Raw genomic sequence first — 54,693 nt, 5'->3', positions numbered from 1 at the left:
TCAACCCGCAGCTGACGCTGAACTCCTACTACGGGGACCTGGGACTGGACAACGGGGCACCGCAGAACGTCTTTGAACTCGACGTTGAGGACCTCACGCCGCTCAACGCCCGGAACCTCGACGCCGGCGGCATCACCCTCACCCCCGGCGCCTCCTACACCCTTCCGGACGGTAAGGGCAGCATCAGCTTCGACGGCGTCAAGCGCTACATCGGCGTGGACATCCACCACAACCCCGGCCAGGCCTACGCCCTGGCGTTCGCGCTGCTGGCTGTCGCCGGGCTTATCCTGTCCCTCTACATCAACCGGCGCCGCGTCTGGGTCCGGACCGGGACCCATGAGGACGGCCGGACCATGGTGGAATACGGCCTCCTGGCCCGCGGCGAGGACCACAGGCTGGCCGCCGAAGCGGCAGCCCTGAAGGGGCTGTTCGCCACCGAATGGCAGCTGGAACCCGAATCCCCGGACGCATCCCAGCAAACTCCCAGCAGCAAGCGCGATAATAACGCAGGCTCCCCCACCCCAGCAGGCCCCGCCGGGCCCGAAAAGGACCAGTAATGCCGTTCGGAATCAACGAGACCATGGGCCAGTACAGCGAGCTCTTTATGCTGCTGGCCGCTGGCACCTACACCATCGCGTTCATCGCGTTTGCCTGGGACCTGGCCAAAAGCAGCAAGGCCCTGCGCGCCATCGACCTGAAGGCCGCACAGGCCGAGTCACCCACCAGGGTGCCGGTTGCGGCCGGGGCGGCGCAAGCCGGCTCCCGCTCCGACGCGTCGCATCTGGCCGGGCCTGCGGGCCGGGCCGAACGTCCGTCGTCGGCCGTGGCTGCCGGAAACGGCGGCGGGGTCATCACCGCCGACGGCGACATGAAGTACGCCGCCGAGCGCCGCGCGCCCGCGCGTATTGCCGTGGCCCTGACCGTCCTGGGCGTCCTCATCCACGCCGCCGGCGTCATCACCCGCGCCTTGGGCGCCGGGCGGGTGCCGTGGGGCAACATGTACGAATTCCTGACCACCGGCGCGTTTGTGGCCGTGGCCGTCTTCCTGCTGGTGCTGATCCGCCGCGACCTGCGGTTCCTGGGCACCTTTGTGGTGGGCCTGGCCATCATCATGCTGGTGGCGGCATCCGTTGCCTACTTCACCCCGGTGGGGCACCTGGTGCCGGCCCTGCAGAGCTACTGGCTGATCATCCACGTCTCCATCGCGGTGCTCTCCTCCGCCCTCTTCACCCTGACGTTCGCCATGTCCGCGCTGCAACTGGTGCAGTCGCACCGGCAGAAGACCGTGGCTGCCGGCGGCGCGGACAAGCTGGGCTTCATGCGCCTGGTCCCGTCCGCGCTGAGCCTGGAAAACCTCTCCTACCGCATCAACGCCATCGCCTTCATCGGCTGGACCTTCACGCTGATGTTCGGTGCCATCTGGGCCGAGAAGGCCTGGGGCCGGTTCTGGGGCTGGGACACCAAGGAAGTCTGGACCTTTGTCATCTGGGTGGTCTACGCCGGCTACCTGCACGCACGCGCCACCAGGGGCTGGACCGGAACCCGGGCAGCCTGGCTCTCGATCGTTGGCTACCTGTGCGTGGTCTTCAACTTCACCATCGTGAACCAGTTCTTCAACGGCCTGCACTCCTACTCGGGGCTGTAAGGCACCTGCAACGCCCCGGAGGGGGCTGCAAACCACAACGGGCCCTGCCTGGCTGATCCAGCCGGGGAGGGCCCGTTGTGTGTTGCCGGAGTTGCCGGTGTAGCCGGGGGAGCGGGCTGCTACTTAAGCCCGTCCGCGTCGTGTTCGTCGGATTCGTGTTTGTCCGTGCCGGTGCCCTCTTGCCGGTCCCGGGCCTCAAGGTCGGCCTGCAGCTTCTTCAGCCGCTCCGCCTCAGTCTGGTTGCGCCGGCGGGACTCGAGGTTCCGCAGGAATTCGGGATCGTCGTCCGGGGCGGTGGGGTGGCGGCGGGCCTGCTGCTGCGGCGGGGTGCCGCGCGGGCGGCCGATCAGCAGCCACAGGATCGCGCCGACCACGGGCAGGACGATCATCACTACGATCCAGGCCGGTTTGGAGATGCCCCGGGTCTGACGGGCGTCGGTACGGATCACATCCACGAGGCCATACACGAAGATGACGAGGACTGCGACGGCCAGAGCCACACGGAAGAGCATGCCATCAAGTCTATCGTTACCTGCAGGGCAAGGGCCCGGGCGGGAGGCCGCTAAACTTGAATGTGGCCTTTTTGAAATATTCCCTCATCCGTCTTGCGCTGTTCGTCCCGCTTTTCGTGTTGTTCACGATCCTGCAGTTGGGCGCCCTGATGTCAGTCATCTGCGCTGCGCTGATTGCGTTCGCCGTCAGCTACCTCTTTTTCCAGAAGCAGCGTGACGCCGCCGCAGCCAACCTGCACCACCGGTTCTCCGGCAAGGCCAAGCCCATGCGGTCCGCCGGGGAGGTCCAGGACGCCAACGCCGAGGACGCCCTGCTGGACGCCAACCCGGACATCGCCATCAGCAACAACACCAAGGACCCCGGGGCCCGCAGCTAGCGTTTGCTAGAAGCCGTGGCTGAGCACCAGGCCTGCGGCGAACAGCACGCTGTATCCGAGGTTGATCAGGCCGGTCTGCTTCAGGACCGGGATCAGGCTCTTGCGCTTGCGGCCGTTGATCATCAGCCAGGCGGGCATCAGGCACGCGGGGATCAGCAGCAGGACAATCAGCATCCACGGGCGGGTCGGGGCCAGGATGACCACCAGCAGGATGGCCACGGCCAGCATCAGGACGTAACTTTCCCGGGCGTGCTTGTCGCCCAGCCGGACGGCCAGGGTCTTTTTGCCGGCCTGCAAGTCCGTGGGGATGTCCCGGACGTTGTTGGCCATCAGCAGGGCGGTGGCGATCAGGCCGGTTCCCACGGCGCCGATGATGGCAGGCAGGTCGATCTGGCCCGCCTGCGTGTAGGTGGTGCCGAGGGTGGCCACCAGGCCGAAGAACACAAACACAAACACGTCGCCCAGGCCCATGTAGCCGTACGGGTTTTTGCCGCCGGTGTAGCCCCAGGCCGCCATGACGCAGCCCAGCCCCACAAGGATCAGCCACCAGCTCTGGGTGATGACCACCAGGACCAGGCCAAACGCCATGGCCACGCCAAAGCACGCGAACGCGGCGAGTTTCACATGGTTCGGCTTGGCGGCCCCGGACCCCACCAGGCGCAGCGGACCCACCCGGTCATCATCCGTGCCGCGGATGCCGTCCGAGTAGTCATTGGCGAAGTTCACGCCCACCTGCAGCAGCAGCGCCACGAGCGCCGCCAGGATGGCGTTGAACAGAAGGAATGAATCCATCCCGTAGGCGGCGGCGGAGCCGATCAGCACCGGCGCAATCGCGGCAGGCAGCGTCCGGAGTCGGGCGCCTTGGATCCATTGAGCGGCTGTGGCCACGGTCAGTACCTCATGTTGGTTCGGGAAAACGGCAGGCCGGCTACGCGGCCGCCGCAATGGTGCAGGTCCACTCTACTTTCCCGCGTGCCGGGCGCTGAGCTCCGCTGTCATGGCCAGCCGGTCAGGTTTGCCGTTGGGGAGCATCAGCAGGTCCGGCGCCACCAGCACGGTTTTGGGGGCGAGGTGCCCCAGGGCATCGTGCCATTCGGCGGCCAGCCCGGCGGCGGGGTCCCCGCTGCCGCCCTCCGCCCCGGCGAACGCGACGTAGGCCGCCACGGCCTGGCCCCATTCCGTGGACGGAACGCCGGCCACAAAAGCCGCGGAGACGCCGTCGTTCTTCTCCAGCTCAGCCTGCACCAGCGCGGCGGAAACCTTAACGCCGCCGGTGATGATCACATCGTCAGCACGGCCCAGGACGGTGAGCCGGCCGTCGCCGTCAATGCTGCCCAGGTCGCTGGTCCGGTACCAGCGCACGCCGTCCTCCTCGAAGAAGGTGCGGGTTTCCTCATCCGGGGCCTCAAGGTAGCCGGCGGTGATGGTGTCGCCGCCCAGCAGGATCCGGCCGTCCTCGGCCACGCGCATGGAGACGCCCTCCATCGGGTAGCCGTTGTAGACGCAGCCGCCCGAGGTTTCGGCCGAACCGTACGTGGTGACTACGCGGACCCCGGCCTCCGTGGCGGCTGCCAGCAGCGACGCCGGCGCGGGCGCACCGCCCAGCAGGATGGCGTTGAAGCGGCGGAGCACGGCGAGGGTCTCGGGGGAGGGGTGGTCCAGCAGCCGGCGCAGCTGCGTGGGGACCAGGGACGTGAAGCGGATCTTGTCCGTCAGTTCCAGGGCCGCCTGGGTGAAGGCCTCCGGCGTGAACCCGCCGGACATGTCCATCACCCAGGGCCGGGTGCCGGCGAACAGCGACCTGACCAGCACCTGGATGCCGGCCACGTACTGGACGGGCAGCGCCAACAGCCACTGGCCCTCGCCCTTGAGCGCCAGCGCCGTGGCCATGGAGGACGCCGCCAGGGATTCCACCGTCAGGATGGTCGCCTTGGGCGTGCCGGTGGATCCGGAGGTGCGGACCACCGCCACGGCGTCGTCGCAGCCGGGGGTTTCGACGTGTCCCACCACCAGGGCGCCGTCCGCGCCGAGGGAAAGTTCGACGGCGGGACCCTCACCGTGGAGGGCGGCCGCCAGGGCCTTGAGTGCGGGATCGATGTCCAGGGGCCCGCCGGGGGCTGCCGTGCTGTTCTCTGCACTGTTCATTTGCATTGCCTGCCTTAGAAGTAGTGCGGGAAGTTGGACCAGTCGGGGTCGCGTTTTTGCAGGAAGGCTTCCTTGCCCTCCACCGCCTCATCCGTCATGTAGGCCAGCCGGGTGGCTTCGCCGGCGAACACCTGCTGCCCGGCCAGGCCGTCGTCGGCCAGGTTGAACGCGAATTTGAGCATCCTGATGGCCTGCGGGGACTGCCGGGCGATGTCCGCCGCGTACTCCAGGGCCACTTCCTCGAGCCGTTCATGGTCCACTGCTTCGTTGACGGCACCCATCCGGACCATGTCCTCCGCGGAATATTCGCGGGCCAGGAAGAAGATTTCCCGGGCCGCCTTCTGGCCGATCTGGCGGGCCAGCAGCGCCGAGCCGTAACCGGCGTCGAAACTGCCCACAGTGGCGTCCGTCTGCTTGAACTTTCCGTGCTGGCGGGACGCGATGGTGAGGTCAGCCACCACGTGCAGGGAGTGGCCGCCGCCGGCCGCCCAGCCGTTGACCACGGCGATCACCACTTTGGGCATGGTGCGGATCAGGCGCTGGACCTCCAGGATGTGGAGCCGGCCCGCGCGGGCCGGGTCGATGCTTTCCTGGGTCTCGCCGTCCGCGTAGCGGTAGCCGTCCCGGCCGCGGATCCGCTGGTCCCCACCGGAGCAGAACGAGTGCCCGCCGTCCTTGGGCGAGGGGCCGTTGCCAGTGAGCAGGACGGTGGCCACGTCCGGACTCATCCGGGCGTGGTCCGTGGCGCGGTAAAGCTCGTCCACGGTGCCGGGCCGGAAGGCGTTCCGGACCTCGGGCCGGTTGAACGCGATCCGGACTGCAGGCAGGTCCCGGACCCATCCGCCGTCAGCATCCCGCTCCACCTGGCGGTGGTAGGTCATGTCCTGGAAGTCGTCGAATCCGGACACAACCCGCCAGCGGGTGGGGTCGAAGACGTCGGACACCGGTGCGGGGATTTGATTGCTCACCGTGCAAGTCTAGTAATTGGCCTCAGCTGATGCAGAACTCGTTGCCTTCAGGGTCCGCCATGGTGTGCCAGGAATGTGGGCCCTGGCTGGCGGTCCACAGGAACGTGGCACCCCTGGTTTCGAGCTCACTGCGCACCTCGTCCTTGTCCCGGCCTGCCAAGTTCAGGTCCCAGTGCACCCGGTTTTTGCCGGTCTTTTCCTCCAGTCCGATCTGGAAGAGCAGCCGACGGGTGGGGGCCTTGGACGCTATCTCCTCCGGCGGGCGGATGGCGGCGCCGTCCTTCCACACCAGGTTTCCGCGGTGCGTGATGGTCTGGTCCCCGGTGGCGAACCCCTGCTCGATCATGGACCGGATGAAGGCTGCGTCCTGCGGCTCCACCGCCCACTGCAGGGTTTCAGCCCACCAGTCGGCCAGCTGGTGGGGGTTCCGGCAATCAATGACAATCTGGATATTCAGTCCCATCCAACCAAGGTACGGTGGCAGGTGCTCCGGTGGAAGGTTGTGCTTGCGTGCCAGGTGCGGATCGGGGTGGCATGCGGCTGCGGGGAAGCGCTGCCAGGCCTTGCGGGAAAACGCCTATAACGTTGGAAAGTACTCTTGACAATATGTCATGACATGGGTCACAGTTTACCAGGAAAGGCTTTTCCCCCGGCGGTGTTGCCGGTGGCGGACAAGCCTCCAGCCAAGGGCTACGAGCTGGCCCAGGAGCATTAGCGAGAGACAGGACAAGGCATTGTCAGAGAAGACAAGAATCTCCAGCATCACCCGCCGGCAGTTCGGCATGACGGCACTAGGACTCTCAGCCCTGGCAGCGGGCCTCTCGGCCTGCGGCAGTGGCGGCGGCTCCACCGACGGCGGCGCCAAGACCCTTCAGCTGGTCCTCTCCGGCGACACCAACCAGGGCGGCGCGTTCGCAGCCGCCGCGGCCAAGTACAAGGAAGCCACCGGCATCACCATCGAAGTGGTGGACGTCCCCACCGCGGACATCACCACCAAGCTCAAAAACGCGGCCACGGCCAACGACCTGCCGGCCCTGGCGCGGGTCACCAGCGTCGACCCGCTCTGGGTCAACCAGCTCCAGGACCTCACGGACATTGCCAAGTCCCACGGCATCAGCGAAAACTTCCTGCAGGAATCCCCGGACGGCATCATCCCCGCCATCCCGTCCGACCTCACGGCCGTGGGCCTGTTCGTCAACAAGAGCCTGTTCGAAAAGGCCGGCGTGGCGTTCCCCACCGAGATCGACAAAGCCTGGACCTGGGATGAGTTCATCGCGGCAGTCACCGAGGTGCGCGAGAAAGCCGGCGCCAAGTACGGCGTGGTGATGGACCGCTCCGGCCACCGCCTGCGCGCCATGATGTACGAGTTCGGCAGCACCGCCTTCGCCAAGGAGGGCGACAAGTACGCTGCGGACGACAAAGCCGTGGAAACCCTTGAGTACTTTGCCAAGATCAACGACGACAAAACCATGCCCAAGTCGGTCTGGCTCAGCGGCGAGGACGGCAACGCGATGTTCAAGTCCGGCCAGGTGGCCGCGTACTACTCCGGCAGCTGGCAGGTTGCGGACTTCAACAAAAACATCAAGGACTTCGAGTGGATGTCGGTGCCGCTGCCCAAGCAGCCGGTCAACGCCACCAACCTCGGCGGCGGCTTTATGGTCGCCTTCAAGGACACCGGTGCCGATGAGGAAGCCAAGAAGTTCATCGACTGGTTCTACGACGATGCCAACTACACCGAGTTCGCACAGCTGGGCGGCTACATCCCGGCCAAGGACCTCAAAGTGGAGTACCAGTTCCAGCAGCCGTCCTTCGACCTGTACCAGAAGCAGATCGCGGAGAACGATGCCAAGGGCGACAACGCCATCAAGCGTGTGGTCATGGAAGCCTACGCCGAGGCCCCGTTCTCGGGTGACCCGCTGCGTGAAGAGACTGTCAAGATGCTTTCCGGCAGCCAGGACGCCAAAACCACGGTGGAGAACATCGTGAAGCTCTACAACGGCGCCTGAGTTTCATGGCACAGCCAACCATCACCCCGGCCCCGGAGCAGGCTCCTGCCCCGGCAGTCCGGAGCAAGTCCCAGCAGAACCGCCGGAACCGCTACGTCCTGGCACCGCTGATCCTCCTGGGCGTCAACGTGGTCCTGTTCCTGGTGTTCTTCGTCTGGCCCGGAGCCCTGGGTTTGTTGTATTCCTTCACGGACTACCGGGGCGTTGGCAAGCTGAACTTCATCGGCCTGGCCAACTTCCAGAAGCTCTTCGCGGACAGTACCTTCTACGCTGCGCTGGGCCGGACGTTCGTTTACACCGTGCTCTCGGTGCCGCTGGTGTTTGTGTGTTCCCTCGGGGTGGCCTCGCTGCTGGTCAGCAAGGCCGTCCGGGGGCGCACCGCCGCCAAGATCATCATCTTCCTGCCCTGGCTGATCTCTCCCATCGTGGTGGGCGTCATCTGGAAGTGGCTGTTCGGCCAGGACTTCGGGTTTGTGAACTTCCTGATCACCAGCGCCGGCGGCAGCGCGGTGCCGTGGTCCAGCAATGGGAACCTGGCCCTGATGGTGGTGATCTTCGCCTCGGCCTGGGGCGGTACCGCCTTCAACATGCTGCTGTTCATCGCGGCCCTGAAAAACATCCCGGAGGCCCTGCTGGAGGCCGCCGAACTGGATGGGGCCAACGCGTGGCAGCGCTTCCGGAACGTCACGTTCCCGGGCATCGCGCCGACGTCGTTCATGGTCATCCTGCTCTCCACGATCGGCTCGATGAAGGAGTTCGCCATGATCCAGGCGCTGACCAACGGCGGCCCGGGCACGGAAAACACCCTGATCGTGCAGTACATCTACAAAACCGGCTTCGAGCAGTCGAAGGTGGGCTACGCCAGCGCCGCGTCGATGGTGCTGATGGTGGTCCTGCTGGCGATCGCGCTCATCCAGCTGCGGTTCAACCGGAAGAAGGCCTGACCCATGGCAACAGCTGCCAACCTCCCGCCCGCCGTGGCGGAAGAACCAGCCCTCGGCGCCGAACGGGCCGCTGCCCGGCCCCGTAACCGCAAACGGAAAAACAGCGAAGCCGGAGGCCGGACCTCCCTGCCGCTGACCGTGCTGATGTGGGTCATCGCCGCCCTCTACGCAATTCCGCTGCTCTGGTTCCTGCTGAGCTCCTTCAAGCCCGGCAGCGAACTGTTCAGCTACCCGCTGTCGCTGATCCCGCGGGAATGGACGTTCCAGGGCTTTGTGGACGCGTGGGAGCGGGTGGACTTCGCCCAGTACTTCCTGAACACGGCCACGGTGGCGATCGTCACCACCGTCCTGACCGTCTTCTTCAGCGCCTGCACCGGTTACGCGCTGGCCAAGTACAACAACAAGGGCACCCGGCTGTTTTTTGTGTGCATCCTGGCCACCACCATGCTGCCCACCGAGGTGATCCTGAACCCCACCTTCACGGTGATCCGGGACCTGGGCCTGTACAACTCGCTGGCCGGCATCATCGTCCCCTCCGTCATCACCGCCACCGGCGTGTTTATGTTCCGGCAGTTCTTCCTGACGGTTCCCGATGACCTGCTGCACTCGGCACGGATCGACGGCGCCAGCGAGCTGGCCATCTTCTTCCGGATCATGCTCCCGCTGTCCAGGCCCATCCTGTTCACCCTGGCCATCTTTTCCTTCCAGTGGCGCTGGAACGACTACATCTGGCCGCTGATCGTGCTCAACGATCCCAAGTGGTACACGCTCCAGGTGGCGCTGCGCAGCATTGTGGGCGCCGAGAACATCGACTGGCCGGTCCTGCTGGGCGCGTCCGTGATCTCCCTCCTGCCGCTGGTGCTGGTGTTTTTTGTGTTCCAGAAGTACGTGCTCAACGCCGACGTCAGCGCCGGCCTCAAGGACTGACCCCGTTCCGCCCCGGCGGGACCTCTGAAAGGTAAGCATTTTGCAGACAGTTGTTGCCGACGCCGGTTTCCTTACCCGGGTGGCAAAGGCGGCGGACGGTTTTGTGGCGGCAATGCTGGACACGGACGACGGCGGCGCGCAGGTTTTGGCGCACCGGCCCGCCATGTCCCGGCTGCTGGCGTTGCTGGCCGTCTACACGGAGCCCGGTTCCGCCTATCACGGCCAGGATTGGCTGGGTGCGGACATGGACGCCTGCCTGGCCCGGCTGGAACAGCTGCAGGGCCCCACGGGCCTGTTTGACGGCACCAACCTGTGCTCGCCGCCGGACTCCGCGTTCACCCTGAACGACGTGTGCCTGGCCCTGGGCCTGATCCGGGGCGGCGCGGCGGCAGCCGCCGATCCGTTGCTGGTGGGGGTGGCGGAGCGGCTGGGGGGCATCATCGCCCGGGCCACGGACGCCATGGTGGCCGGCGGCGTGCACACCCCCAACCACCGGTGGGAGCTCTGCGCCGCGCTGGCACAGATGAACCAGCTGCAGCCGCGGCCGGACATCGACCCCCGGATTGCGGAGTGGCTGGCCGAAGGGATCGACCAGCTGCCGGACGGCATGTACTCGGAGCGCAGCCCGCTGTACGCAACGGCGGTCACCAACCCTTCCCTGCTGGCCATCGCGGACAGCTCGGACCGGCCGGAACTGCTGGACCACGTCCGGGCCAACCTCACCGCGTTCCTGCCCTGGTTCAACCCGGACGGCACGGTGGAATCGGTGCACTCCCGCCGGCAGGACCAGTGGCAGGCCTTCGAAGCGGCCCCGTTCCTGCCCTTCTACCGCCGGCTCGCTGCCCAGGACGGGAACCCGGAGTTCGCGGCGGCCGCGGCCTGGCTGGAGGGCTTCCCGCTGCACGAACCGGCCAAGCTGCTGGCGCTGACCCGGCTGGATCCTTTGGTGGGCCAGGCGCTGGAGGCTGTGCCGGCGTCGGCCGCCGTTATGCCGCCGCCGCTGGTCCCGGCGGACGCTGCGCTGGAACGCTGCGGGGTGTTCCGGTTCCGGCAGGCCGGCGCCGTGACCACGGTGTTCGGCGGCTGCGACCACCAGGATCCCGGGGTGGTGTCAGGGCTGGCCACCAACCCCACCTTCCTGCGCTTCGCGGCGGGGGCGGCGGTCCTCTCCGGCGTGCGCCTTTCCCGCAGCTTCTTCGACCTGGGCCCGTTCCGCAGCCAGCACACCCGCCGCACGGGCAGCTCCGTCGCCCTGTCAGAGGAGCTGGCCGCGAACTTCTACTTGCCCCTGCCTGCCGCGAAACGCCGGGCGGACGGCATCTACGCGCTTGAACATGAGGGCCGGTTCAGCGCCGCCATGGACTTCAGCAGCCGCCCCACGGTGGTGCACCGGCTGTCCACCAGCGTGGATGTCAGCGTGGCCGGCGCCGCGACGGTTGTTGACGTGGCCTTTGACGGCACGGACACCGCCTACGCCCTGGAACTGACCTTCGCACCCGGTGGCGGGCTGGAGGGCGTGGTGCCGCTGGATGAACCGGACACCTACCAGCTGGTGGCGGAGACGGGCCGGTACCGGGTGGGGACGGACGTCATCGAGTTCGGCCCTGGCCTTGCCGCCGATCCCGATTCCCCGGCGGCATACAACCCCGGCGAAAGCTACCGGTACCTCGCGGGCACCAACGCCGCAGCAGGGGTGAAGGTGTTTATCACCGGGCGCACCATCGGCACCCGCCGCTTCACGTTCCGGGCAGCGGGCGCCTAGGCCTGCAGCTGCTGCATCTGCTCAAAGAGTTCGGGCGGGATGGCGTACAGGAACACCACTGCCAGCAGGTTCTTCGCCGCGTGGACGAAGTAGGAAAACATCAGGTTCTTCCCGGTCCACACATAGACGAACACCAGGGTTGCGCCCATGGCCAGGTAGGGGAGCAGGGCGGTGAGGGTGATGGCTTCCCGGCCGGCGATGTGCAGCGCGGCGAACAGCACCACGGACAGGGCGCAGCAGAGCCAGATGTTCAGCCGCCGGCTCAGCTTGCCGATCAGCAGGTGCCGGAAGATGAACTCCTCCACGAACGGGCCGGCCACCACCAGCAGCGGCACCATCAGCCACGCGGGCACCTGCTGCATCAGCCGCTGCAGCCCGGCCTGGTTGACGGACGTCTGGACCTCACCGCCCAGCGCCACCAGCACAGCCGTCAGGATCATCATCACGATCACGCCCGCAGGCACCATCAGCACCGTGAACCAGGGCCGCGTGGCCAGCACGCGGAGGTCCCGGCCCACCACCTTCCGCGCCGCCAGGAACGCCAGGATGCCCACCGAGGCGTAGAACAGCAGGTTCAAAGCGTAGGAGGCCGCTGCGGGTGACGGCGACAGCTGCGCCACCAGCGGGGCCAGGAACTCCCCGGCCAGGGCGAAGATCCCCGCGAAGCCGATGTAGAGAATCACGGCGGCATAATCCAGGCGGGAGAAGCGGTACAGCTGCGGCTGCAGGGCAGGGGAAATCCGGTGGGCGGTGGCCATGGTTTCAGCCTAGTCTCCCCTCCCGTTGCCCTATCACTTATGGCTCCCATTGGGCCCTTTTAGCGACCATAAGTGATAGGGCAACGGGGGGAGGTCGGGGTACAGGGGCGGGGCGGGGCGGATCCGGTACTGCAGACACCGGAAGTGTTGTGCGCGTCACGTGGCACCCTTCGCGTCTTGTACGATGGACGAGCCGCGCGAAGCTTCGGCTGTGCGAAGGATCATGGATGTAATCGGTTGCCCCCGGGGCTAAACACCGAATTATGTGATCTGGATCATTCGCCCCCGGATGCGGCCAACCCCCAACCTACAAGGAATCGTTGTGCCTCAAAGTACCCCCTCAGATCTTAAGAACACCCCGGCCGCGGCCACGTCTGACCCGTCCCTCAGCGCCGAGGGATACAGCAAAACGCTGGGCCGCCGCCACGTCACCATGATCGCCATGGGCGGCGCGATCGGCGTCGGCCTCTTTATGGGAGCCGGCGGCCGCCTCGCCTCCACCGGCCCCGCCCTGATCTTCTCCTACGCCATTGCCGGCGTCATCGCCTACCTGCTGATGCGGGCCCTCGGCGAACTCATCATGTACCGGCAGACCTCAGGCTCGTTCGTCAGCTACGCCGGCGAAATGTTCGGCCGCAAGGGCGCCTATGTGTCCGGCTGGATGTACTTCATCAACTGGGGCATGACGGGCATCGCGGAACTGATCGCAATCGGCCTGTACTTCCAGTTCTTCTTCCCCAACGTCCCTGTGGAGGTCAGCGCCATTGCCGCGCTCCTGCTCCTGGTGGCCGTGAACCTGCTCAGCGTCAAGGCGTTCGGCGAGTTCGAATTCTGGGCCTCCTGCCTCAAGGTGGGCGCCATCCTGATCTTCCTGGCAGTGGGCACCTTCATGGTGGTCACCAACGCCAAGGTGGGTGACGGCAACGCCTCGGTGAACAACCTCTTCGCTGCTGAAGGCGGCATGTTCCCGAAGGGCGCCCTGGTGATGGTGCTTGTCCTGAACGCCGTGATCTTCGCCTACAACGGCATCGAACTGGTCGGCATCACCGCAGGCGAGATGCAGAACCCAAAGCGCGAAGTGCCCAAGGCCATCCGCGCCGTTGTGCTCCGCATCGTGGTGTTCTACGTCGGTTCTGTAACCCTGCTGGCCATGCTGCTTCCCTCCGACCAGTACGTGGCCGGGACCTCACCGTTCGTCACCGTGTTCGGCCAGATGGGCCTGGGCTGGGTGGGCGATGTGATGAACATGATCGTCATCACCGCGGCCCTGTCCTCCTGCAACTCCGGCCTGTACTCGATCGGCCGGGTCTTCCGCACCATGGCCAACAACGGCCACGCCCCGCAGTGGCTCACCAAGATGTCCTCCCGCCACGTCCCGTACGCCGCCATCCTGGCCATCGCGGCGTTCTACCTGGTGGGCATCCTGCTGAACATCTGGCTGGGCGGCTCCTACGCCTTCGACCTCGCCCTGAACACCGCCTCGATCGGCGTGATCTTCACCTGGGGCGCCATCTTCGCCAGCCAGATCGCGCTGCGCCACCGCAAGGGCGTCACCTCCAGCCTGCCCATGCCCGGTTCGCCGTGGACCAGCTGGGCCGGGCTGGTGGCACTGCTGGTGATTGTGGTCCTGATCGGCTTCGACACCATGACCAACAAGGGCGGTGAGGTCTTCTACCTGGGCCTCTGGACCCTGGCGACCATCCCGTTCTTCGCCCTGGTGCTGTGGCTCGGCTGGCAGAAGGTCAGGAACAACGCACCGAAGAACGAGCTCTACAGCTAGGAATTCTTCGGCAGCCGCCAGGCTGGTTGGAAACGTACGACGGCGGGACGCCCCTAGGGTGCCCCGCCGTCCGGCGTTTAACGGGAGAGCCCGTCAGGGCGCCGTCGTTTTGAGGTGGCGGGCGAAGTGGTCCTCAATCCGCTGCCAGGCTTCCGGTGCAGACTCCGGATCCGGCCCGATCCCCAGCACCCGCATCAGCGGCCGCAGGACGGCGGGCCCGGCCTCGGATTCGTTGAGGAACGCATGGCCGGCGTGGGGAAACTCCTTGACGTCGTTTTCGATCCCCAGATCATCAAGGACGGTTTCCAGCCTGGCGGCGGCACCCTTGAGGGTTTTGTCCCGGGCACCGTAATTGGCCACGATGGGGCAGGCGTCACGGAGGGCCTCCTCCGGCCGGCCCGGTAGCTTGCCGTAGTTGACCGCCGCGGCGTCAAACCCGTCGTGGGCCGCCAGGAGGGCAAAGCCGCCGCCCATGCAGAAGCCGATCACGCCCGTCCTGCCGGTGCTGTCCGAGGCGCCGGCCAGCCAGGCGCGCGCCACGGAAATGTCCGTAAACGCCGTGCCGTGGCCGCTGACCAGGCTTTGCATCGTTGCCACCAGGCAGCGCCTGCGGCCGTCGCTGAAAAGGTCGACGGCGAGGGTCAGGTACCCCGCCCGGGCCAGCCGGTCCGCGTGGCCCATTGAGTTCGCGTCCAGGCCGAATGCCTCGTGGATCATCACCACGGCGGGGAACGGGCCCGGCCCCGGGGGCGTGGCCAGATAGCCGCGCAGGTTGGTGGAACCGCCGGCAACTGCGCTTTCGGCGCTAAGGTCAATGAAGGTCATGGGGCAAGGCTAGCGGCGGCTGCCGGCAACAGGCCGCAGGGCTGGCTGTGCGGAATGGACTCGCCGGCTGGAATCCCTGGCTGCTGCGTCCGCACAGCAGAACGGCGGCGGATCCCGTGGGATCCGCCGCCGTCTATGCGCTGCGTTCCAGCAATGCAGCTGGCTACCCGAAGGCGGTGCCCGGCTGCCTCAGCCTGAACCTAGTTGCGCTTGAATTCGTCCTTGACGCTTTCGCCGACCTTCTTTGCGTCGGCCTTGACCTGGTCAGCCTGGCCTTCGGCTTTGAGCTTGTCATTGTCGGTTGCGTTTCCTGCAGCTTCCTTGGCTTTTCCGCCCATGTCTTCCGCTGCGTTGCTGATCTTGTCTCCGAGGCCCATGCTGGTTGCCACCTTTCGTTGCGTTGATCAAATACTGCATTTTCACCATAACACGAAGCTTGCTTACTAAATCAAGCTGGACCGGACTTTCCCTGCCTGTAAGTTGTCGGCGGCCACGGCTAGGCTCGAAGCATGGACCAAAGCACAAACGTCACCCGGCACATCCAGGCAACACCTGACCAGGTCTGGGCCGTGATCACGGACATTCCCGGCTCGGCCACCACACTGTCCGGCGTCGAAGCTGTCCAGCCGCTCACGGACGGTCCTTACGGCGAGGGAACACGCTGGAAGGAGACCCGGAAAATGATGGGCCGGTCCGAGACCGTTGAGATGTGGGTGGCCCAAGTGGAGCCGACCCGCAGCACCACCGTCAAAGCGGAGCAGGGCGGTGCCGACTACAGCACCCGGTTCAGCCTGGCACCACGCGAGGGCGGCACTGACCTCACTGTCACCTTCGGCACCCACGTGGACAACCCTTCGGCGGCCATGCGCGTGATGTTGGCCGTGTTCGGCAAGGTCGGGCTGGCCATCACCCGCAAGGCCCTCGCCAAGGATCTCGCGGACATTGCGGCCAAAGCGGAGTCGCTTTAGTGGCGGCCACCCGGGCACGTGCCCCCAAGGTCGCCGCGCCGCAGCTCTCCCGGGCACTCCTGGCGGGCGTGGACCTGATGGACCTGGAGTCGGCGGGATTCCACAGCGGCGAACGGTATGACGGTGTCCGGTTCCACCGGGCAGCAGCGGACGGTCTGAACCTGGGCGGTGCTGATTTTTCCGAATGCGAGTTCCAGGGCATCTCCTTCAACGACACCCAGCTCCGCGGCGCCACCTTCCGTGACTGCATCATCGGCGAGCTGTACGCCCCCGTGTTCCGGGCCGCCCGGAGCGCCTGGCGGGACGTCGAGGTCCGGAACCCCCGGCTGGGGTCCGCGGAACTCTACGAAAGCGGCTGGCAGTCGGTCCATATCGATGGCGGCAAGCTGGACTTCCTCAACCTGCGCGGCGCCAAACTCACCGACGTCCTGATCAGCGACTGCATCATCAACGAACTGGACCTTGGGTCGGCCACCGGAACGCGGGTGGCACTGAAAAACTGCACCATCGGCACCCTTGACGTCAGCGGCGCAAAGCTCAAGGACGTTGACCTCCGCGGGACCGAATTCCGGTCCATCAGCGGGCTCGGCAGCCTGGCAGGTGTGGTGGTGGACGAGTACCAGTTAAGCCTCCTGGCGCCGTTGCTGGCGGCGCACCTGGGGTTGACGGTCCTGTAACGCCCCGGCTGGGGCGCTTCGCAACGACGGGTGCCCCGTGTACTATTTACAGAACGAACGGTCGGTAAGTGGTTTTCCGCGTTGCCGGGCGCCGATGACAGTGCTGTTGATCGCGTGAAGGGTGTTTCCATGGCTGCAACCGCAGGTCCGCAGGCTTTCCTTGTTGGCGGGGTACGAACCCCGGTGGGCCGGTACGGCGGCGCGCTGTCAGCCGTCCGCCCCGACGACCTGGCGGCCCTGGTGGTCCGCGAGGCGGTGGCCCGGGCCGGGCTCGATCCGGACAGCATCGACGAGGTCATCCTGGGCAACGCCAACGGCGCCGGTGAGGAAAACCGGAACGTGGCCCGGATGGCCACCGTCCTGGCCGGGCTGCCCCTCCACATTCCCGGTATCACTGTCAACAGGCTCTGCGCCTCGGGGCTGAGCGCCATCATCCAGGCCAGCCACATGATCAAGTCAGGCGCCGCGGACATCGTGATCGCCGGCGGGGTGGAGTCCATGAGCCGGGCGCCGTGGGTCCAGGAGAAGCCAGCCGCCGCCTTCGCCAAACCCGGCCAGATTTTCGATACCTCCATCGGGTGGCGGTTTGTGAACCCGGAGTTCCAAAAGGGACCGCTGTCCAGGGATGGCAAAATGACGTTTTCCATGCCGGAGACCGGCGAGGAAGTGGCCCGCGTGGACGGCATCACCCGCGAAGAAGCGGACGCCTTTGCCGTCCGCTCGCACGCGCTGGCGCTGGACGCCATTGCCGCCGGCCGCTTCAAGGACGAAATCGTGCCCGTGACGGTGGCTACCAGGAAATCGGAGACCGTGGTGGATACCGATGAAGGCCCCCGGGCCGGTACCACCATGGACGTCCTGGCCGGGCTGCGGCCTGTGGTCCGCGGCGGCAGCGTGGTCACCGCTGGAAACTCCTCCACCCTGAACGACGGTGCATCCGCCATCATTGTGGCCTCGGAAGAAGCCATCAAAAAGCTGGGCCTGGTCCCGCGTGCCCGCATCGTCGACGGCGCGTCGGCCGGCTGCGAACCGGAAATCATGGGCATCGGCCCGGTGCCCGCCACCCGCAAGGTCCTGGCGCGGAGCGGGCGCACCATCGGTGAGGTTGCCGCCGTCGAACTTAATGAGGCCTTTGCCACCCAGTCCCTGGCCAGCATCCGCCGCCTGGGCCTTGACCCGGACATTGTGAACCGCGACGGCGGCGCCATCGCCCTGGGCCACCCGCTTGGTTCCAGCGGCTCCAGGATCGCCATCACCCTGCTGGGCCGGATGGAGCGCGAAGATGCGGCGCTGGGCCTGGCCACCATGTGCATCGGTGTGGGCCAGGGCACCGCCCTGCTGTTGGAGAAAGTCTGATGCCGGGCGCCGTGGACCTGGCCGCCGAAACCTTCTCCGCCCTGCTGGTGGAGGAATGCGCCGACCGGGTGGTGGTGCTGCTCAACCGGCCGGAGGTCCGTAACGCCATAGACCAGCAGATGGTCGACGAGCTGCACGTGGTGTGTACGGCACTGGAACAGACCCCGCGGATCCTCGTCATCGCCGGTACTGACGGTGTTTTTGCATCCGGCGCCGACATCAGGCAGTTGCGGGAACGGCGGCGGGACGATGCGCTGCAGGGCATCAACTCCACAATCTTCATCAGGATTGCCAAGCTGCCCATGCCGGTCATCGCCGCGCTGGACGGCTACTGCCTGGGCGGCGGCGCGGAGCTGGCCTACGCCGCCGACTTCCGGATCGGCACGCCGTCAGTGCAGATCGGCAACCCGGAAACCGGGCTGGGAATCCTCGCCGCTGCGGGGGCCGGCTGGCGCCTCAAGGAGCTGGTGGGGGAGCCGGTGGCCAAGCAGATCCTGCTGGCCGGACGGGTCCTCGGCGCCGAGGAGGCCCTGGCCGTCAATCTCATTTCCGGGATCCATGACACGGCGGACCTGATGGCCGCCGCCCACAGCCTGGCGGACCGGATCGGACGGCAGGACCCGCTGGCCGTGCGGATCACCAAGCAGGTGTTCCACGCCCCGGCTGAAGCCCACCCCCTCATCGACCAGCTGGCCCAGGGCATCCTCTTCGAATCGCAGGCGAAGTTCGACAGGATGCAGGCCTTCCTGGACACCAAAGCTGCCCGGGGTACCCAGCCCGGCGGAAAGAAGGACTCATGACCAACCCCCAGCTTTCCCCCGGCCTGCCGGGGTCCATCGGTGTCCTGGGCGGCGGCCGCATGGGCGCCGGCATCGCCCACGCGTTCCTGGTCAAGGGTGCGGACGTGGTGGTGGTGGAGCGCGACGCCGAGGCTGCCGCCGCCGCCCGCGACAGGGTCCTGTCCGCCGCGGCCAAGAGTGTTGAACGCGGCGCAGTGACGGCCTCCGTGGATGACCTCGCGGCGCGCCTGGAGGTGGTCACCGGCTACGGCGCGTTCGCGGGACGGGAACTGGTGGTGGAGGCAGTTCCGGAGGACTGGGAACTGAAGGTCGCGGCGCTCCGGGGGATCGAGGAGCAGTTGACCGCCGGTGCGTGCATCGCCTCAAACACGTCCTCGCTGTCCGTGACCGGGCTGGCCAACGAACTGAAGCGGCCCGAGGACTTTTTGGGCCTGCACTTCTTCAACCCCGTCCCGGCCTCCACCCTCATCGAGGTGGTCCTGGGCGAACGGACCTCCGCCGGGCTTGCCGCCGCAGCGCGGAACTGGGTGGCAGCGCTGGGGAAGACTGCTGTTGTGGTCAACGACGCGCCGGGGTTCGCGTCCTCCCGCCTGGGGGTGGCCATTGCCCTGGAGGCAATGCGGATGGTGGAAGAGGGGGTCGCCTCTGCCGAAGACATCGATGCGGCAATGGTCCTGGGCTACAAGCACCCCACCGGACCGCTGCGGACCACGGACATTGTGGGCCTTGACGTGCGGTTGGGCATTGCCGAATACCTGCACTCCACCCTGGGGGAGCGCTTCGCCCCGCCGCAGATCCTGCGGGACAAGGTGGCCCGCGGCGAACTGGGCCGCAAGACCGGCCGCGGGTTCTTCGACTGGCCCACCCAGTAACGCGTTCCGGCTAGTCGAAAAAGCCCACGATGTAGCCGATGAAGTAGAGCAGGAACAGCACCACGCCGGCACCGATGGCACCCACCCAGAAAATCTGCTGGCCCTTGCCGGAGCCTTTCTGGCGCGGTTCCGACGTTCCAGCCACCGAGCCTTCGCCCGGCGGTGTTTCGCCCGGTGGAACGCCGCCGCCGGGTTCCAGGCCTGTGATCTTGTCGTCCTCGGGGTCCGGATTGGTACCTGACACGTCAACTCCCTCGCTCGCGGTCCTGCTGTCCCCACACTAACGGGCAGCGGAGTGTGGGCCTAGGCTGATGCAGTGACTTTTATGAACCCCGTAACCTTGACCGGCCGCCGCGTGATCCTGGAACCGCTGGCGCCGGAACACCATGACGGCCTGGTGGACGCAGCCGCGGACGGCGAACTGTGGCGTCTCTGGTACACCTCGGTGCCCACCCCGGAGGGCATGGCAGCCGAAATCCGGCGCCGGCTGGACCTCCAGGAGCAGGGCAGCATGCTGCCGTTCACCACGAGGCTGGCGGACCCGGCCACCGGCGGTCCGGGCCAGGTCATCGGGATGACCACCTACATGAACATCGACGCCGCAACACCGCGGGTGGAGATTGGCTCCACCTGGAACGCGGCGTCCTCGCAGGGCACCGGCACCAACCCGGAGTCCAAGCTGCTCCTGCTGGAACACGCGTTCGAGGCGCTCGGCTGCCCGGCCGTGGAGTTCCGCACGCACTGGCTGAACCACCAGTCACGCGAAGCGATTGCACGGTTGGGCGCCAAGCAGGACGGCGTGCTCCGGAACCACTCGCGGACCTCGGACGGGATACTCCGCGACACCGTGGTGTTCTCCATCCTGGAGCACGAGTGGCCCATGGTCCGCGCCGGGCTTGAGTACCGGCTGGCCCGGCGCGGGTAGGGGGCGGCTACCTCCGTGCGAGCTGTGCCGGTTTGACTGCCCCCATGATCGCTGAGGCGTAGGCACGATGCCCGGCCTGGTTCGGGTGGAAGTTGTAGTCCGCAGTGGGCAGGGCAAGATTCAGTTGCAGCCATGGGTCCGCGGAGTTGACCTGGTGTCCTGCGAACCGTGCCGTCATATCGACGTACTGTGCGTTGGCGTGGAAGGCAGTGTTGGCGGTGTTCACGGCTGCTTCGATCGTTGTATTCAGCCGGATGGTCGCCCCATTCATCAGCTGCTGGTTTTCTGCTGGAATGGGAGCAAAGGGGCTGGCCGGATCAAAAAGGAACGGATAGCCCAGGACTGCAATCCTCGCGTTTGGTGCTGCCGCATGGATGGCAGCGTAAGTCTGGGCAAGGCCGGCCTGGAGCAAACCGAGGTTAGTGGGCGACGTGAGGTAGTCCAAGGTGCCGGCGCAGACAGCCGCGGGCTGGGTGGCGCAGACTCCAAGGGCGTAGGAGAAGCCCACATCGTTGGCTCCGGCGGTGATGCTGACCAGTTCAGTATCCGCGGAGATCGCCCCCATGGAGGCCAGGGACGCGAGTTGCTCCTGCACTGTGGGAGTTACAATGACGCGGTCATAGAAGGGGCTGGCCTGTGACAGGACCGCTCCATGGCAGGCACCGTTGGCCACGAGGTTTACCCGGCCCGTTTTTCCCACCACGTCCACGTAGCCCGGATTGCTCTGCCAGCAAGCCACCCCCGCGGGGCGTAAGGCTAAGCCGGCGCCTGTGCCTGCCGTGTATGAGTCGCCCAGCGCAACATAGTCCGCCTGCGGAGGCGGCGCTGCCTGAGCAGGGATTGCCGTGAAACCGAGTGCCATTGCCATGGTGGCAAGGACGGCCGCAAAGGCCCCCCGCCGCCGTCGTAAAGCCAAAATTGCCATGATGTTCTCCTTTGAACAACAGCCTTCATACGTGGCGGGCGGTGGGCTCGCAAGTGACACCGTACGCCTGATTGCGCCGCAGGTCACCGGCTGGTGTGCACGAAGTGCCTCCCGGGCTGTGATTAGCTTTCGGAATGAGGAATTCGGGCAGGTCCGTCGTCTGGGATGGCGCCGTTAATGCGTGGCACGTAACGGGCGGAGTGTTCCGCATGGGGCGCCGGGAATGGCTCACCGCGGCAGGCTGGCAGCAGGCGCACGACGACGGCATCCGCACCGTGGTGGACCTCCGCAACGCTGCGGAGGTGCGCCGCCGGGACACGGACCCTTCCGTTGTGCCCGCCGACCTGCACGGCATCACTGTGGTCGCGGCGCCCACCGAAGTGCCCGGCGACCCCGACTTTGCGGCCGTCTGCGGTCCTTACTTGAACAACCCCGCCTATTACGCGGACAACGCCCGGCTGTTCCCGGACAAGCTGGTGGATGTCTTCCGGGCGCTCGCGGCAGCCGCGGACAGGGGTGCGGTGGTGCTCCACTGCGCGGCCGGCCGGGACCGCAGCGGCATGGTCGCCGCAATGGTCCAGGACCTCGCCGGCGACACAGACGCGGAGATTGCGCAGGGATACCGGCAGGCGGCGCGCGGCATCAACGAGCGCTACCGGACCCACGGACCGCCCCATGACCGCGAACGCTACCTCGACGAAGCAGAGCTGGCGCCGCTCCTGGCCGCCCGCGGCGCGCTGGTGGTGCAGTTTGTCCGTGAGCTCGACACCCGGGCGTTTCTCCTGCGGCACGGTTTAACGCCCGATGAACTTACAGCGGTCCAGTCCCTGGCCGGAGCGGGAGTGGCGAAATGAAATCAGTTATCAACAGGCAGTTCCTGCCGCTGGCCGCGGCGGCAGCGCTGGTGGCGTCGTCGGCGTGGCTTGCAGCACCCGCGTGGGGCACACCGGCTGCCCCCTCTGCGGAAGACTCATCTTCTGCACCAGCCCCCGCCGGACCGGCGGAAAGCGACCTCACCACGGCGGTCCAGCGGGACCTTGGCCTGACGCCGGCGGAGTTTTCCGCCGCCGGCCAGCTGGGATCCGACGCTGCCGACATCGAGGCTGCCCTTCGGAACGTGCCGGGCTTCACCGCCCTGCAGGTTGTGGACGGCCGCATCGTCGTATCCGGGGACGGGCCCGGGCTGGCCGCGGCAGTGGCTGGATTGGCACTGGACACTCCGGTGGACCTGGCAGTGGATTCCGGTGAGCGTGCCGCCGTTGAGGCCGCCGCCCAGGCCACCGAGCCCTCCGTCGGTGACGGGGCCGCCGCCGAGGCGGCGGCTGACGCGGCTGCCGGCAGCCAAACTGCTGCCAGCACGGAGCAGCTGTTCCAGGACTACGTCAGCCAGGTGGGACCCGCAGGCCTGCAGGCAGTGGTGGCGTCCGGCGCCGGATTTGTCATCAGGACGGGCGGCATCAATCAGCCCGAGGCCGCTGATGCCGCTGCCGAGGGACAACCCGGAGCTCCCGGTGTTACTGCCGGCACTGAACGCGGCAAGCTGTCGCCGGCACGGTTCGTCTCCCGGTTCACCAACGTTAAACTCGACGCCGGGCCGCCCCTGGCCGCGGAAGCGGACGTGCTGGGCGGTACCGGGTTCTTTTCGGACCAGGGCGTGACCTGCTCCACCGGGTTCTCCGTGTTTAGCCCGGACGGCCTGCCGGCGGTCCTCACCGCCGGCCATTGTTCCACTGACGGCGCCGCCCGGACCGCAACCCTTGAGCCCCGCGGCCCGGCCGCTGCGCTGCTGGGGACCTTCGGTTTCAGCCAGTTCGGTGGCGCCGGCAACTCCAGGATCATCGAAAACCCAGACGACGCCGAGAACCCGGGCAACGTGGGCGCAGACATCTCGGTGGTGGCCCACCTCCAGAAAGGCATGGACCCCGTGCCGGCAGCCAGCACCTGGGCTGATGCTTCCGCGCCGGGCCCGGACGTGAAGATCATCGGCCAGGCCAACCCGGTGGTGGGCATGCCCGTGTGCCGCTCCGGCCGGACGTCGGCGTGGTCCTGCGGCAGCGTGGATGAGGTGGGCATCTTTGTGGTGCCGGGCCCCGGCTCCTGGGCTGATCCCGGCGACCTGCGGGCATTCCACGGCTTCCTGTCCTACGGCATCGAATCCAGTGGCGGCGACTCCGGCGGGCCCTACCTCAGCGGCAACTACGCGGTGGGCACCCATTCCGCCGGCGACGCCCCGGATGCTGCGGGCAACGTGGTCCGGAATTTTGCCGTTGCGTCCACCCTTGCCGACAACCTGAAGGTGCTGCCCGGTTACGGCCTTGAGGTATTCCTCAACAAGCCCGCCGTCACCGCGCCCGCCGCCGGCAAAAACTACACTGCCGGCCAGCCCGTCACCGGCACCGTCCCGGCGGCACCGGCATCAGCCGTGGCAGCCGGATCGAAGGTCCGCGTCACTGTCCGCGGGGAAGCCCCTGTTGATGTTCCGGTCGACGCCGGCGGGAACTGGAGCTTCGAGGTCCCCGCAGGGTTTACCGGGAAGCTGCGGTTCACCGCCGAGACCGTCAACGGGTTCAGCACGTCCGGCCCGGCCAGCTTCAGTTTCGCGGCTCCGCCTGCTGTCCCGGCTGTCCCTGCCGTGCCGGCTGTCCCGGCCCAACCTGCTGCGCCCGTCAAACCGGCGCCTGTTCCCGTGAAACCGGCGGCTCCCGTCGAAGCCAAGCCGGACCCGCTGCCCATCGTGGTGGCGCCGGCCGCTGCCGACCCAGCCACAACCGCCCCAGCCACCGCTGACCCCACCGGCGCCGCGGGGGGCCCGGCCGCCGTCGTCCAGCCGCCGTCGGACACCCCCGCTGACCTGGCCATCACGGGCGTTGGTGGCAACGGCAGCACGGCGGGGCCCACAGGTGCTGCGCTTGCCAACACGGGCGCCGCCGTCGCCGGAATGGTGTGGATCGGGCTGGGCACCGGTCTGGCCGGCGCCTTCCTGCTGATCCTGGTGGGGCGCGGAAGGAAGCCGGCAACGCGGTAAAGCGCCGTTACCTGCGGTCCAGCAGCAGGTTGGTGATGCGGAGGGTGCAGAGCCGCTGGCCGGCATCGTTGGTGATGAGCACTTCGTGGGTGGTGAGGGTGCCGCCCAGGTGGATGGGCGTGGCGGTGATGGTGATTACGCCTTCCCGGGCCGAGCGGTGATGCGTGGCCGACACGTCCACACCCACGGCGGTCTTGCCCAGGGTGCTCGCGTGGATGACCGCCGCCCAGGAGCCCACTGCCTCGCCTACGGCCAGTGACGCCCCGCCGTGCAGCAGGCCGAACGACTGCCGGTTCCCCGCAACGGGCATGGTGGCCACAACGCGCTGCACGGATTCCTCGACAATCCTGACCCCCATCTTCTCGTCCAGTTCACCCAGCGTGATCTTCCACAGCTCCGGACCGGCCGCTGCCTCAGTCCCGGTGGTGGATGCGTCGCCCATGAACTCTCCTTCTGATGGCTGCAGCCGGCCGTTGCCTGCTGATGTGCGCCGCCGCACATTCATGTAGTCTACCTATATTACCGAACGGACGGTCAGTAATGATCGCCGTCAAGTCTGCCCCCTTGCCGGAAGGACCCGTCAACGATGACCACCACAGCCACAGCCCCACAGGCTCCCGCCAACACCGTGGAAACAGTCCCCAGCTTCGTCAAGGACTCCTGGTGGACCCCCGGCCCGGACGCCGACGGCGCCGCAGTCCCCGTCCGCGACGCCAGCACCGGGGAAATCCTGGCCAACGTCAGCACGGCTGGTCTGGACCTGGCCGCCGTCGTGGATTACGGCCGCACCACCGGCCAGGCCGAACTGGGCAGGCTCACCTTCCACCAGCGCGCACTCAAGCTCAAGGAACTGGCGCAGTACCTGAACGCCCGCCGCGAGCACTTCTACGGCTTCTCCGCCCAGAGCGGCGCCACCAAAATCGACTCCATGATCGACATCGACGGCGGAATCGGCGTCCTGTTCACCTTCGGCTCCAAGGGCCGGCGCGAACTGCCCAACTCGCAGGTGGTGGTGGACGGGCCCATGGAGGTGCTGTCCAAGGACGGCTCATTCGTCGGCGAGCACATCTATACCCGCATCCCCGGCGTCGCCGTGCAGATCAACGCCTTCAACTTTCCGGTCTGGGGCATGCTGGAGAAGCTGGCCCCCGCCTTCCTGGCCGGGGTCCCCACCATCGTCAAGCCCGCCACCCCCACAGGCTATGTTGCCGCTTCCGTGGTGAAGGCCATCATCGAATCCAACATCCTGCCCAAGGGTTCCCTCCAGCTGATTTCCGGCTCGGTCCGGGGCCTCCTGGACGTTTTGGACTACCGCGACCTCGTGGCGTTCACCGGCTCCGCCTCCACGGCGCTGTCCCTGAAATCGCACCCCAATGTGGTGGAAGGCGGGGTCCGGTTCACCTCCGAGACCGACTCCCTTAATGCCGCCATCCTGGGCCCCGACGCCGTTCCGGGCACCCCCGAGTTCGACGCGTTCATCAAGTCCGTGGTCACCGAGATGACCGTCAAGGCCGGCCAGAAATGCACGTCCATCCGCCGGACCATCGTCCCGGCGGACCTGGTGCAGCCAGTTATTGCGGCGATCGGAAAGCGTGTGGAGGAGCGCGTGGTCCTTGGTGACCCCCGCGCGGAGGGCGTCACCATGGGCGCCCTCGCCTCCGTGGAGCAGCTCGCGGATGTCCGCGCCGCTGTGCAGTCAATGCTCGACGCCGGCGGTGAACTGGCGTACGGAACGCTCGATTCGCCGTCGGTCATCTCCACGGACGGCACCACGGGCGTGGTGGAGGCCGGCGCGTTTATGTCGCCCGTGGTTCTGAGCTGGGACGACGCTGAAACCGAAGCCATCCATTCGCTGGAGGCCTTTGGCCCGGTGGCGTCAGTGATCGGGTACAAGGACCTGCCCGACGCCGTCCGCCTCGCCGCCCGCGGTGGCGGCTCCCTTGTGGCGACTGTGTGCACCAACGATCCGGCTGTGGCACGGGAACTGGTCACCGGCATCGCCGCCCACCACGGCCGCGTCCTGATGCTCAACCGCGAAGACGCCAGGTCCTCCACCGGACATGGCTCACCGGTGCCACATCTGGTCCACGGCGGTCCCGGCCGGGCCGGCGGCGGTGAAGAACTGGGCGGCATCCGCTCGGTCATGCACCACATGCAACGCACTGCCATCCAGGGCTCACCGAACATGCTCACCGCTGTCACCGGCGTCTGGCATGCCGGCGCGGACCGCAACTTCACCGTGGACACCGAAGGAACGCACCCCTTCCGGAAGGATCTGGCGTCGCTGCGGATCGGCGACGCCGTCCGCTCCGACCTGCGCCAGGTCACCCTCGAGGACATCACGGCCTTCGCCAATTCCACGGGGGATACGTTCTACGCGCACACCAACCAGGAAGCGGCGGAAGCGAACCCGTTTTTCCCGGGCATCGTGGCGCACGGCTACCTGCTCCTGGCATGGGCCGCCGGACTCTTTGTTGAGCCGGCCCCGGGCCCCGTCCTGGCCAACTACGGCCTGGAAAACCTCCGGTTCATCACGCCGGTCGCCGCCGGCGACTCCATCCGCGTGACGCTCACAGCCAAGAAAATCACCCCGCGCGAGACGGACGAGTACGGCGAGGTGGCCTGGGATGCCGTCCTCACCAACCAGGACGACGAAACCGTGGCCACCTACGACGTCCTGACCCTCGTGGCGAAGTAGCCCCGCACCCCCGTTGCGCTATCACTTTTGGTCCCCAAACCCAGGGTTTGGGGAGCAAAAGTGATAGCGCAACGGGGGTTTTGGGGTTTTGGCGGGGCCTTTAGGGAATCAGGACTCGGCGCCGTCGTGGGTGCCGTCGTCGCTGCTGTCCTCTTCGGCGGCCGTGGCCGTCTGGTCCGACAGGTCCAGGTTTCCGCGGGCCTCGTCGATGGAGGGCTCGTCCGCAGGCACGCTGTAGGTGTCCGGGCGGATGCCGTGGGCCTGTTCCTCGATCAGGGCCTGCTCTTCGCTGAAACGGATGGCGTTGGCCTCGTCGCCTGAATCGCCGGCGATGTCCTCGCGGAGTTTCGACGGGTCCGGGACGATGAATCCGGCAGCTGCTTCTTCCTTGGGGTGGCTCATTTTTGTACCTTCCGTTCGGGTTCGTCATTCCACCGTAGTCCGGGCACAGGGGATTACCAAGCACGCTTAGCATCGCGTGGCCCGCGCAAGGGGGCTGGACGAACCGAAAGGTCAGGGCTGGGCGTGCAGGCCGTCGAAGGCCATGGTGATGATGTTGTCCGCCAGCCGCTCGGGGGAGAGTGGGCCGCCGGGTTTGTACCATTCCACGATCGAGTTGATCATGCCGAAGACCAGGCGGCTGACGGTGCGCGGATCGATGTCGTCACGAAGCGAGCCCTCGTCGCGCGCAGCGGAAATCAGGCCGGCCACCTTGTGGTCGAACGTTCGCCGCCGTTCCAGGGCGTCCCGTTCGATTTCGGTGTTGCCGCGGAGCCGCAGCAGCAGCGTAACGAACGGCAACCGGTTCACCAGCACCGAAACAGTCTGGCGGAGGACAAACTCCAGCCGGGCATCGGCGGCCCCGGACGCGGCCTCCGGCTGTTCCAGGATGGCTTCCAGGCCGCCCAGCGCGTGGTCCAGGGCAAGCTTGAGGAGGTCGCCCTTGGACGGCACATGGTGGTAGATCGCGGACTTGGAAATGCCCAGGTTCTCAGCCAGGATGCCCATGGACGTGGCGTCGTAGCCGTGCCTGTTGAAGACGTCGACGGCGATGCGCAGCACCGATTGCTGGTCATAGCCGGGCCGGCCGCGTTTGGTGCCCGCGGGCGGGCCGGCCGTGCTGGATGCTTCAGTGGTGCTGGACATAGACGCTAGTTTCTCATGAACGGTCGGTTGGTCCGGGCCGGCAGGGCTGCCGGCCCGGGCGGGTCGCTCCGGCCAGCTATACCTTGGGCCGCAGGTCGTAGATCCGCCGCAGTTTGCCGTTGGACCGCTCAAGCGCGCCCGGCTCCACGATGTCCACCGCGCATGAAGAACCCACGTGGATCTTGATCTGCTCCCGCAAGGTGCGGGCCGCCGTCGTGCCCTGCTCCTGCGTGACCGTCTCACGGCGCTCGATCCGGACCGTCAACTGGTCCATGCGCTGGCCTTCAGGGCGGGTGAGCTCGAGCTGGAAGTGCGGGCTGAGCTCGGGGATGCGGAGGGCGATTTCCTCGATCTGCGACGGGAAGAGGTTCACGCCGCGCAGGATGATCATGTCGTCGCTGCGGCCGGTGATGCGGCCCATGCGGCGGTGCGCCGGGCGGGCGGTGCCGGGCAGGAGGCGGGTGAGGTCCTTGGTGCGGTAGCGGATGATGGGCAGGGCTTCCTTGGTGAGCGAGGTGAAGACGAGTTCGCCGTGCTCGCCGTCGCCCAGTACGTTTTCCTTGCCGGCCAGCGGGTTGAAGGGGTCGATGATCTCCGGCCGGAAGTGGTCCTCCCAAATGTGGCTGCCGTCCTGCGTTTCCACGGCCTCGCCGGCGACGCCCGGGCCCATCACCTCGGACAGGCCGTAAATGTCGCAGGCCTTGATGTCCATGGTGACCTCGAGCTCGTGCCGCATTTCCTGGGTCCAGGGCTCGGCGCCCAGCACCGCGAACTTCAGCGACGTCGAGGTGGGGTCGATGCCCATGTGCGCCATGGCGTCGGCGATGGTCAGCAGGTACGTGGGGGTGGCCAGGATCGCGTCCGGCTGGAAGTCCTGGATGAGCTGGATCTGGCGTTCGGTTTGGCCGCCGGACATGGGGATCACGGTGCAGCCGAGTGCTTCCGCGCCGGCGTGGGCGCCCAGGCCGCCGGTGAACAGCCCGTAGCCGTAGGCGTTGTGCACCTTCATGCCGGGGCGGATGCCGGCGGCACGGAAGCTGCGGGCCACCAGTTTGGCCCAGTCGGCCAGGTCCTGTTTGGTGTAGCCGACGACGGTGGGCCGGCCCGTGGTGCCCGAGCTCGCGTGGATGCGGGCTACTTCGCGCTGCGGCACCGCGAACATTCCGAACGGGTATTCGGCGCGGAGGTCATCCTTGGTGGTGAACGGGAAGTTGCCCAGGTCGCTGAGTTCGCGGAGGTCGGCGGGGTGGATGCCGGCGTCGTCAAACTTGCGCTTGTAGAGCGGCACGCGGTCGTAGGCGTACGCGACGGTGTGCTGCAGGCGGCTGAGCTGCAGGGCTTCCAGTTCGTCGCGGGAGATGGTTTCCTCGCGGTCCAGGTCGGCGTCTGTGCCTGTTGGGGAAACGGGTGTTTCGGGGGCGTGCAGGGTCATGGCGTTCCTACTTCCTGGGGATGGTGCGGCTGCGGCCGCGGAACTCGGCAATGAGTTCGCCTGGGGCGCCGGGGATGGTGTCTGCGGCTGCGTCTGCGGCGAACACCTGGATGTCGTAGATGCCGCTGCGCCCCGCGCTGGAGCGGAGGCTGGCTGCTGCGGTGATGACCTGGCCCTGGTAGGCGGGCTTGAGGAAGTTGATGTCGACGCCGGACGCTACGGTGATGGTGTTTTCCGCACCGTGCGCCGGGTTGGCCGGGTTGCAGGCCAGGGCGAAGGCGGAGTCGGCGAAGGCGAAGATCATTCCGCCGTGGGCCATCCCGAAGCCGTTGAGCATTTCCTGCCGGAGGGTCATCCGGATGGTGGCGTGGCCGTCGCCCACGGCGAGGACCTCGATGCCCATCCAGGCGGAGGCGTGGTCGTTCGCCAGGATGGGATGGGGGAGCCCGGACAGTGTTGTTTCAGCCATGCGTCATTGCCTCCAGCTTTATTTACCGAATGTTCATTAGGTAATCCCATCGGGGGGTCCGGTGTCAAGGGCGCCCCTCCCCAACTGACTCGCAGTTGTTGTCGTTTTGAGGGCGCAAAACGACAACAACTGCGAGTCAGTTGGGTGAGGAGGGGCTGGGAGCCGGCCACTCGCAGGGGGCGTGTCCGGCACCACGCGGGCCGGACGGCCCAAGCCCGCCAACAAGTGCAAGGATGGATGGACCGGCACCAGCAAACAGCAAAGGGCGGACCATGGCCAAAGGCATTTACGTCAGCGCAACCACCCCCGGCTCGGGCAAATCCCTGGTGGCCCTGGGCCTGGCGGACACCCTGCACCGGCATGCGGACAGGATCGGTTTCTTCAAGCCCGTGGTCCACGGCAAGGTGGCGGCGGACGATCCCATGGTGGCCCTGATGAAGTCCCGGTTCGCCCTGGAGGATGAGCGCTGCCGCGGCGGGCTCACGTTCGAGGAGGTCCGCGGCCTGCTGGCGGATGGCCGGCGTGCTGACATCGATGCCCGCTGCGTCGAGATCTTCGCCGAGATTTCCCGGCACTGCGACGTGGTGATCGTGGAAGGAACAGACCTCACCGGCCAGGACGCCGCCGTCGAGTTCGACCTCAACGCCCGCCTGGCCAACAACCTGGCCGCACCCGTGGTGGCGGTGGTGGGCGCCAAGGGGCGGACCGTGGCGGAGGCTGCGGCCGCCGTCGAGGTTGCCAGGAAGGAGCTCCTGGCGGAAAAGTGCTCGCTGCTGGCCATCATGGTGAACCGCGCCGACCCGGAAGACCTGGCGGACATCGCCGCTGCCGTGAAACCCGGCGCCTCCGGCCGGCCCGTGTACGTGCTGCCCGAGCTGGACGAAATTGCCCGCCCCACCACGGGTGAGGTGGCCGCGGCGCTGGGCGTCCGGCAGATTGCCGGCCGCGCCGACATGGAGCGGGACGTCCGGGACATCAAGGTGGCGGCCATGAACGTGGGCAACTTCCTGAACGTGCTGGACGAGGGCGCCCTGGTGATTGTGCCGGGCGACCGGGCCGACGTGATGGTGGCCTGCCTGGCATCCTCCTTCTCGCCTGAATTCCCGGTGCCGTCCGGCCTCATCCTCACGGGTGGGCTGGCTCCCGACGCCAACATCTACCCGCTCCTGGCGCAGGCTCCGTTCCCGGTCTTTGCCTCCAGCCAGGACACCTACACCACGGCCCGCCGGGTGGCGGAGGTCCGGAGCGAGATCTGGTCCGGACACCGCCGCAAGGTGGCCTCGGCGTTGGGCCTGTGGTCCCGCCGCGTTGACGAAGCCGAGCTGGTGGAACGCCTGCACCTGCCCCGGGCGGAGCGGATGACCCCGCTGCGGTTCCTGCACGACCTGATCGAACGGGCCCGGACCCAGCGGCGGCACGTGGTCCTGCCCGAGGGGACGGACGTCAGGATCCTGCGTGCTGCCGAGATCCTGCACCGCCGCGACGTCTGCGACCTGACCGTCCTGGGCCCGGAAACCGACGTCCGCGAGCTGGCGGCAGGCAGCGGCATTGACCTTTCCGGCATCAACGTGGTGGACCCGGCAACATCCCCGCTCCGGCAGCAGTTCGCGGAGAAGTACGCCGAGCTGCGGGCACACAAGGGCGTGGACTTGCCCAAAGCCCTGGAAATCATGCAGGATGTCAGCTATTTCGGCACCATGATGGTCCAGCTGGGAGTGGTGGACGGCATGGTGTCCGGGGCCGCACACACCACGGCCCACACCATCCGGCCCGCCCTGGAATTCGTCAAAACGCGGGACGGCGTGAAGATCGTGTCCTCGGTGTTCCTGATGCTGATGCCGGACCGGGTCCTGGTTTATGGCGACTGCGCCGTGAACCCCGATCCCAATGTGGAGCAGCTGGCGGACATCGCCCTGGCGTCCGCGGAGACCGCCGTGCAGTTCGGGGTGGAGCCGCGTGTGGCCATGCTGTCCTACTCCACCGGCGGCTCCGGCTCGGGGGAGGCCGTGGACGAGGTGCGGCAGGCCACCGACCTGGTGCGCCAGCGCCGCCCGGACCTCGCTGTCGAGGGTCCCATCCAGTACGACGCCGCCGTGGACGCCTCGATTGCCGCGTCCAAAATGCCCGGCTCCACAGTGGCCGGGCAGGCGACGGTGTTCATTTTCCCCGACTTGAACACCGGCAACAATACGTACAAGGCCGTGCAGCAAAGTTCCGGCGCCGTGGCCGTGGGGCCCGTCCTGCAGGGCCTGCGCAAACCGGTCAACGACCTCTCCCGCGGCTGCACGGTGGAGGACATCGTCAACACCGTGGCCATCACGGCCATCCAGGCGCAGGCCTGACACGGCGCCGCTGCCGCAGGAATCCGCGGAGACAGACGACGCCGGCACCTGGCTAAGGTGCCGGCGCCGCCTCCTGCGGGACTAGCTGTTGTCCGGTTTGGCCGGGCTGTCCGGGTCCTCCTGCTTGGCGGGCTCGTCGGAGAGTCCCTGCGGGGTCAGGTCCAGGTCCTCAGGGTTCTCCGGCTGCTCTGCGGCGTCACCGGTCTGGCCCGCCTTGGCGCTTCCGGTATCGTCCAGGGCCGGGTTGGCGCCTTCGGTGCCGGTGGGGTCCTTGGTGCCGGAGCCGGCGTCGTGCTCTTTCCCGCTGTCCAGCGGCGCGGTGCTGCTGGACCCCGTGTTGGTGGGGTCGTTGTCTTCGGTGTGGTTGGTGCTGTTCGGCATGGAATTTCCTCCCGGGCGTGGTGCAGCGTGTGTGTTGACCATAAGCACACGGTCCGGCCATTCGCAACGGCGGGTGCTTTGATGTGAACTTTCCCGCTGAGCCCTGGAAAGTACTTGACATATTGGAAAGTACTTTCTTAGGGTGGAGTCAACAACCAGGCACCCACCGGAAGGCACACCATGGACAGCCAGAGCCCCACCTCAGCCGAAGCACTTGAGCTCCTGGCCCGCGCCGAAAGCCTCGGCAGATCGGCCACCAGAACCGCCGGCTGGCCGGCCGCCGTCACATTCACCAGCCTGGCCATCCTGGGCTCGCTGCTGATGGTCGGCTTCCACATCGTGGCCACTACAGGCTACGGAGCCCCGCTGCTGGCCGGGTCCATCGGTGTCTGGGCTGCAGTGATCTCCTGCATCATTCCCATCTTCCAACGGTCCGCGAAAACCGGTTTCACCCGCCGGTTCCTGACCTCCCTGTTCGGCTTCTTCTTCCTGTACGTGCTCGCCATCGTGGTGGGCGTTGTCCGCTTCAGCGACGGCAACCTGGCGTACTACATGAGCGCCGCCGTCGCGCTTGCAGGCTTTGGCCTGTCCCAGGCGCTCCGCGAACTCCGCTCATGAGCACCGGTCCTGAACACCCGCGGCACCGGCTGGATGACCTGGTCCACTCGCCGGTGAGGTTTTCCATCATGGCGGCGTTGGCCGGGGCGGAGACCATGGATTTCAAGGACCTCCGCGATGCCATCCAGGTCAGCGACTCGGTGCTGAGCAAGCAGCTGTCCATCCTGGAGAAGGCCGGGCATGTGCAGATCCGCAAGAGCTTCGTTGGCAAGCTGCCCCGCACTTCCGCCAGCCTGTCCAAAGCCGGCACGGACGCCTGGCGTGCGCACCTGCAGACCCTGCGGGACATCGCCGGAGGATAGGGTCGGCGCAGGATCCGCAGCAGCGGGGGACCGCCCGATAGGCTGGGACCGGAACTGCAGGCGCGCGGCTCAGGAGGCCCCACTCATGCTCGTACTGGTCATCAACTCCGGTTCATCCTCGCTCAAGTACCAGGTGCGCGACGTGGCGGCGGGAAGCGTCCTGACGGAGGGCCTGATCGAAAAGATCGGCGTGGGCAACGGCGGCGGCGGGGACGGCGAAACCGTGGGCCCGCGCGACCACGCCGAAGCGCTGGAGCAGGTGGACGCCGCCATCCAGCAGGACCTGGGCGACCTGACGCTCGACGCCGTCGGGCACCGGGTGGTGCACGGCGGCGAGCGGTTCGCCGAACCCGTGCTGATCGACAACGAGATCACCCGCGCCATCGAGCGGCTCAACCCGCTGGCGCCCCTGCATAACCCGGCCAACGTGCTGGGGATCCGGGCCATTGCCAAAAAATGGCCGGACATGCCGCAGGTGGCGGTTTTCGACACCGCTTTCCACCGCACCCTCCCCGAGCACGCCTGGCGGTACGCCGTCCCGGACGAGCTTTACACCAACCACGGCATCCGCCGGTACGGGTTCCACGGCACCTCGCACGAGTACGTCACCCGGCAGGCGGCCGCGCTGCTGGACCTGCCCGTGGACGAGTTCGACGGCGTGATCGCCCACCTGGGTAACGGCGCGTCCGTCACGGCCATCCGCGGCGGCCACTCGCTGGACACGTCCATGGGCTTCACTCCCCTCGAAGGCCTGGTCATGGGCACCCGGTCCGGCGACCTGGACCCCTCCATCCTGGTGTTCCTGGGCCGTGCAGGCTGGACCCCGGAAGACCTGGACACCCTGCTCAACCGGGAGTCCGGCCTGAAGGGGCTGGCCGGCAACAATGACATGCGCTCCGTGGTGGACGCCGCGGAGTCCGGCGACGCCAGGGCAGCCACCGCCCTGGCCGTCACGTCCTACCGGCTGGCCAAGTACATCGGCGGCTACCACGTGGCCGTGGGCGGGGCGAAGGCGCTGGTGTTCACCGCCGGCATCGGCGAGAACTCGCACCAGTTCCGTGCCCTCGTGGCGGACCGGCTAAGTGCCTTGGGTGTGGAGCTCGACGCCGGCCTGAACAGTGTCCGGACCAGGGAACCGCGCGTGATTTCCACGCCGGAGTCAGGGTTGCCGGTCCTGGTGGTCCCCACCGATGAGGAGCGGGCCATCGCGGAGGCGACGGCCGCAGTCGTCAATCTCCCCGCGGCCACCTAACCCACGGCGGGAACCCGTTCACGCCCGGCCCTTCAGGATCAGGTTCCAGTAGACCTGCGGGAAGATGTCCCGGTCCACCACCCAGGACAGCCGGCTTTCGTTCCAGGTGGGCACGCGGGGGATGCTGGGCCGGGGGCGGTACCGGTCATCGAACTCCGCGAACACCACCGTGGAGCGCGACACCGTAAAGGGGCAGACGGAATACCCGTCGTACTTGGCCGGCAGCGCCTTGCCCTTCCGGGCGGCGACGAGGTTCTGCGCCACCACCTTGGTCTGCTTGCGCAGGGCCCCGCCGGACTTTGAATTGGTGGTGCCGGCGGCGTCGCCCAGCGACCAGACATTGGGGTAGCGGAGGTGCCGCAGGGTCTGCCGGTCCACGTCGACGAAGCCGCCCGGTTCGCCCGGCGCCGGCAGGTCCGTGGCCTTGAGCCAGTCCGGAGCCGACTGCGGCGGCACGGCGTTCAGGACGTCGTAGCGGAGGGCTTCCTCCGCCCCGGACCCGGTGTCCCGGATGGTGGCCACCTGCGAGCCGGCGTCCACTGCCACCAGCTCGCTGTTGGTCCGGAGTTCGATGCCGTATTCGGCAATCTTCCGGTCCAGCTCGTCGTCGATTTCGGGGACGCCGAACACGGTGGGGTAGGGCTGGACCATCACCACGCGGATGCTGTCCAGCACGCCCTGTTCGCGCCAGTAGTCGCAGGCAAGGTACATGGGTTTCTGGCTGGCGCCGCCGCACTTGATGGGCCCGGCCGGCATGGTGAACACAGCGGTCCCGGAGGTCATGCCGCTGAGCAGGGTCCAGGTCTTGGGCGCCAGCTCAAACTCGTAGTGCGACGAGCCGTGCGCTGAGTGGACGGCCTCGGCCAGCCCGGGCACCGCGTCCCAGTCATATTGCAGGCCCGGGCACACCACCAGCTGTCCGTAGGCCACCTCGGCGCCGGAGGCCAGGGTCACAGTGTTGGCGGCGGCGTCGATGGCGGCGGCGCCGTCGTGGATCCACGTGACGCCCGTCGGAGTGACGGACAGCTGGCTGCGGATGGCTTCCGTGGCCTGCGCCCGCCCGCCGGCGATATGGGAGAAAAGCGGCTGGTAGAGGTGGTGGTCCTTGGGCTCGACCACCGCCACATCCGTGACGCCGTAGCGGTGCAGGCGCGCGGCCAGGGAGATCCCGGCGTTGCCACCGCCGATGATCAGGACCTCGTGCCGGGCGGCCACGGCTACTTCTTCTCGCTCAGGGCCGAGGCCTTGTGCGCGGCGCGTGCACCGGTTTTGGCCGACTCCACCACATACTGCGGCTCGTCCTTGCTGGCGCGGTGCGTGTTGCCGTCCAGTTCGAAGTCGCTGGTCTTCTTTTCCACGATTTTCCCGTGCGTTTTGCCCTGGGGCGTGTTCCATTCCACGGACGTTCCCTTGCTCAATGACATCTGCTCTCCTAGCGGGGTGGTGCGGTGGGTTGGGGCTCGCCGGCGGGTGTTGTGCCCCCAGTATCCGCCGTGGGGGCCGCCGGCTCAACGGGTGCGTCCGACGCCGGCAGGCCACCTATGGCGGGTTGCGTCGCCGGTGCGGTGGTAGGGGCAGTCCCTGCCGGGTCCGCCGGGGCCGTCCCCGTTGGAACCGGTACGCTGCCGGAACCGGAGCCGGAACTGGAGCCTGTGGGGCCGGTGGCCGGCTGGCCGCTGGGGGCAGGCGTTGCGCCCGGGCCGGGTGTTGTCCCCGGGGCGGGCGTTCCGCCGGGACCGGCGGAAGTGGCCGGGGAGGGTCCGGTGGACGGCGCGGTCCGGGCCGCAGCGGGATCAGCTTTGACGATCGCAGTGATGCGGTCCTTGTAGGCCGAAAGCCGGCCCTGGATGGAGGCCAGCGGTTGGTTGCGGAGGGTCCGGCCATAGTCGGCGATCTCCGCCCACAGTGCCTCGAGCTGCCCCTGGCTGTCCGTGCCGAGGGGGCCGTCCAGCGTCAGGACCAGCTGGCTTGCCAAGGCGTACGTGAGGCAGTCCCTGCAGTTGTAGTTGGCTGCCGCGGACAGGTTTTCCGGAACAACAACGTCCGCCTCACCCACAATCAGCACCACCTGGAAGCCGACGGCCACGGCCGCGCAGTCCGCGCAGTCGGCGAAGGCGTAGGCCTCGTTGCGGGTGTCCACGTGCCCGCTGTCGTCGGCCCACACGAGCGCAAACGCCACGCTGTACTTGACCGAACCGTCAGTGGTGTTGACCGCCAGGGCCTGGTTGCCGTCGCCTTCGGGCGCGGCGGGCCGGTCGAACGGGAACACCCACGACGGCGCCGCATCCGTCCCGGAGCCGGCGGGCTGCGCGGACCCTGCCGCCGCCTTTTCGGCCGGAACCAGCACCATCCCCAGCCGTGGGTTGTCCCGGGTGGGCATGGGCTCACCCTGGGGCCACAGCGCCACGGTGCTGCCGGCAGTGCCTTCGCGCAGGATGGTGCTGCCCTGCGGAAGGACAGTGGCCGCGGCGTCGGCGAGGGTGCCGCGTTCGTACGGCTGCACGGGCCGGTACGTCCCGCCGTCGGGCCACCATGCCCAGGCCAGCCCGGCAAGCAGCGCCACGATGGCACCCATGGCTGCCGTCCGGTGCAGCGCCCGGCCGGCCGTTTTGCGCCACAGGCCGGTGACCAGCTGCCGGAGCAGCCGCAGGAAGATGTACAGCATGCCCAGGACGGGGAGGACGACGGCGGCGATCGCCAGGGCGCGCACCGCGGCGCCGGCCGGGTCCCCGGCGGCGAGGCTGGCGGCGAGCAGGCCCTGCTGCGTGGCGGCGCTGGCCCAGGCGGTGCCAAGCAGCCGCGGCAGGGAAAGCACCATCATGGCCACGCTGAACAGGAGCAGCGGAACCGTAATGAGCACCCAGAGCGTCACCACGGCGCGTGCCCACGGCTTGAGCGCGCGGCTTTCGGGTTTCCCCCAATGCCACGGCAGCAGGCCCAGCAGCGTGGGCTTGATGCGCTGGAACAGGTCGGGGACGCCGGTGGCGTCCGCCAGGATGTGGTACCCGTCGTACCGCACCAGCGGCAGCAGCTGCCGGACCATCTGCAGGAGCTGGGTGACCACCACCAGCAGCAGCGCATCGAAGCCTGTGGCCCACCACAGCCCTGTGATGAGGACGGCGATGATCGCGTTGAAGTAGAGCCCGCCCAGGTCAGTGCGGAGCCGGCCGCCCCGGCCCAGCCGGTAGGAATCGGTGACGTCGGTGAAGAAGGCGGGCCAGATCAGGTACAGCCCGGCCCCCATGGCACCGGGTGTTGCGCCACCCCTGCGGGCAGCGGCGGCGTGGCCGAATTCGTGGAAACCGGCCGAAAGGATGGTGACAGCAAAAACCAACAGCAGCAGGACCGGGTTCGCGAACGCCTCGTGCGTGGCGGAGCCCAGCCCCCGCACCATCAGCACCCACCAGCTGGCGGCCAGGAACGCCGCCGTCACGGCCACCACGATCAGCGGGTTGAACAGCACCGCAAACGGGGCGGTGATCCTGCGGGTGCGTTCCGGGTCCGTCACCGTAAAACGGAAACGCATGCCCAGGAGGGGGTCCGCTTTTCTGACCTCCGGCTCCGAGCCGTCCGCCAGCCGGAGCAGGCCCATGGGCAGCAGCTGCGATTGCATCAGGGTGCCCACGTTCGCCGCGCTGACCAGCCTGCCGAAGCCCTGGCTGGTGTGGTGGGCGATTTCGGCCTCGCTCCGGCTTCCGTCCGCCGCCGCCAGCACCAGGTAGAGCAGCCGGGTCAGCTGCAGGGTCTGGCCATCAGCGCGGCGCACCAGATACGGCGCTTCGCGGTAGCCGGAGCCGTCGGACTGGCCAAGGAGCTGCACGCCGTCGGCGTGGGAAGGATTCCGCCGCTGTGTGGCGGGAGTTTCGGCAGGGGACAGCGGCGGGCCGGCCTCGGGGCGCGGCCCGCCGGTGGTCAGGCTCATCCGGACTTACTGTTCGAGGTTGGACTGCTGGTCAGCGGAGGCGTTCGCTTCGCCTTCAATGTGCTGGGTGATCAGGGCGTCCTGGTCGGCCACGGCGAAGGCGTCGCTGTCGATCGAGCCGATGTTGGCAGCCACAGCAGCGTCTATCGGGGCTGCCACGTTGGCGTTGGCTGCGACGGCGCCGTTGATGGGGGCCGCAATGTCGGCGTCTGCGGCCAGATCCACGTTGACGTTCAGCAGGTCCCCGTCCAATGCGGCTGCGGGATCGGCGGGCACAGCGCCCACATCCGGCAGGGTGCCGTCCGGCAGGGAACCGTCGGGGAGGACGCTGCCACCTTCGGAAGCGCCGCCGGCGGTGTCTTCGGGAGTGCCGCCGTCGACCGTGTCATTGCCCTGGTTGATCACGCTGTCCTGCGCGGACCCGGCATCGGCGTCCGCCACGATGCCCTGGTCAATCATGACGCCCTGGTCCGCAAGCGCCTGGGATTCGGAGCCGAAGGAAAGGATGTTGGCGGAGGCGGCGGCGTCGATCGGGGCGGCGACGTTGGCGTTCGCCGCGACGGCCAGATCGATCGGGGCGGCGGCGTCGATGCCAAGGTCCAGATCGGCGTTCAGGTCCAGGACGGAGGCAACTTCCTTGTCCGGCAAGGCGGTGGCCTGCTCTGACAGGAGTTCGTCGTCGGTGAGGGGACGCAATTCTTGTTCCATGCTTGGGCAACCTCCGGTCCGCGCGGGTTGACCTGCCCCCAGCGGGCAGCCCGACGCCAGCCAATAGTAAGCATGATTAGCATTGTTTGGGTACCCGCACGCCCGGGCACGGACCGATGTTACCGGCGCCGGCTACGGAGCACCCGCCGTGACGTTGTCCAGCAGCACGGTGACGGGGGCGTTGGTGGCGCTGCTGGAGAGGTACGTCATCAGGCCGATGCCGCCGGGTGCCTGCAGCGCCGCCGTGGTGTCCGTCGCGGACCGTTGCCAGTTGACCGGTTCGGCTGTTCCAACTTCCCAGACTTTCGCCCGGACGGTGGTGGTGCCGGTCCCGGTGACCTGGAGGCGGACGGCCAGGCGGTCGCCCACGGCGTAGTTCAGGCCCACGATGGTGGTGCCTGTTTGGATCACGGTTTCGGTGCTGCCGGCGTTGGTCCTGACCAGGGACAGGTTCACGGCGCCCGTGGCGGTCAGGCCCGCCTTGGCACGGTATTCACCGGCGCCGGCAATCCGGCGTCCCGCCACGGAGAGGTACAGCCCGGAGCCCGAAGCGGGTTTGTCGGTGGCGAGCTCCAGAGTCAGGTTGGTGGCGGACGAACTGACCGATCCCAGGGCCACGGTGTTGCCCGACCCGGCCGTGGGGATCCGCAGCCGTCCCGTGCCGTTGGCCACGGAGTAGTTGCCGGCGCTGCCCGCAACTGTCCAGGCCCCGCCGGTTTCCGCGCTGCCCAGCCCGTTGCTCACTGTCCTGGTGAACGTGTCCTGCGCGAACGGGCCGGTGCCGGCCGCCGTCGTAATGGCCTGGGTGGCCGTGCCGGTGGCGCCGCCGTTGTCCGTGACCGTCAGGGTGACGTTGTAGGTGCCGGCGGCCGCGTAGGCGTGCGACGGCGAGACACCGGTGCCGCTGCTGCCGTCACCGAAGTCCCAGCCGTAGTTGGTGATGGTCCCGTCCGGGTCGCTGGCCGCGGCGGCGTTGAACCCGCAGGTCAGGCCGGTGCACGACGGCGTGAAGGAAGCCGTGGGCGGTGTGTTGGTGCCCGTGGCCCCGACGGTGAAAGCATCCGAAAAAGCGCCGTCGGTGGCGACGAAGCCGGCGCTGAGGGTTGATTCCGTGAATTTCAGGTCCAGCAGCCCGTGGCTGGGGCTGGCGTTCAGGGCGGAATAGGCCGCGAAGTACGGCGCTTCCGGATCCGCAGTGTTGACGTCCCGGAGCGCCACGCCGCCGGTCCCCACCGTGGCGAAGACGGCGCCGGCGCCCTTGGCCAGGGAATTGTCAGTGTCCCGGACGCAGGCCGGGTTATAGGTGCCGGGCTGCAGCCCGGCACAGCCGGCGGCACCGGCGAGCTGCTTGCTGCGCTGGTAGTGGTGTTCGTGGCCGTTCAGGACCAGGTCCACTTTCCTGTTGAGCAGCAGGTTGGTGATGTCGGTGCCGGCAACGCAGCTGTACTGGCCGATCGACAGGCAGGGGGCGTGCATTGATGCCACCACCCACGGGATGGCAGCGGACCGGGCGCCGTCAATGGCCGCAGCTGTCCAGTTGTACCGGGCGCTGCCGGCCGCGTAATCCCAGGTGCCGTCCGGGAAGGGGATGCCGGGGGAGATGAACACAAAGCGCACCAGCGGGTTCTGCTGCGGGACGTCCACGTAGTACTGGCGCGCGTAGGTCCCCACGGCGCCGGGCAGCTGGTTGGGCAGGCAGGCGGCGAAGTCGTTGATGTTGCCGTTCTGGCCGTTGCTCTCATGGTTGCCGGAGACCAGCTGGAACGGGAAGCCCGGCCCGGTGCGGGAGGTGACAAAATCGCACCAGGCCTGCTCCGCCCCGGTGGCGCCGTAGGAGAGGTCGCCCATGGCCAGGTGCAGGTCCGGTTTGAGCTGCCCCACCCGGGCCAGGACGTCCGCTGCCGCCGTGGAGCTTGAATAGTCGCCGGCCGCCGTGACGTGCAGCTCGCCGGCAACCGCGGGGATCGGTGCGGCTTCGGCGGCGTCGGTGCTGCCCGGCAGCAGTTCCGCCAGCACGGGATGCAGCGCCACGGTGCCCGCCATGACAACGGCGGCGCTCGCCAGGATGACGGTGGCGCGGTGCCAGAACCCGGCGGTCCGCGGCTTTGCTGGGTTTTTCGGTCCGTTCACGGCTGCTTCTCCATCCGGCGGAATGCAGCACACATATTTTGTGTGTTTTGTGAACCATAGGCCTGGCTCCGGCAGCATGCCAGAGCGCGCGGTACCTGGATTTCAGGCACGGACTACCCGGTTCCGCGCCTGCTGCGCGGAACCGGCCAGGGCTATTTCAGTCCGGCCCCCGGCAGCAGTTCCTTGGCGCCCACGGAGTCCGCGATGAAGGCGTAATCCCAGGCCCGCTCGCGCCACTGGACGTACCGGCCGGACGCGCCGCCGTGGCCGCCGTCCATTTCGATCTTCATCACCACCGGTTCGGATCCGGTAGTGTGGTTCCGCAGTTCCTGCACCCATTTGGCCGGCTCCACGTACAGGACCCGGGTGTCGTTGAAGGAGGTCACAGCAGCGATCCGCGGGTACGCCACATCACGCACGTTCTCGTATGGGGTGTAGGACTTCATGTACGCGTACACCTCGGGGTCGGTGATGGGATTGCCCCATTCCTCCCACTCCAGCGCGGACAGCGGCAGCTCCGGATCCAGGATGGTGGTCAGCGCGTCCACAAACGGCACCTGGGCCACCACCGCGGCGTACTTCTCCGGCGCCATGTTGGCGATGGCACCCATCAGCAGGCCGCCTGCAGAGCCGCCCAGGGCAACAATCCGGGCCGGGTCCACCCAGCCGGAGCCAGCCAGCCAGTCCGTGGCGTCAACAAAGTCAGTGAAGGTGTTCTTTTTGGTGAGCTTCTTGCCGTCCTCGTACCAGTGCCGGCCCAGCTCGCCGCCGCCGCGGATGTGCGCGATCACAAACACCACGCCGCGGTCCAGCAGGGAGAGCCGGGCAATCCCGAAACCGGGATCCATGCTCATCTCATAGGAGCCGTACCCGTAAACCAGGCCGGCCGCCGTCGAGTCCCGCGGAACGGTCCTGTGCCGCAGGACCGACAGTGGGATCCTGGTGCCGTCAGCGGCGTCAGCCCATTCCCGGGTTGCCACGTAGTCACTGCCGTCGTAGCCGCCCAGCACGGGGCTTTCCTTGCGGAGCAGCAGCTCACCGGCTGGCAGCTCAGGGGTGGGCAGCACAAAGTCGTAGACACGCGACGGCGTGAAGTAGGACGTGTAGCCCAGCCGGATCACGGGCGCCGCGTAGTCCGCGCCGCCCACGCCCGCAGTGTAGAGCTCCTCGTCAAAGGCCGGCTCCACGGGTGCCTGCTGGGCCGGCGTGCCCAGCCCGGCCAGCCCCAGCACCTGGACGCGCTCGATGGTGTCCTTGCGGATGGACACCACCAGGTGCGTGGCGGTGAGGCCCGCGCCGTTGACGCGGACGTGGTCGGACGGTTCGATGACAGTCTGCCAGGTCTGCTCCGCCAGCGGCTTGGCGAGCTCGGCCGGGTCAAGGATGGAGACCATCGAGTTGATGGCACCCCGGTTGTGGGTCAGGAGGATCCGTTCGGACTTTTCGCCGTCCGGTCCTTCGAGCACAAACGGCTCCGCTTCGTAGAGCACCCGCTCATCACGTGAAATGACGGTATGCAGCTGCTGGTCCGGATCATCGAAACGCAGCAGCCGGGTCTCGCTGTATTCCGAGCAGCCGATGCCCAGGACCAGGAAACGCCGGTCGGAGGAGAGCTCAAAGCCCAGCCACATGGCGGCGTCGTCCTCCTGGTAGACCACGGTGTCCTGCTCCACCGGGGTGCCCAGGACGTGCACGCGCACCTGGTACGGGCGCCACGAGTCATCCACCACGGTGTAGAAAATGCGGGTGCCGTCCGGGGAGAAGGAGACCCCGTAAAACACATTCTCGATGACGTCCGGAAGCGGTTCACCGGTGCGCAGGTCCTTGATGCGGAGAGTGAAGCGTTCGTCGCCGGAGTTGTCCACGGCGTAGGCGTAGAGGTTGCCGTCCACCGTCACGGCAGAGCCGCCCACGGAGAAGAAAGGCTGGCCTTCGGCTTCCACGTTGCCATCCAGGAGGACTTCCTCGCCGGGAATGTCCGTCCCTGCCGCCACGGCGGGCGGGGTCCAGTCAGCCACCTTGTCCGCAGAGTCCGTGGCCTTGACGCGGCACTGGATGCCGTATTCCTTGCCCTCCACGGAGCGGCTGAAATACCACCAGCCGTCCTTGCGGTGCGGGACGGAGAGGTCGGTTTCCTGGGTGCGGCCCTTGATCTCCTGGAAGATCGCCTCGCGCAGCGGTTCCTGGTCCGCAGTGACGGCTTCCTGGTAGGCGTTCTCAGCCTTCAGGTGGGCCACCACCTCGGCGGATTCCTTGTCCCGGAGCCACTCGTAGTTGTCCACAAACGTGTCCCCATGATGGGTCCGCTCCGATGGGACCTTCCTGGCCACCGGCGGTGAAGCCTTGACGGGTGCAGGGGTGCTGGCGGAATCCTGGAGCGGCGTGGAGGTCATGGCTTCAATATATCCACCGGCCCCGACAAACCGGGGCCCGTTCGCTACCGGGTGATCCCAGCCCGCCCCACCCCCGGCCCCCACCCCCGTTGCCCTATCACTTATGGCTCCCATTCCGCCTGTTTGACGACCATAGGTGATAGGGCAACGGGGGATGGAAGGGGTGCCGGGGCCGGGCGTATCCTGTTCGAGCCAAGGCATATCCGCCCCAGCGTGAGAAGGGAAGCTCCATGACCATCCCGCCCGTGCACGAACCCGAGCCGTTTCCGCCCGAACCAGGGCCCACCACACCGGACCCGACGCAGCCCGGCTACCCCGGGCCGCCGTCGCCCGATCCCTTCCACGCCCCGGAGCCGCCTGGACCCCTGCCGGTGCCCGACCCCGGCCCGGCACCCTTGCGTCCGGACCCCACCCGGAGCTGACACGCCCGGAGCCGGGCGCCTGTCAGGTGTTGAGTTCCAGCATCAGGGCGGGCAGCTCGCCCGCCAGCTCGCCCGCCAGGAATCCCAGCGGGCCCAGCCTGCTGGCCAGGCGGTCTGCGGCGGCCGCATGCAAATGTGTCCCCCAGCAGGCCGCCTGGGCGCCGGTGGTGCCGCGGGCGCGCAGGCCCGCGATCGCGCCCGCCAGCACGTCTCCGCTGCCGGAGGTGCCCAGGCCCCCGTACCCTGTGGTGATCTCCCAGAGCCCGCCGTCACTGGCGGCAACCACCCCCTGGCAGCTCACCACGGCGCCGAACCTCCGGGCAATCTCCGCGACATCAGCCGGCAGGTCAGCAACGTCCCGGCCCAACAGGATCGCCGCTTCCGTCGGGTTGGGAGTGAGGATCAGCCGCCCGCGCCACTGATCCGGTGCCTTCTCCAGCCGTGGCAAAGCGCCCAGGGCAAAAGCATCCAGCACGACGGCGGGACCCCCCTCGGCGGGATCCCCACCAGCGGATTCCTCCCGGGCCAGCACCGCCCGCAGGAGCTCCCCGGCCAGATCCAGATCGTCCAGGCCCGGACCGATCAGCACTGCATCGGCCTGGTCCAGGTCCTCGCCGAGGAGTTCCACGCCGTCCGCCGTGACCGACCCGCCGGCTGACTCCGGAAGGGGCACCGTCCCGCATTCGGGCAGGGCCACCCCCACCTGGACGGCCGCGGAGGCAGCCACTGCCAACGTCAGCTTTCCCGCTCCCGACCGGAGCGCAGCCCTGCCGGCCAGCAGCGCGGCGCCCGGGGTTGCACGCGCGCCGCCGATCACCAGCACCGACCCCCGCGAGTACTTGTCCGATCCCGGCGCAGGCAGCGGCCAATCCCGCAGCAAGGAGGGGGTCACCGGCGTGGGCCCGGAATCAGCGGGGGCGGACACTGGCGTCTCCTGCGTGCTCGGTCACTGATACGCCCTGTTCGCTCAGGTGGCTTGCATCATTGAAGCTCTCCAGTGTCCACGGTCCATGTCCTTCCGGCCTGACAAACCGGGTGATGGACGCATTGAACACGGAGGTGCCGGCGGCAAGGTCCAGCAGTTCCTCCTCCGACATGCCCTCCAGGACATAGCGGAACAACAGGATGACGGCGTCGTGGCAGACCAGCACCACCCGGTGTCCGGTACCGGCCGTGTTCAGTTCGGCCAGGACGGAGCGCAGCCGCAGGGCCACATCCGCCCACGATTCCCCGCCAGGCGGCCGGTAGTAGAGCTTCCCCAGCCAGAGCCGCCGTTCGGCTTCCGCCGGGAAGCGTTGCTCCACCCCGTACCGGGTCAGCATGTCCAGGATGCCCAGTTCCCGGTCCCGGAGCCGTTCATCGGTCCGCAGTTGCAGCGGCCACCCGGCTTTTTCCACGGCGATCCGGGCGGTTTGCCGGGCCCGGGCATACGGCGAGGACACCACCAGGTCCGGCACCCGGTCAGGCGGAAAGCTGGCCAGCGCGCGGCCCAACGCCGCCGCCTGGTCCCGGCCGGTGCCGGAGAGGCTGACGTCCGCGTCGCGGGCGGGCACGTCGATGACCTCCACCGCCGCCTGGTCCGCCGCGCTCGCGGCGATGTTGCCTTCGCTCTCGCCGTGCCGGATCAGCAGCAGTTCCACGGCCCCGGCCTGCCGGACCTCCGCGGTCAGCCCGTCGTCGTTGTTCATGAAGGTTCACCCCGTTCAAACAGCCCGTGCAGGATGCCGGGACACTATTGTGGCCGTACCCATCAGGCCGGACATCAAACGGGGGCTCCCGGGGGAGCCTTACGGCGCCGTGAGTTCCGCGATCCGGCCGTCCCGCAGCGCAGCACCCACGGCCGCGACCCCGCCGTAATCAGGAAACAGCACCGACTGGCCGGCCACGAATCCGTCTCCGGCGGTGGGGAGGGTCATGGTCCCGATCGCATTGACGTCCAGGTTCCGCAGGCTGTAGGCCAGAACGGCCACCTGCAATGGGTCGAAGCCCTTATCCACGGTCAGGCAGCAGCCTGCAAACTCCACCAGGGACCTGACCGCCGTGACATCGTTCAGCGCTCCGCCGGCAGTGAGGCGGGCCAGGATGGCGCGGACCAGGACCTGCTGGTTGCGGACCCGCTGGAAGTCGCCGTCCACAAAGGCGTAGCGTTCGCGGGCAAACTCCAGGGCGGCCTGCCCGTCCAGGTGGTTGATCCCGGGAGTGAAGACGTGCCCGGTGTCGTGCGTGGACTGGAAAGGCAGCGCCACGGGCACATCGATGCCGCCCAGCCCATCCGTCAGCCCACGGAATCCGTGGAAGTCCAGCATTACGGTGTGCGCGATCGAGATGCCCAGCAGCGACTCCACGGTCCGTGCCGTCAGGTCGATCCCGCCCACCTCCAGGGCGGCGTTGATCTTGGCCCCGCCGTAGTCAGGGATCTCCACCCAGAGGTCCCGGTTGATGGACACGAGGGACAGGGACCTCCGGTCGGCAGGGATGTGGGCCACCATGATGGTGTCCGCCCGGTGGTCGATGGACTCGCCGGTCGCCGCCGTGAACGCGGCCGCCTCCCGAGCGCTGGCGCGGCTGTCACTGCCGATCACCAAAACGTTCATGGCAGCGGCCGCCAGGTCCGGGATGGGCTCCGGCGGGGGCGGCGGCAGGGGCACTGCGGGGGAGGGGCCGACGTCGGCCGTTGCCGTGGGTGATTCGGTGACGGGCAGCGGCAGGTCCTGGGCCGTGACGGGCGGGTTTTCCGCGCCGGTCCGGGTGAGGTTGATGGCCGCGACGACGGCCACAACGGCCAGGGCGACCGCCAGGAGGGCCGCTATCCACCGCCGCCGGTGCAGGGCCAGGGCCAGGCCGCCGGCTGAGCTCATGTCGTCCCCCACTTCGCTGTGCAGTAGTGGGATCAGTGTCCGCCCGGCACGGCCCTTTTGGCTATGGAGTTGGCCAAACTGTCACCTCCGGAACCGGGAAGCAGCCAGCCCACCCCGTTGCGCTATCACCTATGGTCCTTAAACCGGGGTTTTAGCGACCCGGAGTGATAGGGCAAGTGGTCCTAGGCGGGGGCGTTCAGCCGGGCGTGCCGCAGGATGGAAATGATGGCCGGCGCCAACTCGTCCTCCATCTGGTGGTACACCTCGGGAGCCCGGCGGTAGGGGTCGATGATGTCGTTTTCCGCACTGTCGCCGGGCAGCGACAGGTGCCGTACCCCGGCCGCGCGCGCGGGCAGGGACCGCCACAGGGCTGCGTTGCCGTCGGCAGCGGTTGCAGGGGCCGCAGCATTCGCCGCTGACCGCTCGTCCAGCACGTTGAGCATCCGGGCAAATTCGCGGATCGTGAAGGTCCGTTTGAGCATCGAGGCGTCCAGCTGCAGGACCTCGCCGCGGTGCCCGGAGGTCATGGTGAGCACCAGGTCCACTCCGCGCAGGATCCCGGGGGTCAGTTGGCGGGCGGTGAAACCCTCCGGTTCGCCGCCGTACGTCCGCACCATGTCCGCCGACAACGGCTGCATCGGATCGCCCACCATGGCCCGGGTTCCGGCGCTGGTCACTTCGAAGCCGCCCGGCACCACCTGGTTCAGCCCGGTCTGCAGCAGCCGTTCGGCCACCGGCGACCGGCAGATGTTGCCGGTGCAGACGGTCAGGATTCGTACGGGGTCGGACGTGTCCAAGGAAATTTCTCGCTCCAGCCGGTGGGGTCTTTGTTTTTCAACTTAACACGCGGGGGCCCGGCGCCGGCCCACCCGGGCGGGTGCCGCCGTCGTGCCCTCCAGAACCAAGGGCCCCCGAAGCTACCCACGGGGGAGCAGGAGGACCATAATGAAGGTAACGCGATCGGACTCAGTCCCGCTTGCCGGGCTGAAGCCGACCCAGGAGGCGGCCCGGATGAAACAGGTAAGTCCTTATACGTATTCAAGTGCGCTGGGTGACACCGAATGTGTCGCCGGTAGCTTCCGGGTGGAATTGCCCGGTTGGACGTTCACTTGGTCTGACGGCATGTACCAGCTGCACGGCTACCAGCGCGGTGAGGTGGTGCCCAGCGTCGCGCTGCTGTTCGCCCACAAACATCCTGATGACCGCGCCAAGTGCCGGGACATCGTGACGCAGGTGGCGCAGGACGGCGGATACTTTTGTATGTACCACCGGATCATTGACGCGCGCGGCCGGATCCGGCGGGTGCTGACATCAGGTGACGGCATCCTGGACGCGTCCGGGACCGTGGTGGCGCTGGAGGGCATCATGGTGGACCTGACCACCACCCTGCAGCGGGAAACGGAGCAGAGCTCCAGGGACGCGGTGGCCGGGGCGCTGTCCACCCGCAGCGTGGTGGACCAGGCCTGCGGGATCCTGATGGGCCAGCTGAAGATCTCCGCCGAGAGCGCCTTCAAAGTCCTGGCCCGCAACAGCAGCCACCGGAACATCAAGCTGGTGGTGGTGGCCACCGAGCTGGTGCAGCTGGCCGGCTCCCCGCAGGCCCACGACTACCTCGATGCTGCGGTCAGGGCGCTGGCCTCTTAGCCGCGTCGGCACAGCATGGAAAACCCCCACCCATCCAAAAGTCAGCAGGCTTACGAATAAGGGGCATCCGGGCCACCTCCTGGCCTGGAGCATCCCTACCGAGAGGTAAGCCATGACCGAAGTTACTGCGCATCACGGACTTTTCAAGGACACCAACCTGCACGTTGACGACACCGGCGGCTCCGGCCGTCCGGTGGTCCTGATCCACGGGTGGCCGCTGTCAGGCGAAGCCTTCAAGGACCAGGTACCTGCCCTCCAGGCGGCCGGCTACCGCGTGGTCACTTACGACCGGCGCGGTTTCGGCAGGAGTGACAAGCCCATGACCGGGTACACCTACGACACCCTCGCGGAGGACCTGCACGCGGTGGTGGAACAGCTGGACCTGCAGGATGCCACCCTGGTGGGCTTCTCCATGGGCGGCGGCGAAGTGGCCCGCTACTTCAGCAAATACGGTGCGGACCGGGTCCGCAGCGCAGTCTTCGCCTCGGCCGTGCCGCCGTACCTGATGCACGGCGAGGACAACCCCGACGGGCCGCTCACCAAGGAGCAGGCTGAGGGAATGACGGCGGACCTGACCAAGGACCAGGATGCCTTCTATGACGGATTCACCAAGGACTTCTTTTCCGTCGATGGCGTCCTCAAGGTCACCGAGGAGCAGCGCCAGGAAGCCTTGGCGCTCTGCCGGCAGGCGGATAAAAAGGCCGCGCTCGCCTGCATGGCGGCTTTCGCCCGCACCGACTTCCGGGAGGACCTGCCCAAGGTGGGCGTGGCCGTCCTCGTCCTGCACGGCGACGGCGACGCCACCGTGCCGCTGGAGGGCTCCGGTGCCCGCACCCATGCAGCACTTTCCAACAGCGAACTGCACGTGATCAAGGATGCCCCGCACGGCTGCAACGTCAGCCACGCTGACGAGTGGAATGCCGCCGTCGTGAACTTCCTGGCGAAGTAGCACCAGCAACCACAGCAAAAAAATTGTCCCGCTGTCCGGATGGACGGCGGGACAACTTTTGTGCCTGAGGCGTCAGGAGTGGTGCTCCACCCAGCAGGCCAGGATGGTGGTGGACAGCTGGTAGGCCAGTCCGTTGCGGGTGATGGCGTCCGGCCCCAGGGTGGCCGGCAGGTCCGATGCGTCCACCTGGAGCACAAAGTTGTCCTTCTGGAACACGGCGGACCCGTCTGCCGTTTCGTACGCCGGGAAGCCCAGGTTGGCCAGCCCTGTGATGGGTTTGGCGTCCTTGGCCAGGGCCTGCATGGCGTCGAAGTACTTCAAGGCCGTGGCCTGGTCCGCTGCTTCCTTCACCGAGATTTCCAGGGCGCCTTCGTCCAGGTGGTAGATGCAGGTGAAGGTGCTGTCCGCCCAGCTGTTGATGGTGTGCGGGTCGGTATCCAGCTTGAGGATGGTGGTGAGCCGCTCCATCGGCTGGTCACCGCACACCATCTTGGCGGCCTCGCTGGGTCCGTCGGCAGGCCGGGGTGAGGACGTTCCGCCGCCGTGGTGCCCGCCCGCATGGCTTCCGGAGGGGGAGGCGGCTGCGGAGGAAGCAGCGTCCGACGACGGCCCGGTCACCTGCCCGGGGGCGCCCGCCGCTGCAGCGCAGCCGGAGAGCAGCAGGGACGACAGTGCCAGGGACGCCAGCAGGTGAGCGTGCTTCTTCATGACTCTTCCGTCCTGGCCGCCTGCCCTGGGGCGTGCGGCCCGTTGTCAGGCTGGAAAGTCCAGCCCGGGTGGATCACTTGAGTTTCGCGTAGACCACGTAGTTGTCGTCGAAGAGGCCGGTGGCCGGATCGTAGCCGTCGCAGGTGATGAGCCGGAGCTCGGGCCCGGCGGTGTTGCCGTAGACCTCGAAGGTGGGGAAGTTGTCCTTGCCGTAGACGGCGCCGCGGTCCATCACAAACGTGGCGGTGCTGCCGTCGGCCCGGACCGCGTTGATCTCGGTGCCCGGGGTGAGTTGGCGGAGGTCCGCGAAGACGCCCTTGTTACCGCCGAGGGCGTTCACGTGGCCCAGCATGATGGCCGGTCCGCGCTCGCCGGGCGACGGCGATCCGCTGTACCAGCCGGCGGGGGCACCGTTGCCGGTGTCCTGGGGAACCTCCAGCGAGCCGTTCTCGCGCAGGCCCAGGCTCAGCAGGTCCGTGCGCAGGCTGATGGACGGGATCTCAAGCCGTACCGGTTCGGACCTGGCCAGGACCGGAAGTTCAGGGGCTGCCGGTGTGGCCGGAACGGCCGGGGCTGCTGCAGCCGGTGGCGTGGGCACCGCGGCCGAGGGACTGGCGGAAGCAGCCGCGGACGGTGCGGTGGAGGCGGTGGGTGCGGGGCCGGCGTCGGACGTTCCGGCAGCGCAGCCGGCGGTCAGGAGCAGAAGCCCGGCCGCCGCCAGGGCCCGAAGGCCCCCGCGGCGACCGGATTTCGGATGCATCACAGTGTGATTACGCGGCTGCGTTAGCGGTGCGGCGGCGGACCATGTAGGTGCCGCCGGCTGCGGCCATCAGGACCAGCCCGCCGCCCAGGGCCAGGGCGCCGGCGTTAGTGCCGCCGGTTTCCTGGGCCACGCCGGTGTCAACGCCACCGGACGGCATTGCCATGCCGGCCTTCAGCGTTCCACACAGTGCGGGGGAAGTGGCGGCCAGCGGCAGGGTGGGGACCAGGTCCGACTTGGCGGCCTGGCCGGCAGCGCTCAGGGTGGCGGGATCGAGGCCGTGGACCACCACAACGGCGGTACCGGCTTCAAGGGCAGCCTTGGTGTCCGGGCTCAGCTCAAAGGTCCGGTCCACCGTGTAGCTGGCGCCCTGGCCTGCGAGCTTCAGGTCCAGCCCTGCGGCCGGGCTGGTGTCGCCGCTGGTGGAGAGCGTGGTGACAATGCCGCCGTAGCTCGGTGCACCTTCGGTGGTGGAGATGACGCCGTCGCCATCAGCGTCAGCGCCCGGTGCCGGGCAGACGCCCTGCGCGCCGCCGTGGATGTGCTGGACGTGCGGGTACGGCGCATCCATGAACGTGGGGGCGAGGCCGGAAACCTTCAGTACAGCGTGGGCCTGGTTGCCCGTGACATCAACCGTGATGGTGCCGGAGGCGGAGCTGCCGTTGATCTGGCCCAGCGTGGACTGGTAGGACTGGTCGGCTGCCATGGCGGGGGAGCCGGACAGTGCCAGCGCGCCGAGGGCGAGGGTGGGAACAGCGAGGAAGCGCAGAGTCTTGTTCATCGGAAAGCATTCTCCTCATACAAGTGACGTTGTCGTCCCAGTTGAGGGACATCTGTACTTCGGTGCCGTGGACGGGTTGGATGGGAAAAATTGTGAGCAACCTTACTTTTTTCTGGGAACTTGCCCGTTGCCGCGGTTTTCTGCCAGTTTTCCCGCGCCCGACGGCGGCCCGTAAGATGGAGCGAAGGTGCGCCGGGAAGTCTGGTCGGCATAGTTTTGTCGACCCCTCCGCGAAGGACCAGTTCATGAATCAAACACCCCAGTCCCGTGTTTTCTCCCGGGGCAGCTACTCCGAAGCCCTCCGGATCGGTGCGATCCTCCGCAAGGAAACCGTGGGCGGCGCCCTGTTGGTGGCCGCAGCGGTGATTGCCCTCATCTGGGCCAACTCCCCGGCGTCGGACTCCTACTTTGCGCTCCGGGACCTGAAGTTCGGCTATGAACCGTGGCATTTGGAACTGAGCCTCGGCGCGTGGGCCGCCGACGGGCTGCTGGCCATCTTCTTTTTCCTGGTGGGCCTGGAACTCAAGCGCGAGTTTGTGGCCGGGGACCTGCGGGAGATCAAAAAGTCGATCGTTCCGGTAGCTGCCGCGGCCGGGGGCGTGGTGGTCCCGGCCCTGATTTACGCCGCGATCAACCTGACAAGCCCCGAGACCCTCCGCGGCTGGGCCATCCCCACCGCGACGGATATTGCCTTCGCTGTTGCCGTGCTGGCCATCATCGGCTCCCACCTGCCCAGCGCGCTGCGCATCTTCCTGCTCACCCTGGCCGTGGTGGATGACCTCATCGCCATCAGCATCATCGCGTTCTTCTACTCCACCGACATCCAGGTCACTCCGCTGCTCCTGGCCCTCATCCCGCTGGGCCTGTACGCATTCCTGGCCCAGAAGTACCGGCATTTCTTCGGCCGCAAGGCCGCCGCGGCGTGGCTGATCCTGCTGCCGCTGGGCATCGTGACGTGGGCGCTGGTCCACGCGTCCGGCATCCACGCCACCGTGGCCGGGGTGCTGTTGGGCTTCGCCGTTCCGGTCATCCGCTCGCAGGCCGGCGGCGGCCCCGGCGCAGGTCCCGGCCTGGCGGAAATCTTCGAACACCGTTTCCGGCCCATCTCGGCGGGCATTGCCGTTCCCGTGTTCGCGTTCTTCTCAGCGGGCGTGGCCGTGGGCGGCTGGTCCGGGTTTGTTTCCGCGCTGAGCGATCCGGTGGCGCTCGGCATCATCGTGGCCCTGGTGCTGGGAAAGCCCATCGGCATCCTGGGCACCACCTGGGTCCTGACCAAAGCCACCCGGGCCCGGCTGGACGACTCGCTGAAATGGATCGACATCTTCGGGGTGGCGCTGCTGGCGGGCATCGGCTTTACGGTGTCGCTGCTGGTGGCGGAGCTGAGCTTCGGGCTGGGCAGCCCGCACGACGACCACGCCAAGGTGGGCATCCTGGCCGCCTCACTGATCGCGGCGGTCCTGGCCACGCTGGTGCTGACCTCCCGGAACCGGTATTACCGGCAGGCCGAGGAGCTGGAGAAAGTGGACGCTGACCAGGACGGCATCCCGGACGTGTACCAGGGCCGGCCGTAACGCCCTGCTTTTGGGCGAGTCAGGCAGGTGCCAGCGGTTGGGCGGCTGCGCCAACGTGCCGGATCTCCAGGGCCTCGGGATCCAGGAGCTTGCGCGCGCCCGTCCGTTCGTCCAGGATCCAGAACAGTTCAAGGGCAGGGACGACGCCGGTCACCCGGCCTGAGTGGAACAGTTTCCCCCGGTGCCACGCCTCGATGTGATCCCCGACGCCGAGCTGGCTGGTGTCCAGTGCCTGTGCTTCCATGCTGTGCCTCCTGCTGTTGGATCCCGGTAAGGCCCAGCCTGCCGCAGCAACGTTGCCGGGTTGTTTCGGCCGGGTGATTTTCGTGTGTCAGCAGTGACAGGTGTGACCCGCCGCCCGCCCGCCCCTCCCGTTGCCCTATCACTTATGGCTCCCATTCCCCGGGTTTGGGGACCATAGGTGATAGCGCAACGGGGGGGTTTAGGCGGCCGTCCCCGCAGCTTTGACTTGCTCCGCCGCTGAATACTGCGGGGCAATTGCGGGTAGTGGGAAGGTATGAGGAACGCCGGAAGCAGCGGAGACGGTCCCCGGACGTTCGGCGTCGAGGAGGAATTACTGCTGGTCGATCCCGGGAGCGGCGAGGCACGGCCCCTCTCCGGCGAACTGCTGGATCGGTACCGGGTGGCTGCCGTGGGAAATAACGACGACGGCGGCCCGGTCCTGACGGCCGAGTTCCAGCAGGAGATGATCGAGGTGGTCACGCCTCCGCATGCGGGCATGGCAGCACTCGAGGCGGACATCCGGGCTGGCCGGGCATTGGCGGACGGGGCCGCGCAGTCCGTGGGTGCCAGGGCCGCCGCCCTGGCCAGCTCCCCGCTGCCCTGCGATCCGCACCCCATCAGGCTCCGGCGTTATGCGGCCCTGGCTGACGAGTATGGCCTGACCGCAAGGGAGCAGCTGACCTGCGGCTGCCACATCCACGTTTCCGTGGCGTCGGCCGCCGAAGCCGTGGGCGTCCTGGACCGGATCCGCTGCTGGCTGCCCGTAC

Annotated in this window: 56 protein-coding genes (2 of these 56 only partly in view); 26 read left to right on the top strand and 30 right to left on the bottom strand. The window is 67.6% G+C overall.

Translation table 11 applies throughout. The annotated features are described in order from the left end of the window. Together resB and ccsB are read left to right on the top strand one after the other, a co-directional pair. Positions 1 to 557 carry the end of a cytochrome c biogenesis protein ResB gene (gene resB, locus ACRB8A_RS15420; RefSeq protein ID WP_432245050.1) on the top strand. The gene continues 1,171 nt to the left of window position 1, outside the view, so only the last 557 of its 1,728 coding nucleotides appear in the window; its start codon lies beyond the left edge, outside the window; it ends in the stop codon at positions 555 to 557. Continuing rightward, positions 557 to 1,645: a c-type cytochrome biogenesis protein CcsB gene (gene ccsB, locus ACRB8A_RS15415; RefSeq protein ID WP_432245049.1), complete on the top strand. Its 1,089-nt coding sequence runs from the start codon at positions 557 to 559 to the stop codon at positions 1,643 to 1,645. The genes resB and ccsB overlap by 1 nt, the downstream gene beginning before the upstream one ends. 119 nt (positions 1,646 to 1,764) lie before the next feature. On the opposite strand, the gene ACRB8A_RS15410 is transcribed toward ccsB, so the two are convergent. Then, positions 1,765 to 2,157, bottom strand: coding sequence for a PLD nuclease N-terminal domain-containing protein (locus ACRB8A_RS15410; RefSeq protein WP_050684441.1), 393 nt, complete (start codon positions 2,155 to 2,157; stop codon positions 1,765 to 1,767). Positions 2,158 to 2,219: 62 nt separating this feature from the next. Between ACRB8A_RS15410 and ACRB8A_RS15405 the strand changes: the two genes are divergently transcribed. After that, on the top strand, positions 2,220 to 2,534 hold the full coding sequence (locus tag ACRB8A_RS15405) for a DUF4229 domain-containing protein (RefSeq protein WP_050684474.1): 315 nt from the start codon (positions 2,220 to 2,222) through the stop codon (positions 2,532 to 2,534). A 6-nt stretch (positions 2,535 to 2,540) separates the two neighbouring features. Here ACRB8A_RS15405 and ACRB8A_RS15400 read toward each other — a convergent pair whose 3' ends face one another. From ACRB8A_RS15400 to ACRB8A_RS15385, 4 genes are all read right to left on the bottom strand, one after another. Beyond that, positions 2,541 to 3,422 carry a 1,4-dihydroxy-2-naphthoate polyprenyltransferase gene (locus tag ACRB8A_RS15400; RefSeq protein ID WP_056596539.1) on the bottom strand — a complete coding sequence of 294 codons (882 nt, stop codon included), beginning with the start codon at positions 3,420 to 3,422 and terminating at the stop codon, positions 2,541 to 2,543. A 72-nt stretch (positions 3,423 to 3,494) separates the two neighbouring features. Then, a complete protein-coding gene (locus ACRB8A_RS15395) occupies positions 3,495 to 4,679 on the bottom strand; it encodes an AMP-binding protein (RefSeq protein WP_200933610.1) in 1,185 nt (394 codons plus the stop codon). Positions 4,680 to 4,693: 14 nt separating this feature from the next. Then, positions 4,694 to 5,647, bottom strand: a complete 954-nt coding sequence (locus ACRB8A_RS15390; protein ID WP_432245048.1) for a 1,4-dihydroxy-2-naphthoyl-CoA synthase — start codon at positions 5,645 to 5,647, stop codon at positions 4,694 to 4,696. Positions 5,648 to 5,669: 22 nt separating this feature from the next. Continuing rightward, on the bottom strand, positions 5,670 to 6,110 hold the full coding sequence (locus tag ACRB8A_RS15385; RefSeq protein ID WP_050684444.1) for a VOC family protein: 441 nt from the start codon (positions 6,108 to 6,110) through the stop codon (positions 5,670 to 5,672). Positions 6,111 to 6,381: 271 nt separating this feature from the next. On the opposite strand from ACRB8A_RS15385, the gene ACRB8A_RS15380 reads away from it, so the two are divergent. Genes ACRB8A_RS15380 through ACRB8A_RS15365 form a run of 4 tightly spaced genes read left to right on the top strand, consistent with a single transcriptional unit; the run spans position 6,382 to position 11,286 of the window. Continuing rightward, positions 6,382 to 7,653: an ABC transporter substrate-binding protein gene (locus ACRB8A_RS15380; protein WP_050684445.1), complete on the top strand. Its 1,272-nt coding sequence runs from the start codon at positions 6,382 to 6,384 to the stop codon at positions 7,651 to 7,653. 5 nt (positions 7,654 to 7,658) lie between these two features. Beyond that, entirely contained in the window at positions 7,659 to 8,597 is a 939-nt protein-coding gene (locus ACRB8A_RS15375) for a carbohydrate ABC transporter permease (RefSeq protein ID WP_197273518.1), read from the top strand. Positions 8,598 to 8,600: 3 nt separating this feature from the next. Beyond that, complete coding sequence (locus ACRB8A_RS15370) at positions 8,601 to 9,524, top strand: carbohydrate ABC transporter permease (RefSeq protein WP_432245047.1); 924 nt, start codon at positions 8,601 to 8,603, stop codon at positions 9,522 to 9,524. A gap of 40 nt (positions 9,525 to 9,564) precedes the next feature. Then, on the top strand, positions 9,565 to 11,286 hold the full coding sequence (locus tag ACRB8A_RS15365; RefSeq protein ID WP_432245046.1) for a hypothetical protein: 1,722 nt from the start codon (positions 9,565 to 9,567) through the stop codon (positions 11,284 to 11,286). On the opposite strand, the gene ACRB8A_RS15360 is transcribed toward ACRB8A_RS15365, so the two are convergent. Next, positions 11,283 to 12,044 carry a CPBP family intramembrane glutamic endopeptidase gene (locus tag ACRB8A_RS15360; RefSeq protein ID WP_050684447.1) on the bottom strand — a complete coding sequence of 254 codons (762 nt, stop codon included), beginning with the start codon at positions 12,042 to 12,044 and terminating at the stop codon, positions 11,283 to 11,285. The two genes, ACRB8A_RS15365 and ACRB8A_RS15360, sit on opposite strands and share 4 nt — an antisense overlap. Before the next feature lie 322 nt (positions 12,045 to 12,366). On the opposite strand from ACRB8A_RS15360, the gene ACRB8A_RS15355 reads away from it, so the two are divergent. After that, positions 12,367 to 13,824, top strand: coding sequence for an amino acid permease (locus ACRB8A_RS15355; protein WP_050684448.1), 1,458 nt, complete (start codon positions 12,367 to 12,369; stop codon positions 13,822 to 13,824). A gap of 93 nt (positions 13,825 to 13,917) precedes the next feature. Here the strand turns inward: ACRB8A_RS15355 and ACRB8A_RS15350 are convergent, their stop codons facing one another. Then, the gene (locus ACRB8A_RS15350) at positions 13,918 to 14,649 is read right to left on the bottom strand and encodes a dienelactone hydrolase family protein (RefSeq protein ID WP_432245045.1); all 732 of its coding nucleotides are present in this window, start codon (positions 14,647 to 14,649) and stop codon (positions 13,918 to 13,920) included. A 200-nt stretch (positions 14,650 to 14,849) separates the two neighbouring features. Continuing rightward, the gene (locus tag ACRB8A_RS15345) at positions 14,850 to 15,026 is read right to left on the bottom strand and encodes a CsbD family protein (RefSeq protein ID WP_050684450.1); all 177 of its coding nucleotides are present in this window, start codon (positions 15,024 to 15,026) and stop codon (positions 14,850 to 14,852) included. A gap of 132 nt (positions 15,027 to 15,158) precedes the next feature. On the opposite strand from ACRB8A_RS15345, the gene ACRB8A_RS15340 reads away from it, so the two are divergent. The 5 genes from ACRB8A_RS15340 to ACRB8A_RS15320 all read left to right on the top strand — a co-directional run bounded on the left by ACRB8A_RS15340 (position 15,159) and on the right by ACRB8A_RS15320 (position 19,322). Next, entirely contained in the window at positions 15,159 to 15,617 is a 459-nt protein-coding gene (locus ACRB8A_RS15340; RefSeq protein WP_432245044.1) for an SRPBCC family protein, read from the top strand. Positions 15,618 to 15,694: 77 nt separating this feature from the next. Then, positions 15,695 to 16,294, top strand: a complete 600-nt coding sequence (locus ACRB8A_RS15335) for a pentapeptide repeat-containing protein (RefSeq protein ID WP_285240487.1) — start codon at positions 15,695 to 15,697, stop codon at positions 16,292 to 16,294. A 129-nt stretch (positions 16,295 to 16,423) separates the two neighbouring features. Further along, the gene (locus ACRB8A_RS15330; protein ID WP_050684478.1) at positions 16,424 to 17,650 is read left to right on the top strand and encodes a thiolase family protein; all 1,227 of its coding nucleotides are present in this window, start codon (positions 16,424 to 16,426) and stop codon (positions 17,648 to 17,650) included. Then, positions 17,650 to 18,450 carry an enoyl-CoA hydratase/isomerase family protein gene (locus tag ACRB8A_RS15325; protein ID WP_432245043.1) on the top strand — a complete coding sequence of 267 codons (801 nt, stop codon included), beginning with the start codon at positions 17,650 to 17,652 and terminating at the stop codon, positions 18,448 to 18,450. Before ACRB8A_RS15330 ends, ACRB8A_RS15325 begins: the two co-directional genes overlap by 1 nt. Further along, positions 18,447 to 19,322, top strand: a complete 876-nt coding sequence (locus ACRB8A_RS15320; RefSeq protein ID WP_432245042.1) for a 3-hydroxyacyl-CoA dehydrogenase family protein — start codon at positions 18,447 to 18,449, stop codon at positions 19,320 to 19,322. The genes ACRB8A_RS15325 and ACRB8A_RS15320 overlap by 4 nt, the downstream gene beginning before the upstream one ends. 10 nt (positions 19,323 to 19,332) lie before the next feature. Here the strand turns inward: ACRB8A_RS15320 and ACRB8A_RS15315 are convergent, their stop codons facing one another. Further along, the gene (locus ACRB8A_RS15315) at positions 19,333 to 19,566 is read right to left on the bottom strand and encodes a DUF6480 family protein (protein WP_050684454.1); all 234 of its coding nucleotides are present in this window, start codon (positions 19,564 to 19,566) and stop codon (positions 19,333 to 19,335) included. Positions 19,567 to 19,638: 72 nt separating this feature from the next. On the opposite strand from ACRB8A_RS15315, the gene ACRB8A_RS15310 reads away from it, so the two are divergent. Further along, entirely contained in the window at positions 19,639 to 20,247 is a 609-nt protein-coding gene (locus ACRB8A_RS15310; protein WP_050684455.1) for a GNAT family N-acetyltransferase, read from the top strand. A gap of 7 nt (positions 20,248 to 20,254) precedes the next feature. Here the strand turns inward: ACRB8A_RS15310 and ACRB8A_RS15305 are convergent, their stop codons facing one another. Further along, a complete protein-coding gene (locus ACRB8A_RS15305) occupies positions 20,255 to 21,172 on the bottom strand; it encodes an SGNH/GDSL hydrolase family protein (RefSeq protein ID WP_432245041.1) in 918 nt (305 codons plus the stop codon). A 134-nt stretch (positions 21,173 to 21,306) separates the two neighbouring features. Between ACRB8A_RS15305 and ACRB8A_RS15300 the strand changes: the two genes are divergently transcribed. After that, on the top strand, positions 21,307 to 22,026 hold the full coding sequence (locus ACRB8A_RS15300) for a tyrosine-protein phosphatase (protein WP_056596569.1): 720 nt from the start codon (positions 21,307 to 21,309) through the stop codon (positions 22,024 to 22,026). Further along, a complete protein-coding gene (locus tag ACRB8A_RS15295; protein WP_432245040.1) occupies positions 22,023 to 24,197 on the top strand; it encodes a S1 family peptidase in 2,175 nt (724 codons plus the stop codon). The genes ACRB8A_RS15300 and ACRB8A_RS15295 overlap by 4 nt, the downstream gene beginning before the upstream one ends. A 7-nt stretch (positions 24,198 to 24,204) precedes the next feature. On the opposite strand, the gene ACRB8A_RS15290 is transcribed toward ACRB8A_RS15295, so the two are convergent. Next, positions 24,205 to 24,639: a PaaI family thioesterase gene (locus tag ACRB8A_RS15290; RefSeq protein ID WP_050684459.1), complete on the bottom strand. Its 435-nt coding sequence runs from the start codon at positions 24,637 to 24,639 to the stop codon at positions 24,205 to 24,207. Between the two features lie 144 nt (positions 24,640 to 24,783). On the opposite strand from ACRB8A_RS15290, the gene paaZ reads away from it, so the two are divergent. Then, a complete protein-coding gene (paaZ, locus tag ACRB8A_RS15285; RefSeq protein WP_056596574.1) occupies positions 24,784 to 26,895 on the top strand; it encodes a phenylacetic acid degradation bifunctional protein PaaZ in 2,112 nt (703 codons plus the stop codon). Positions 26,896 to 27,003: 108 nt separating this feature from the next. Here the strand turns inward: paaZ and ACRB8A_RS15280 are convergent, their stop codons facing one another. The 4 genes from ACRB8A_RS15280 to ACRB8A_RS15265 all read right to left on the bottom strand — a co-directional run bounded on the left by ACRB8A_RS15280 (position 27,004) and on the right by ACRB8A_RS15265 (position 29,942). Then, positions 27,004 to 27,297, bottom strand: coding sequence for a hypothetical protein (locus ACRB8A_RS15280; RefSeq protein WP_050684461.1), 294 nt, complete (start codon positions 27,295 to 27,297; stop codon positions 27,004 to 27,006). A gap of 111 nt (positions 27,298 to 27,408) precedes the next feature. Then, positions 27,409 to 28,041 carry a TetR/AcrR family transcriptional regulator gene (locus ACRB8A_RS15275; RefSeq protein ID WP_432245039.1) on the bottom strand — a complete coding sequence of 211 codons (633 nt, stop codon included), beginning with the start codon at positions 28,039 to 28,041 and terminating at the stop codon, positions 27,409 to 27,411. A gap of 76 nt (positions 28,042 to 28,117) precedes the next feature. Then, positions 28,118 to 29,473: a phenylacetate--CoA ligase PaaK gene (gene paaK / locus ACRB8A_RS15270; protein WP_432245038.1), complete on the bottom strand. Its 1,356-nt coding sequence runs from the start codon at positions 29,471 to 29,473 to the stop codon at positions 28,118 to 28,120. Between the two features lie 7 nt (positions 29,474 to 29,480). Continuing rightward, entirely contained in the window at positions 29,481 to 29,942 is a 462-nt protein-coding gene (locus ACRB8A_RS15265; protein ID WP_432245037.1) for a hotdog fold thioesterase, read from the bottom strand. A 272-nt stretch (positions 29,943 to 30,214) separates the two neighbouring features. Here ACRB8A_RS15265 and pta point away from each other — a divergent pair, with 272 nt between their 5' ends. Continuing rightward, positions 30,215 to 32,284, top strand: coding sequence for a phosphate acetyltransferase (gene pta, locus ACRB8A_RS15260; RefSeq protein ID WP_056596586.1), 2,070 nt, complete (start codon positions 30,215 to 30,217; stop codon positions 32,282 to 32,284). Between the two features lie 81 nt (positions 32,285 to 32,365). Here pta and ACRB8A_RS15255 read toward each other — a convergent pair whose 3' ends face one another. Then, the gene (locus ACRB8A_RS15255; RefSeq protein ID WP_432245036.1) at positions 32,366 to 32,665 is read right to left on the bottom strand and encodes a hypothetical protein; all 300 of its coding nucleotides are present in this window, start codon (positions 32,663 to 32,665) and stop codon (positions 32,366 to 32,368) included. Between the two features lie 180 nt (positions 32,666 to 32,845). Here ACRB8A_RS15255 and ACRB8A_RS15250 point away from each other — a divergent pair, with 180 nt between their 5' ends. From ACRB8A_RS15250 to ACRB8A_RS15240, 3 genes are all read left to right on the top strand, one after another. Beyond that, positions 32,846 to 33,283 carry a hypothetical protein gene (locus ACRB8A_RS15250; protein WP_432245035.1) on the top strand — a complete coding sequence of 146 codons (438 nt, stop codon included), beginning with the start codon at positions 32,846 to 32,848 and terminating at the stop codon, positions 33,281 to 33,283. Beyond that, positions 33,280 to 33,585, top strand: a complete 306-nt coding sequence (locus tag ACRB8A_RS15245) for a winged helix-turn-helix domain-containing protein (RefSeq protein ID WP_432245034.1) — start codon at positions 33,280 to 33,282, stop codon at positions 33,583 to 33,585. Before ACRB8A_RS15250 ends, ACRB8A_RS15245 begins: the two co-directional genes overlap by 4 nt. An 85-nt stretch (positions 33,586 to 33,670) precedes the next feature. Beyond that, positions 33,671 to 34,837, top strand: coding sequence for an acetate kinase (locus tag ACRB8A_RS15240; protein WP_432245033.1), 1,167 nt, complete (start codon positions 33,671 to 33,673; stop codon positions 34,835 to 34,837). 18 nt (positions 34,838 to 34,855) lie between these two features. Here ACRB8A_RS15240 and ACRB8A_RS15235 read toward each other — a convergent pair whose 3' ends face one another. The 6 genes from ACRB8A_RS15235 to ACRB8A_RS15210 form a co-directional block, all read right to left on the bottom strand. After that, positions 34,856 to 36,052, bottom strand: coding sequence for an NAD(P)/FAD-dependent oxidoreductase (locus ACRB8A_RS15235; RefSeq protein WP_432245032.1), 1,197 nt, complete (start codon positions 36,050 to 36,052; stop codon positions 34,856 to 34,858). A gap of 2 nt (positions 36,053 to 36,054) precedes the next feature. Continuing rightward, the gene (locus tag ACRB8A_RS15230) at positions 36,055 to 36,261 is read right to left on the bottom strand and encodes a DUF2945 domain-containing protein (protein WP_050684471.1); all 207 of its coding nucleotides are present in this window, start codon (positions 36,259 to 36,261) and stop codon (positions 36,055 to 36,057) included. Between the two features lie 8 nt (positions 36,262 to 36,269). Beyond that, a complete protein-coding gene (locus ACRB8A_RS15225) occupies positions 36,270 to 38,759 on the bottom strand; it encodes a hypothetical protein (protein WP_432245031.1) in 2,490 nt (829 codons plus the stop codon). Positions 38,760 to 38,765: 6 nt separating this feature from the next. Next, on the bottom strand, positions 38,766 to 39,467 hold the full coding sequence (locus ACRB8A_RS15220; protein ID WP_056596606.1) for a hypothetical protein: 702 nt from the start codon (positions 39,465 to 39,467) through the stop codon (positions 38,766 to 38,768). A 132-nt stretch (positions 39,468 to 39,599) separates the two neighbouring features. Continuing rightward, on the bottom strand, positions 39,600 to 41,597 hold the full coding sequence (locus tag ACRB8A_RS15215) for a PKD domain-containing protein (RefSeq protein WP_432245030.1): 1,998 nt from the start codon (positions 41,595 to 41,597) through the stop codon (positions 39,600 to 39,602). 152 nt (positions 41,598 to 41,749) lie between these two features. Continuing rightward, a complete protein-coding gene (locus ACRB8A_RS15210; RefSeq protein ID WP_432245029.1) occupies positions 41,750 to 43,990 on the bottom strand; it encodes a S9 family peptidase in 2,241 nt (746 codons plus the stop codon). A 230-nt stretch (positions 43,991 to 44,220) separates the two neighbouring features. Between ACRB8A_RS15210 and ACRB8A_RS15205 the strand changes: the two genes are divergently transcribed. After that, a complete protein-coding gene (locus tag ACRB8A_RS15205; RefSeq protein WP_157407880.1) occupies positions 44,221 to 44,412 on the top strand; it encodes a hypothetical protein in 192 nt (63 codons plus the stop codon). A gap of 22 nt (positions 44,413 to 44,434) precedes the next feature. Here ACRB8A_RS15205 and ACRB8A_RS15200 read toward each other — a convergent pair whose 3' ends face one another. From ACRB8A_RS15200 to ACRB8A_RS15185, 4 genes are all read right to left on the bottom strand, one after another. Continuing rightward, positions 44,435 to 45,337: an NAD(P)H-hydrate dehydratase gene (locus ACRB8A_RS15200; protein WP_432245028.1), complete on the bottom strand. Its 903-nt coding sequence runs from the start codon at positions 45,335 to 45,337 to the stop codon at positions 44,435 to 44,437. Continuing rightward, positions 45,321 to 46,100: a histidine phosphatase family protein gene (locus tag ACRB8A_RS15195; protein ID WP_432245027.1), complete on the bottom strand. Its 780-nt coding sequence runs from the start codon at positions 46,098 to 46,100 to the stop codon at positions 45,321 to 45,323. Before ACRB8A_RS15195 ends, ACRB8A_RS15200 begins: the two co-directional genes overlap by 17 nt. Before the next feature lie 99 nt (positions 46,101 to 46,199). Continuing rightward, positions 46,200 to 47,270 (bottom strand): LCP family protein, encoded by a 1,071-nt coding sequence (locus tag ACRB8A_RS15190; RefSeq protein WP_432245026.1) that lies wholly within the window; start codon positions 47,268 to 47,270, stop codon positions 46,200 to 46,202. 182 nt (positions 47,271 to 47,452) lie between these two features. Further along, positions 47,453 to 48,067: a low molecular weight phosphatase family protein gene (locus ACRB8A_RS15185; RefSeq protein ID WP_432245025.1), complete on the bottom strand. Its 615-nt coding sequence runs from the start codon at positions 48,065 to 48,067 to the stop codon at positions 47,453 to 47,455. A 214-nt stretch (positions 48,068 to 48,281) separates the two neighbouring features. Between ACRB8A_RS15185 and ACRB8A_RS15180 the strand changes: the two genes are divergently transcribed. Next, entirely contained in the window at positions 48,282 to 48,914 is a 633-nt protein-coding gene (locus ACRB8A_RS15180; protein WP_056597415.1) for a PAS and ANTAR domain-containing protein, read from the top strand. Positions 48,915 to 49,026: 112 nt separating this feature from the next. Further along, on the top strand, positions 49,027 to 49,863 hold the full coding sequence (locus tag ACRB8A_RS15175; RefSeq protein ID WP_432245024.1) for an alpha/beta fold hydrolase: 837 nt from the start codon (positions 49,027 to 49,029) through the stop codon (positions 49,861 to 49,863). A 72-nt stretch (positions 49,864 to 49,935) separates the two neighbouring features. On the opposite strand, the gene ACRB8A_RS15170 is transcribed toward ACRB8A_RS15175, so the two are convergent. The 3 genes from ACRB8A_RS15170 to ACRB8A_RS15160 form a co-directional block, all read right to left on the bottom strand. Next, positions 49,936 to 50,571, bottom strand: a complete 636-nt coding sequence (locus ACRB8A_RS15170) for a hypothetical protein (RefSeq protein WP_432245023.1) — start codon at positions 50,569 to 50,571, stop codon at positions 49,936 to 49,938. 73 nt (positions 50,572 to 50,644) lie between these two features. Next, positions 50,645 to 51,331, bottom strand: a complete 687-nt coding sequence (locus ACRB8A_RS15165) for a class F sortase (RefSeq protein WP_432245022.1) — start codon at positions 51,329 to 51,331, stop codon at positions 50,645 to 50,647. Between the two features lie 10 nt (positions 51,332 to 51,341). Next, a complete protein-coding gene (locus tag ACRB8A_RS15160) occupies positions 51,342 to 52,112 on the bottom strand; it encodes a CHRD domain-containing protein (protein WP_285240443.1) in 771 nt (256 codons plus the stop codon). Positions 52,113 to 52,357: 245 nt separating this feature from the next. Here ACRB8A_RS15160 and nhaA point away from each other — a divergent pair, with 245 nt between their 5' ends. Continuing rightward, positions 52,358 to 53,683 (top strand): Na+/H+ antiporter NhaA, encoded by a 1,326-nt coding sequence (gene nhaA / locus ACRB8A_RS15155; protein ID WP_285240444.1) that lies wholly within the window; start codon positions 52,358 to 52,360, stop codon positions 53,681 to 53,683. Positions 53,684 to 53,702: 19 nt separating this feature from the next. Here the strand turns inward: nhaA and ACRB8A_RS15150 are convergent, their stop codons facing one another. Then, complete coding sequence (locus ACRB8A_RS15150; RefSeq protein WP_056596631.1) at positions 53,703 to 53,927, bottom strand: hypothetical protein; 225 nt, start codon at positions 53,925 to 53,927, stop codon at positions 53,703 to 53,705. 273 nt (positions 53,928 to 54,200) lie between these two features. Here ACRB8A_RS15150 and ACRB8A_RS15145 point away from each other — a divergent pair, with 273 nt between their 5' ends. Next, positions 54,201 to 54,693 carry the 5' end (the start) of a carboxylate-amine ligase gene (locus ACRB8A_RS15145; protein ID WP_432245021.1) on the top strand. The gene runs 641 nt beyond the window's last position, so only the first 493 of its 1,134 coding nucleotides appear in the window; it begins with the start codon at positions 54,201 to 54,203; the stop codon falls past the right edge of the window.

This window comes from Arthrobacter sp. G.S.26 (assembly GCF_050847375.1).
GTDB lineage: Bacteria > Actinomycetota > Actinomycetes > Actinomycetales > Micrococcaceae > Arthrobacter.
The sequence above is the reverse complement of the archived record's forward strand: the minus strand, read 5'-3'. Positions and strand labels throughout refer to the sequence as shown.

Bases quoted from the DNA above. Each gene is read 5' to 3' on its own strand.
- ccsB (WP_432245049.1), top strand. From the start codon at position 557: ATGCCGTTCGGAATCAACGAGACCATGGGCCAGTACAGCGAGCTCTTT.
- ACRB8A_RS15410 (WP_050684441.1), bottom strand. From the start codon at position 2,157: ATGCTCTTCCGTGTGGCTCTGGCCGTCGCAGTCCTCGTCATCTTCGTG.
- ACRB8A_RS15395 (WP_200933610.1), bottom strand. From the start codon at position 4,679: ATGAACAGTGCAGAGAACAGCACGGCAGCCCCCGGCGGGCCCCTGGAC.
- ACRB8A_RS15385 (WP_050684444.1), bottom strand. From the start codon at position 6,110: ATGGGACTGAATATCCAGATTGTCATTGATTGCCGGAACCCCCACCAG.
- ACRB8A_RS15375 (WP_197273518.1), top strand. From the start codon at position 7,659: ATGGCACAGCCAACCATCACCCCGGCCCCGGAGCAGGCTCCTGCCCCG.
- ACRB8A_RS15370 (WP_432245047.1), top strand. From the start codon at position 8,601: ATGGCAACAGCTGCCAACCTCCCGCCCGCCGTGGCGGAAGAACCAGCC.
- ACRB8A_RS15360 (WP_050684447.1), bottom strand. From the start codon at position 12,044: ATGGCCACCGCCCACCGGATTTCCCCTGCCCTGCAGCCGCAGCTGTAC.
- ACRB8A_RS15350 (WP_432245045.1), bottom strand. From the start codon at position 14,649: ATGACCTTCATTGACCTTAGCGCCGAAAGCGCAGTTGCCGGCGGTTCC.
- ACRB8A_RS15345 (WP_050684450.1), bottom strand. From the start codon at position 15,026: ATGGGCCTCGGAGACAAGATCAGCAACGCAGCGGAAGACATGGGCGGA.
- ACRB8A_RS15340 (WP_432245044.1), top strand. From the start codon at position 15,159: ATGGACCAAAGCACAAACGTCACCCGGCACATCCAGGCAACACCTGAC.
- ACRB8A_RS15335 (WP_285240487.1), top strand. From the start codon at position 15,695: ATGGACCTGGAGTCGGCGGGATTCCACAGCGGCGAACGGTATGACGGT.
- ACRB8A_RS15330 (WP_050684478.1), top strand. From the start codon at position 16,424: ATGGCTGCAACCGCAGGTCCGCAGGCTTTCCTTGTTGGCGGGGTACGA.
- ACRB8A_RS15325 (WP_432245043.1), top strand. From the start codon at position 17,650: ATGCCGGGCGCCGTGGACCTGGCCGCCGAAACCTTCTCCGCCCTGCTG.
- ACRB8A_RS15320 (WP_432245042.1), top strand. From the start codon at position 18,447: ATGACCAACCCCCAGCTTTCCCCCGGCCTGCCGGGGTCCATCGGTGTC.
- ACRB8A_RS15305 (WP_432245041.1), bottom strand. From the start codon at position 21,172: ATGGCAATTTTGGCTTTACGACGGCGGCGGGGGGCCTTTGCGGCCGTC.
- ACRB8A_RS15300 (WP_056596569.1), top strand. From the start codon at position 21,307: ATGAGGAATTCGGGCAGGTCCGTCGTCTGGGATGGCGCCGTTAATGCG.
- ACRB8A_RS15295 (WP_432245040.1), top strand. From the start codon at position 22,023: ATGAAATCAGTTATCAACAGGCAGTTCCTGCCGCTGGCCGCGGCGGCA.
- ACRB8A_RS15290 (WP_050684459.1), bottom strand. From the start codon at position 24,639: ATGGGCGACGCATCCACCACCGGGACTGAGGCAGCGGCCGGTCCGGAG.
- paaZ (WP_056596574.1), top strand. From the start codon at position 24,784: ATGACCACCACAGCCACAGCCCCACAGGCTCCCGCCAACACCGTGGAA.
- ACRB8A_RS15280 (WP_050684461.1), bottom strand. From the start codon at position 27,297: ATGAGCCACCCCAAGGAAGAAGCAGCTGCCGGATTCATCGTCCCGGAC.
- ACRB8A_RS15275 (WP_432245039.1), bottom strand. From the start codon at position 28,041: ATGTCCAGCACCACTGAAGCATCCAGCACGGCCGGCCCGCCCGCGGGC.
- paaK (WP_432245038.1), bottom strand. From the start codon at position 29,473: ATGACCCTGCACGCCCCCGAAACACCCGTTTCCCCAACAGGCACAGAC.
- ACRB8A_RS15265 (WP_432245037.1), bottom strand. From the start codon at position 29,942: ATGGCTGAAACAACACTGTCCGGGCTCCCCCATCCCATCCTGGCGAAC.
- pta (WP_056596586.1), top strand. From the start codon at position 30,215: ATGGCCAAAGGCATTTACGTCAGCGCAACCACCCCCGGCTCGGGCAAA.
- ACRB8A_RS15255 (WP_432245036.1), bottom strand. From the start codon at position 32,665: ATGCCGAACAGCACCAACCACACCGAAGACAACGACCCCACCAACACG.
- ACRB8A_RS15250 (WP_432245035.1), top strand. From the start codon at position 32,846: ATGGACAGCCAGAGCCCCACCTCAGCCGAAGCACTTGAGCTCCTGGCC.
- ACRB8A_RS15245 (WP_432245034.1), top strand. From the start codon at position 33,280: ATGAGCACCGGTCCTGAACACCCGCGGCACCGGCTGGATGACCTGGTC.
- ACRB8A_RS15240 (WP_432245033.1), top strand. From the start codon at position 33,671: ATGCTCGTACTGGTCATCAACTCCGGTTCATCCTCGCTCAAGTACCAG.
- ACRB8A_RS15230 (WP_050684471.1), bottom strand. From the start codon at position 36,261: ATGTCATTGAGCAAGGGAACGTCCGTGGAATGGAACACGCCCCAGGGC.
- ACRB8A_RS15225 (WP_432245031.1), bottom strand. From the start codon at position 38,759: ATGAGCCTGACCACCGGCGGGCCGCGCCCCGAGGCCGGCCCGCCGCTG.
- ACRB8A_RS15220 (WP_056596606.1), bottom strand. From the start codon at position 39,467: ATGGAACAAGAATTGCGTCCCCTCACCGACGACGAACTCCTGTCAGAG.
- ACRB8A_RS15210 (WP_432245029.1), bottom strand. From the start codon at position 43,990: ATGACCTCCACGCCGCTCCAGGATTCCGCCAGCACCCCTGCACCCGTC.
- ACRB8A_RS15205 (WP_157407880.1), top strand. From the start codon at position 44,221: ATGACCATCCCGCCCGTGCACGAACCCGAGCCGTTTCCGCCCGAACCA.
- ACRB8A_RS15195 (WP_432245027.1), bottom strand. From the start codon at position 46,100: ATGAACAACGACGACGGGCTGACCGCGGAGGTCCGGCAGGCCGGGGCC.
- ACRB8A_RS15190 (WP_432245026.1), bottom strand. From the start codon at position 47,270: ATGAGCTCAGCCGGCGGCCTGGCCCTGGCCCTGCACCGGCGGCGGTGG.
- ACRB8A_RS15180 (WP_056597415.1), top strand. From the start codon at position 48,282: ATGAAACAGGTAAGTCCTTATACGTATTCAAGTGCGCTGGGTGACACC.
- ACRB8A_RS15175 (WP_432245024.1), top strand. From the start codon at position 49,027: ATGACCGAAGTTACTGCGCATCACGGACTTTTCAAGGACACCAACCTG.
- ACRB8A_RS15170 (WP_432245023.1), bottom strand. From the start codon at position 50,571: ATGAAGAAGCACGCTCACCTGCTGGCGTCCCTGGCACTGTCGTCCCTG.
- ACRB8A_RS15165 (WP_432245022.1), bottom strand. From the start codon at position 51,331: ATGCATCCGAAATCCGGTCGCCGCGGGGGCCTTCGGGCCCTGGCGGCG.
- ACRB8A_RS15160 (WP_285240443.1), bottom strand. From the start codon at position 52,112: ATGAACAAGACTCTGCGCTTCCTCGCTGTTCCCACCCTCGCCCTCGGC.
- nhaA (WP_285240444.1), top strand. From the start codon at position 52,358: ATGAATCAAACACCCCAGTCCCGTGTTTTCTCCCGGGGCAGCTACTCC.
- ACRB8A_RS15150 (WP_056596631.1), bottom strand. From the start codon at position 53,927: ATGGAAGCACAGGCACTGGACACCAGCCAGCTCGGCGTCGGGGATCAC.